This window comes from Methanosarcina sp. 1.H.A.2.2, from assembly GCF_000979975.1.
In the GTDB taxonomy this organism is placed as follows: domain Archaea; phylum Halobacteriota; class Methanosarcinia; order Methanosarcinales; family Methanosarcinaceae; genus Methanosarcina.
Map to the genome: position 1 here is coordinate 1 of NZ_JJQL01000030.1, position 57,671 is coordinate 57,671.

Consider the following 57,671-nt stretch of genomic DNA (forward strand, 5'->3'; position numbering starts at 1 on the left):
CACTTCATCTTCTTCAAGTTTTATTTTTGCCATGAATGAAGATACAGATGGGATTCAAAGCTTATAAATAGGACTCAAAATTAAGTTGCCACGACACTAGTTCTCATGGGGGTAGCTGTACTCTTTGGAGGGAGTACGGAAAGAGCCCTGAAATCAGGGACTTTTACACAACTGGATGTCCAGATACTCGATTCAAAGACCCTTAAAATAGAACATAATGGAGGAGACCCACTTACCTTTGGGGAAAGCACCAGCATCTATCTCCAGCATAACGGTATCGAGTATGAGATTAGCCCTGATCCTCCTGTTGTTCTGGAAGTAGCAAACAATATGAAACTGTCCTTGCCTGAAGGAGTTGAACTGAAAGATGGAGATTCAGCTATTATCCTGATAAAAAATGAAAGGAAAAACAAAACAATTTATAGAAAAGAGCTTATTTTGAACCCTTCAGACTGAGAAAAGCATTTTTGACAGGAGGAGAGCTTTTATAAGCTTCAGTTCATCTTCCGGGCAGTTTTCCCCCATCCTCGCCCTGAGCAGGGAGTCAAGTTCAACCTCCAGTACTTCCAATACTATTTTTATTTGCTGCTGCCTTTCAGGAGGTACAAGCCCTTCGATTTTCCTGACCTTTCCGGCAAGTATCAGCCTCTCAAATTGCCTGTACACATTTTTTACACTCAAACCTTCGATTTCTGCAATTTCACCAATATCGAGCCCCTGTAAATAGAGCGAATAAGTCTTTTCAAGAGAGACCTTTTCAAAGAGACCTATTTCAGAAGAATCTATTTCAGAAGAATCTATTTCAGAAGAATCTATTTCAGAAGAATCTATTTCAGAGGAAACCATTTCAGAGGAAACCATTTCAAGAGAGTTCACCTCAAAGGAATCCATTTCAAAAGAATCTGCCTCAAGGTAGTCAGGTTTAAAAGAATCTGTTGCGAAAGGGTCTTCTTCGACGGGGTCCATCTCAAGAGAGCCGTTTTCAAAAAAATCGTCAGAGCATTCCGTTTTGGGTACATCGTCAACCGGTTCAGGAGAATTTCCTTCAGGGTCGATTTCATTAAGACTTCCAGAAGAAGAATCTGCTTCGGACCAATCCTGAATACTCATATCCAGATACCTTGCTCTCTTTGTGGGCAACCTGCGAACTTCAGGAGGTATTTTGGGGGGAACCTTGAGGGGTGATGTTTCTGGTACTTTGAGAGATGAGGTTTCTAATGCTTTCTCTTTACCGACTTCCGGAACAGGAGTTTCAATCCCGAGACTGTCGGTTTCAATTTCAAGTTCTGAAAATGCGCTTTTGTGGATGGGACTCTTTAAGGCTTTCCTCTTTTTTTCAGGTTCAGTCTCGCGATCTTCAGAATCTTCAGTTTTCTCTGCCGGAATCAAACCGTAGTCATTGCAGTAATCTCTGATCTCCTTGAGGAAATCGTCTCCGTATTTCCGGAGTTTATGGTCTCCTACCCCTGTGATAGAATGAAACTCTTCAGGGCTTTGCGGGAGCCTAGCAGCCATCTCCTTCAGGCTGGTATCAGAAAAAATGATGTATGGAGGAAGATTTTTCTTTAAAGCAATCTGTTTTCGGAGGGCTTTTAGCCTCTCAAAAAGAATGGGGTCATGCTCTGTCCCCGATTTTGGAAGTCCTCCAGACTTTGCTTTTTTAAGGACCTCAGTAGCAGTTGAATATACATTGGCAGGAAGCAGTATATTATCTTCGCCTTTTCCTGTGATTTTACCTGCAGGCGCTGGCGGTATAAAACGCTCTTCAGCTCCGGGCATGAAACCCTCAGGACAGACAAGCTCAACGCTCTCCGCTCCCTTCAAAATTTTCCTGCTCATGGCATTCAGTTTCAGAACAGGATACTGGGCCCCGCTTACATCCAGAAGCCCGGTATTTGTCATTTCGGAGGCCAGTGCCCTCCACTGCTCCTTTGTAAACTCCCGCCCGTTGCCGTGGGACTTCAGCCGTTCATGGTGATTTTGTATGATCTTTTTATTCTTTGAGCCTGTGAGCACATCAATAACATAATTGGTGCCGAAACGCTGATTCAGTTCCTGGACACAGGCGACCAGTTTCCTGGCAGCTACGGTCCCATCAAAAGTGTCTTTAGGCCTGAGGCAGGTATCACAGTTACCGCATGACGCTGGAAACTCTTCACCGAAATATTCCATGAGAGTCTGGCGCCTGCACTTATTTCCTTCGCAGTAGGCCACCATCTGCCTTAATTGCACAAGGGAGATATCCTTTTCTTTCTCATTTGTTTTCTGTGCGATGAAGTACTCAATTTTAAAGCGGTCTCCCCTGCTGAAAAAAAGGATGCATTCGCATGGGCTGCCGTCCCTGCCCCCTCTTCCTGTTTCCTGGTAATAACTTTCAAGATTTCGGGGAAGGTCATAGTGTATTACAAACCGGACATTGGACTTGTCAATCCCCATCCCGAAAGCGATTGTAGCCACTATTATGTCCACATCATCTTTTATGAACATCTCCTGGTTTCGGGCACGTTCGGAATCTGAAAGTCCGGCATGATAGGGAAGAGCCCTGAACCCGGCAATATTCAGCTTTTTTGTAAGGTTTTCCACGTTGTTCCGGCTCTGGCAGTAGATGATTCCGGCTTCTCCCCTGTGCCTGCGCAGGTAGTCGGCAATTTCCGAAAAAGTATCTTTTTTTGGCCTGACCTCATAGTAAAGGTTGCTCCGGTTAAAGCTGGCAACATAAGGCCCTTTTTCCGGATCGATAGCAAATCCAAGCTGGGATATGATGTCTTTTCGGACCCTGTCGGTGGCTGTAGCCGTGAGTGCAATAACCGGCACATCAGGAAAGCCTGTCTTCGGGTCCCTCAGGAGTTTCAGTTTCCGGTACTCAGGCCGGAAGTCATGGCCCCATTCCGAAATACAGTGCGCCTCGTCGATTGCAAAAAGGCTAACCTTGCCTTTCTTCAGGAACGCAAAAGTCCCGGGCATCATGAGCCTCTCGGGTGCAATATAAAGTATCTTCAGCCGGTTTTCCAGAAAAGCTGTTTTTATATCCCTGATTTCTCTGGCGCTCTGGGTGCTGTTCATACAGGCCGCTGCAATCCCATTTGCATCAAGCCCGTCAACCTGGTCTTTCATCAGGGAAATCAGGGGAGAAACCACGACAGTGACCCCATCCAGGAGAAGGGCAGGCAGCTGGTAGCAGATCGACTTGCCCCCTCCTGTAGGCATGAGCACGAAGACGTCTTTTCGGTCCAGGACATCCCTGATAATTTCCTCCTGAAGGGGGCGAAAAGCAGTATATCCGAAGTACTGGCGGAGTACAGAGTACATTCTGGCAGACATCAATACCCTGGACTCAAGCTCATTTTTACTATCTCTCAATACTCCATAATCAATGCCCATTATCTCATCCCTGAGTTTGCAGACCTCGCACCATGCCAGAATATAAAATTCCAGGAAGATCTTTGAAAGTCAACGTATTATTTGAAAGTCAACGTATTATTTGAAAGTCAACGTATTATTTGAAATAGATGTCCCCATGACATCAATTTATAACACTTGCGCAATAGCTATGCTTAGTTGTAAATCCGCAACGCTGTGGTGTTTTGGGTTCATCTTATTTAAGTTGCAGGTATGCGGATTGAAAGTATTTACATCAGATATCAAAAAGGATATTCATTTGCTTTCAAAAAACGAGAGATAAATTTCTTTTTTAAACCTGCGGAGATAAAAATCCGGAGCTGATTTACTGAGATAATTCAGAGCAAAACTTTAGAAAGAAATTTATGTGATGATGGTGTTTAACTCTATTGGGAAATGAATTATGTTGAGAGAATACCTCAGATTTGAAAACGGTTAACTCTGGAATTGCAATCCGGAAGGCAACCGGAAGGCAACCGGAAGGCAACCGGAAGAATTGCAGATTAAGCGATCCTTTCATCCCGAATGTTGACCAGGGTTATTCTCTGAACATGAAGGTTATTCCCTGAACATGAAGAGCACTCCTGTCCCCAGTCCCGTAACACTTGAAATCCCGGACTGGAGAGCAAAACCTCACATAAACGTAACGATGATGGTGCCTTTTCTTCATAAGATGATAGGACTTAAGAAGAAAAGGCGAGGCCGCTAATGCGGAAAAGCAAATGTGGAAGTAAAGAAGGGGGGAATGGAGCGGATACCATAACCTCTAAAATCAGGCATCCTCAGCGCCTGGGAAGTCAGTGCCTGGTAAGAGGCAAAAGAATGAGGGGGAAGAAATATGGCCGCACATATCGATCTTTACTTCCACCATTTGCAAAATACCTTATTTTAACTACTGACTTTTAATATTTGACTATCATTTTAGATCCAACCGATTTTTGATTCAGCCAGTTTTATATTCAACCGATTTTATATTCAGCCGACCTCAATTCTCAGTTAACCTCGTCTCCACGTGCCTTCAGGTATTGGTTGGCCGGCCAAACTAAAATGAAATGTTCAAAAAATTGATCTATAAAACTTCATTTTAAAACGTCGGATAAAAATCTCGCTAAAAGTCCCCTCTTGAGACAAGAAGAGATCTGTTATTCGATGCTGTTTATGATTAGCCAGCGATTACCATAAGTAGAATAAACAGCACTCCAAGCATCAGTATAAACATCAGAGCCATCCATAACTTTAACGCTATTTCGGTATTCAAAGTTCCAACTCCCCTGTTCTTAATTTGAGATGTACTGATTTATAAATGCAAGAACAAATATTCCGAAACATGAGTATTTAGTATAGGATTGTTTATTATATCCCCGGTTTTTAGATTGAGAGATCATGTTTTAGAGAGGATCTTTAAGCATTCAGATTTTTAAGATCAATAATTAAAAGAAATACATGATAAGAAATTTCCAGAGGAAATGGGGGGGGGTATAAAACAAATACTCCGGAAAAAACAAATGTGAAATTTATTTTTCCGTGTTCAAAATTTCCGGTATCTCTTCAGCCCTGAAAATAAACCTGGTACTTCACAGAAATCTTCCCCGGAAAAGCCCCTTAAACTGCCGAAGCAAAAGTTCTCCAGTTAGATAAAAATCAACACTTATGATCCTGATATTTTTTCGCTTAATATTAATTTTTACTTTTTACTTTTTACTTTCGACATAGCCTCATTTCTTCAAATCTATAATTTCTTTTTCCTGTGCCATCAACTCCAGAATATCAACCATTCTCTTCTGAGATTCTGCCATGCTCTGCAGGGATTTTGCAATATTCTCAAGTTTATCAATAATTTCATAGTTTTCACTGCCCATTCCTATCACTAACTCCCGTCCGATCTTTTTAATAGCAATATTTTGGAGAAGCTTAATATATAATTGTAATTTTCGGTTTTTTTGAAAGGGTTAGAAGGTAATTTCAGAGCTTAAAAAACTCTCATAACAGTTTCTTCCATTGATTATTACCCAATCTATTCTCTCTGGTCTTTTTATTCCCTGCCACTACCCGCATTTTTCATACACCTCTTAAAGAAATAAAAGTTTATACCAGCCAGAGAGATCTTACAAGCCAGTAAGTTACTGGATAGTCGGATAAAATAAAGATAATTTCCAGAGGGTCCTGAGAAACTTTGGACATTACGGAAAATAGTAAAAACGGGTAAACATCTGGCCTTCAAGAGAACGAGAATAACTTTAAAAATTATCTGGATCAAAGAAGGAAATCAATGACTTCTCCGACTATACCTTTAAATATCAAAAACCCCATGCACTGACTCATATATCACAAGAATATATAATCAAATTTTAATAATTTTCATACATTCACCAATCACCATCATTTCTTCAAAGGAAGATTAATTTAGCATCATTTAAGGAGCATTTCAATGGTAAAACCCGAGAAATTCATTCCAAAGGCAATTGAGAAGATCAGTCAGGAAATAAAAGACGGGAAAGCAATTATTGCTCTCTCGGGCGGCGTGGACAGTTCTGTTTGTGCAGAGCTGGCTTACAGGGCGATCGGGGACAGGCTGCAGCCGATCTATATCGACACCGGACTCATGAGGAAAGGAGAAACCGAGAGGATAAAGCACATCTTCTCCCACATGAACCTGGATATTGTCTATGCAAAGGACAGGTTCCTTGCAGCCCTGAAGGATATTACTGACCCTGAAGAGAAACGGAAGGCCATAGGCGAGACCTTTATCCGCGTTTTTGAAGACGAGGCAAAGAAGCTTGCAGCCGATTACCTGATCCAGGGCACGATCTATCCTGACAGAATCGAGTCCGAAGGCGGGATCAAGTCCCACCACAATGTTGGAGGGCTGCCGAGCGTAATGGACTTTAAGAAAATTGTTGAGCCTATCGGGGACCTTTACAAGGATGAGGTAAGGGAAGTAGCCTGGGCACTCCAGCTGCCTGAAGAAATCTGCGAGAGGATGCCTTTCCCGGGCCCCGGGCTTGCGGTGCGCATTCTCGGAGAGATTACCGAGGAAAAACTTGAAGTCGTGCGGGAAGCAAACTTCATAGTAGAAGAGGAACTGCTTGAGAGGTTCTGCCCCTGGCAGACTTTTGCTGCGGTGCTCGGCAAAGGCACAGGAGTAAAAGGAGATGTCCGGGCTTACGGCTGGATCGTGGCTGTAAGGGCTGTAGGATCAAGGGATGGAATGACTGCAGAAGCACTCGAACTCCCATGGGAGGTCCTCAAGACACTCGAATCGAGGATCACTTCCGAAATTTCGAATGTCGCCAGGGTGGTATACGATATCACACCAAAACCGCCTGCAACTATCGAGTTTGAGTAAAACCGGAAAATTGAAGATAAAAGTGAAGCCCGAAATGGCTTCATCCACCTTTTTTACAAATCGTGCAGTAAATCATAAAATGAATATTAAATGAATATTAAATGAATATTAATCCATAATAGCGAGTTCTACGCCCATGTCCCTTAATAAAGCAGTACTGGATATCCGGCAGCGGATAAAAGTCAAGCCATCACCTACGAATGAACCTGCGGCAAGCTGGACCGGAACAGACCTTGTAAACGGGGTAGAGACAAAGACCCTCACGGTCATCTTCAAAAGTGCAGGCTGCCGCTGGGGAAAAGCCGGCGGCTGTACGATGTGCGGCTACGTCTATGACTGTGCAAGTGAGCCCCCATCCCTCGAAGACTACATCGCCCAGCTTGCAAAAGCAATGAGGAAAGCTGAAAAGTTCCCTGAGTTAATGGTCAAGATCTTCACCTCAGGTAGTTTCCTTGACGAACAGGAAGTCTTTCCTGAAGCCAGAGATGCAATCCTTAAAAACCTTGCAGATGATCCAAGAGTCATCAAAGTGCTTGTTGAAACCCGGCCTAACTTCGTAACCGAAGAGAATGTACAGGCCTGCCTCAGCATTCTGAAAGACAAACCCTTCGAACTCGCGTTCGGGCTGGAGACAAGTTCGGATAAGATCCGAAAAGATTCCATTAACAAGGGTTTCACATTCCAGGACTTTGTCCGTGCAGCAGAAATTGCAAAAAAGTATGGAGTAACCATAAAAGCTTACCTTATGCTCAAACCCCTCTTCCTCTCCGAAAAGCAGGCAATGGAAGATATCATACGTTCCATAGATGATGCAGCTCCTTATGCTGACACCGTATCCATCAACCTCTGTAACGTCCAGAAAGGCACCCTTGTCGAAGCCCTCTGGGAGAAAGGTCAGTACCGCCCACCCTGGCTCTGGAGCATAGTAGAAATCCTGAAAAAGGCAAAAGCCGCCCATCCGGATCTTCCTCTAATGTCCGACCCGGTCGGGGCAGGCTCAAAGCGCGGCCCTCGCAACTGTAAAATATGCAGTCCGGAAGTTGCAGATTCCCTCAGGACTTTCTCACTCACCCAGAACCCAGCCGACCTCAGTACAACAGACTGTGAATGCAAAGAACTCTGGAAAAAAGTCCTTGAAGTCGAAGAATTCACCTATGGGGCGCCAATTTTAGACTGAGATTGCTGAAAAAACACTCCATTTGAAAAAAGTGAATGCTAAAATCTAAAAAGTTGCCAGGGCAAGTGCATTCGCCCTGACGCCTTTTTGCCTTTTGGCCTCTTTATTTCATTATTTTTCCAGAAATTAAAGACCACTGGTACCCGTGGTTACTCCGACGGGTGCTCCGGCCCGTAGATCATTGTCCCGACTCCACCATCTGTGAAGAGCTCAAGAAGCATAGAGTGGGAAACACTCCCATTTATGATATGTGCCTTCTCTACCCCACTTTTAACCGCAACAGCAGCACCTTTGATTTTGGGGATCATGCCCCCACTGATAACTCCTTCCTCAATAAGGGGATCAATTTCATCCAGATTTACGCGAGAGATGCGGCTGCTTGGGTCTTTAATGTCTCTCAGGAGACCTGAAACATCGGTCATAAGTATCAATTTTTTAGCATTCAAAGACGCTGCAATGTCTCCTGCAACCGTATCAGCATTGATATTCAGGGCATTGCCTTTTGCGTCCACAGCAATCGGGGAGATTACAGGGATATAGCCTTTATCAAGCATAATATGGAGAATTTCCGGGTTTATGACCTCACTTTCCCCGACCCAGCCTATATCCACTTCAGTTTCCACGCCATCAATAAATACACGTTTTACAGCCTGTTTATGGCCAAGGATCATTCTTCCGTCGTAGCCTGTAAATCCGACACCTTTGCCGCCGAACATCCCGATAAGGGATACAATTTTAGTATTGATATTCCCGACAAGAACCATCCTTGCAATTTCCATAGTTTCGTCATCTGTAATGCGAAGGCCCTGGAAAAACTCAGCCTTCTTGCCCATACGTTCCATTTTTTCAGTTATTTCAGGCCCGCCGCCATGCACGATAACGGGTTTGATCCCCACGTAACGCAGGAGGACAATATCTTTTATGATATCCTCCATGATCTGGGCGCTGACCATTGCGTTTCCACCCACTTTGATAACCATGATTGAATCATAGAACTCCTGCATATAAGGCAGGGCTTCAATAAGCACATTTTCTCTTTTGAGTCCCATGATTTAGGAATCATAAAATCTCTTTTTAAACTTATCGTTAAACCTTAAAGATACAGGCTCAGAGAAATTCTGTAAAAAAAGCAAATTTATTCGAACTTTACTAAGAATAAATGAATGTAGAGGGATTATAGAAATTATAGAAATCGTAGAAATTGTAGAAATTATAGAAATCGTAGAAATTATGGAAATCGTAGAAATCGTAGAAATTGTAGAAATTATAGAAATTAGAAATTACAGAAATCGTAGAAATTATAGAAATTATAGAAATTAGAAATTATAGAAGTTATAGAAATAAGCCAGCCCGGATAGTATTAAGAATCCGTCCAGGCTAATTCTGCATATGGATATCAAAAAGAAAAAGAAAGAACCCCGATTTCCAGGGTATGTGAGGGATATAGGTTTATTCGATTTTTTCGATCTTTTCTTTCTTGACAAAGGGCTTGCTAATTTTCTCAGGCATCCATTCAGGCCTATTCTTGGGGGCTGCGACAAGTTCCTTCCATGCCTTGAAAACGTGCACCTTCTTTGTCCCGCGTTCTCTGAGGCGGATGACATCCGGTTTGGATTTGGTACCGGCGCCCCGGTTTGCAGCTTTCAAAGCAGCCTGACGAGGCTGTTTACCTGTGAAAACTCCATGCTCATTGCCTTCTTCGTCTCGTAAAACAAAATTTCTTGTGTTGGACATAAAGGTCACCTCGCAAATTGTATTGCTAGACACTGATTAATTTTTAAAGTATATAAAATCTTTCTTCAGGATGTCGCCAGTAGTTATTGGTTTATGCAAAACTGCCCTAAATCTGTAAAGGGCATATAAACTAAATTTTTATATATTGTGGTCAAAATGGGAAATATTTAAATATTTATTCATTGTTAAAAATGTGATATAAAATAGGATTCAGGAAAGGGTTTGTAGAGACTCTTGCAAAATATATTTTTTTGTACTTTTGGAAAAGAGCCTAGAAAGCACAAACTTTACATGCTATAACTTCTTATGGTCACTATATTTTTCCAAATACATATAATAAAATTATGTATTTGTTAAGGATTTATTCTATAAATCAATCATACACTCATCTTTTCACGGATCTGGTTAAAATATGGAACACTGTAATTTCAACCTCCCGGATGTCCAAGCCAGCAAACCAAGCATAGCTATCAACCTCACCCGTGTTGGGGTAACAAACATGAAAAAGCTGGTTGAAATCAAACGAAAGGACAAGCGTCCGATAGTACTGATTTCAACTTTTGATGTCTTTGTTGACCTGCCTTCGGACCGTAAGGGAGCGAACCTTTCAAGGAACTTCGAAGCTGTAGACGAAGTGTTGGAGAAGGTTCTCAGCACACCGGTATACGAAATAGAACAACTATGTAGCGATATTGCGCATAACCTGCTTGGCCGCCACGAATATGCAAATCAGGCTGAAGTCAGAATGAAAAGCGAATATATGATAAGGCGCACCTCCCCTTCAACAGGGATCAAGTGTCAGGAAGTCGTGAATATCTTTGCTGAAGCTTCGGCTGTAAGAGGCAACGGCGATAAAGGCTACTTTGATGTGAAAAAACTCATCGGAGCTGAAGTTGTGGGAATGACTGCCTGTCCCTGCGCTCAGGAGATAATGAGAGATAAGGCTGCAAATGAGCTTGCCGACCTTGGAGTTGACAGGGATACAATCATAAAATTCCTTGAGAAAGTTCCTATGGCTACTCACAATCAGCGTGGAATAGGTGTTGTCTCAATCAAAGTAGCTCACGATTTTGATGTTTCCCTGGAAAACATAATCAAAATAATTGAACACTCCATGAGTTCAAGCGTTTATGAGATCCTGAAACGCTCAGACGAGAAGGTTGTTGTGGAAACTGCACACATGAACCCCAAGTTTGTGGAAGACTGTGTAAGGACAATGGCGGACAATGTTGTAAAAGAATTCCCAAACCTTCCCGATAACGCAGTAATCACTATCAAACAGACCAATGAGGAAAGCATACACAGACACAATGCATATGCCGAAAGGGTCGCTCTCATGGGAGACCTCAGGAACGAAATAAATCAGTGAAAAGGTTAACTAATAAAAGAAGGTAACCGATGCTGAGAGATCAGCAAACTTTAAATTCTTTTTTTATATTTTCAAACTCTGAAGCCTCTATTGAGTCTTTCAGGGTTTTTTTTGGAGTCATTTACAGTTAAGACCCCACAAACTTTATTAAAGGGCCTGAATAACCTATTAGAAGCTATTAAAGAAGGAATGGACTTGCAGGGCCTAAAATGCCAGCGTCCTGGAAGCTCTCGAGGTGAAATCATGGCTGATGCTGAAGAAATCACAGCGGTAGGGCGCAACAAAAAAACCATTAGAGTGGGAGATGCTGTCAAATACGTAAATAGCGATACCGTGAGCAGGGTTAGTGAGATCAAAAAGGACGAACAGGGAAAAGTCTGGGTCCTGCTCGAAAGTACCGACCTCTGGTACAGAGAAGAAACCCTGGAATTTACGGAGATCAGACCCACAGAAAAGAGAGAAGAAAGGGAATATACTACCGAGGAACTGGAAGAAAGATTCAGGAAAGAAAGGGAAACGATGCAGGGCTTTGATCTTGGAAAAGCCGGAGGAGGAGGGGCAGGAGGCTAATTCATCCTGCCTTTACTTTATTTTACTTTATTAATTAACTCTTTAATTCTCGTTTTTTATTCAACTCTTTAAGCACGAAGTCAACTACCCGCTAAATCTAAAGATTTAACGGGTTTCCTGCTTAGGTTTTGACTGCCTTTACTTTTCCTGCATTTTTATCCGCTGTGCAAGAATGCATTTTCCGCCGTGCCTGCCGCCAAGCGGATTTTGCGGGGTACCCAGAGAGTTCATACAGCGCGCCATAACAGCCGCCCCTCTGGCAAGCCCGTCGTCAACAAAGACTACTCTCTCATCGATTTTGGGGTTGATGTTCATTTTCTCCAGGCAGCTCAGGATTAATTTAGGCTTGTTCCCGGTAATTCCTGCCCTACCTGTAATTCCGAAAGTTGTGTCTTCAAAAATGAGGCCTTCTTTTTTTGCGACCTCTATTAGCCGGCACACCACTCCGGCCATTACCTCGTCAATGACAGCATAAACGATCTGAAGCCCGTGGGTCTTACAAATTTCCACGCCTATCGCGCTCAGCTTTCCCATATCTGAACCGTTTTCACCCACATCGCAACCTATAAGCGTTACACCTATCTCCTCGGCTGCATCCGGCCTTACAGGGACACTGCCGTACCTCTGTCTATCCCGGGGAACTTTTTCAATGATTATGAGCTCATGAATGCGCCTTGCATAATCTTCGATAGCTTTAGCCTTCATCTTCAAAGTAAGGAAAGAAGGTGGTTTCTGTTTCTCAAAAACTTCCAGAGCAGTTCCTACCTTAGAATCAACGATTTTCGAACCCCTAATAATGGCGTCAGGAATTGCACCTGCATAACCGCAGAAGTTTCCAATTGTTTTTGCATATGGCTGGTCAGGGCTTGTGATCCTGCCATCAAGGGTCGTCCCGAAGTCAATTGAGATGCAGGGATTCCTGAAATCAACATCAGTCAGTTTAGCAGCTTCCTTTATTCCTGCTGTTGCAAGCTCTCCCTCCATTTCGTTTGCAACAATTTCAACTCCAGTAGAGCCTATAGGAGGCGTAACACCGGCTACAGCCCCATCAAAGATGACTTTTTCCAGTTTACTGTATTTCTGGAGTTTTTTAGAAATATTCGAGATGGACATTGGCGGAGTCATGTTCCTTGGAGGGACACCTGCCATCAGACACCCGTCTGCCAGAGCTTTAATAAATTCCCCCACTTCCTCCGGGGTATCAAAGCCTGCAACGACACCCGTAGAGCGCACCACAAAATTGAGGTCAGTCTTTATATCCAGGCTGGCTTTTTCCATGGCTTCGGCGAGGGTGCTCCTCACCAGCTCTGCAACGGCCTCACGCGTAAGTTCCACACCCGTAAGGGTCTTTCCGAACACGGTTTCTCCGGGTTTTGGAGGACGGACATCTCTGGTCATGCGCAAGACCTTGTTTATGATATGTGTCCTTCCGGTATCCATATTGACGGCTGTAAGGATAGATTTGGTTGTGGTATTTCCTACTTCTACGGAAGCCACAATAAAGAACGGTTTTGATTTGAGGTCAATCAAACGAACCTGAGGAGATTCTGCAATTCTGGGTTTCAGAGCCATTTTTAGTCCCTTCCTGAAGATTTATACATAGTTTCAATTGCATCTATATCCAGTACGGTTGAACTGCAGATATAGAATTCAATTGGGCTTGTACTAAAGAATGTAATAATGGATTTCATTTTAAGATGAACTGCTTTTTGTAGTTTAATCAAAGGTAATCCAAACTGATTTGAAAATGATTCAAACTAATTTAAACGCTATTAAACTGGTTAAATCTAACACGAATGCATTGGACATAACAATTAGAAACCGGATATTTTGAATATCGGAATATGCCGGAAATATATATCTCCAGGATTTGATAAAAATGTATTACAAGAGCACAATTTATATGAAGTTTAAAGAAGGTATTAACCAAAGCCTATAATAATCTTTGCTAAAGCACTTCAAAGTGCCAGTCTATTTCAGTTAAGTATTATGATAACTGACCTATCCACAACTTATTTGCGACTATACATTTTTATTAGTTATGTCTACATATACTGATTATTTATTTTTCGTCCTACTTTTTTGCCATTCCAGGATCACTTTTCTTGTATTCACGTATCATTTTTCTTGTGTTTACTTATCATTACTCGCTCTTAGTGTGACACCTTTTCATTCATCCCTCAACATCATTTCTATAAAGAATGTTTCGACTTCAAAGCAATGTTTTCAATCAAGCCTGAAATTATTTGCCCATAAGAATAAATTACAGCACGTAATTATAAAGAGTGAAAATTATAAAGAATATAATTATAATAACATGCGTAATTAATAAACACTCATGAAATATAATAATTCGATGTTGAAGAACTTATAATAGATTATTCCAAGGAATGACGCATGTGGCGTTTCCTGAGATTTGGGATAAATAATCATCGGAGGCCTTTAATGCCGTTAGACCCTATTTGCAAGAAAATTATATCTGAAGATACTGAATACTTTTCGGATTACGGGGGAAAACATTACTATTTCTGCAGTACCGAATGCAAACATAAATTCGATACACTTGAAAAAAGCGTTATCCGGCTTAAGCGAAACCTGAGTGAAAAGGAAAAGATTTCCTTCGGAAAACTGAAAAAAGACATCATAAAACCAGGAATCTGCACCCTCTGCGGAGCCTGTGCAGCAAACTGTGAGTACATAACCATTGAGAACGGTGCGCCAAAACTGGTCGGCCCCTGCAAAGCCTGCGGGGTCTGTTATTATCAGTGTCCAAGGACAATCACTACAGAAGAAGGACTAATTGGGAGCTTCCGATATGCCTACGCCGCAAAGTCTGCAATTCCCGAAATGAAGGGGCAGGACGGCGGAGTTGTAACCTCTCTCCTCCTTTATGCCCTGGATGAGGGACTGATCGACTGCGCCGTGGTCACAACCCGCTCAAAGGAAGAACCCTGGAAACCCATACCCAAATTAGCAACAACCAGAGAGGAGATTCTTGAAAGCGGAGGAAGCATCTATTCCCACTCAATGACTCTTGAAGCCCTGATGAGCGCAATCAAACAGGGAATGCAGAGCATCGCCTTTGTAGGGACGAGCTGCAACATCGACGCCGTCACAAAGATGCAGAAAAGCTCTTACGGCTTACTACACCTCTTCATGAGGGCAAAAATCCTGAAATTGGGGCTCTTTTGCATGGACACCTTCGCCTACGAAGGGATCAAGGCAGTGCTGGAAATTTATGGGATAGCGCTCGAAAATGTAGAGGCCATGAAAATCCGAAAAGGAAAGTTCGAAGTTACGCTGAAAGATGGAAAAGAACATGTCTTCGAACTCAGCGATTTCGATGAATACCGGAGTTCATCCTGCCAGTTCTGTACAGACCTGGCCTCTGAAAACGCAGACCTCTCCTTCGGGGGAGTCGGCAGCCCCCAGGGCTGGACCACCGTCCTCGCCCGTTCAGCCATAGGTTACGAAATCTTCAACGAAGCCGTAGACAACGGCTACATCGAAGCCCGGCACCTTACCGACGAAGAACTCGAAAAAGTACTCAACCTGGCAAAAATGAAGAAAGTCCAGATGTACGCCCTCCACATGAGGCAGAAAGTCTAAAAGTCCAAAAAATCAGTCCTCTGAGCAAGCAAACCGGAAAAAATGGTCGCTTGCTCATCTATTATAACCCTTCAGATAGAAGATTAAAGTTTGTGCCCATAAGTTAGTCCGCTTTAGCGAGCGAAACTCACTGCTAAAACCCATAGATTAGCCCTCTTGAGCGCAGCGAAACTGGGGAACGGAAGAATATATATTTATTTCATAAACTGTTTCTATAATGCATTACCAACGGCATTCTATTCAGGATTATTCTATTTTTGAGGAATTTTCATGATCACAAAAGAAGATGTAGAACACATCGGCTGGCTTGCCCGCATTGAGATCAATGAGCAGGAAACAGTCGAGTATATGGAAAAACTTAACTCAGTTTTGGAGTATTTCGGGCAGATTGATGAGTTGCAGACCGAAGATGTTACTCCCACATACCATGTTGCTGAGATCTATAATGTATTCAGAGAAGATGTGGTGGAAGAATGCCTCCCGCAGGAAACCGTTCTTGCAAACACCGAAAATAAACAGGACGGGGCTTTCAGGGTCCCGAAGATCGGCTGAGGAGATGTTTTTATGGCAAAATGGATGAGTGTTGCACAGATTAAAGAGAAGATTAAAGAAAGCTCAGCCGAAGAAGTAACAGCCAGCTACCTTGAAGTTATCGGAAAGAGCAAAATCAACGGCTATGTGACGGTTTCCGATAAAGCCCTTGAGCAGGCGAAGAAGATAGATGAAGAAGGGCATGCGGGTCCTCTCGCAGGCGTTCCAATCGCAATCAAGGATAACATTTCCGTAGTCGGTCTGCCAAACAGCTGTGGCTCGAAGATTCTTGAAGGCTACGTTCCTCCTTTCAATGCTCACGTAATCGAAAAGCTTCTTGCTGCCGGAGCCGTAGTCCTTGGAAAAACCAATATGGATGAGTTTGCCATGGGTTCATCCACGGAAACCAGCCATTTCGGGCCGACTGCAAACCCCTGGGACCTTGAAAGGGTGCCGGGCGGATCTTCAGGAGGCAGTGCAGCGGTTGTTGCAGCCGGAGAAGCTCCTTTTGCACTTGGTTCTGACACCGGGGGATCTGTACGCTGTCCTGCGGCTTTCTGTGGCGTTGTAGGGTTTAAACCAACATATGGAGCCGTTTCGAGGTACGGAGTTGTGGCTTATGCAAATTCCCTTGAACAGGTTGGACCTCTTGCAAACAACGTGGAAGATATTGCAGTCCTGATGGATGTTATAGGCGGTTACGACCGGAGAGATTCCACTTCCATTGACAGTAAAACCGAATACCAGAAAGCTCTTGTTGACGATGTAAAGGGCCTGAAAATAGGGGTTCCGCAGGAATTTTTCGGAGAAGGCATCCATCCTGACGTAGAAAAAGCCGTATGGGACGCTATACACAAATGTGAGAGCCTCGGAGCGACCTGGGAAGAGGTCTCGATGCCCAACATAAAGTACGCTCTTGCTTCATACTATATCATTGCAATGAGTGAAGCGTCCTCAAACCTTGCCCGCTTCGACGGAACACGTTACGGGTTCAGGGAAAACGCCGAAAACTGGCACGCAATGGTCTCAAAGACCAGAGCCGAGGGTTTCGGAGCCGAAGTCAAGAGAAGAATTCTCCTGGGGACCTATGCGCTTTCTGCAGGTTATCACGATAAGTACTACCTTAAAGCCCTGAAGGTAAGGACTCTTGTAAAGCAGGACTTTGATAAGGCTCTCTCAAAAGTTGACCTGCTTATGGCTCCGACCATGCCTAACCCTGCTTTCAAGATAGGGGAAAAGATTGAAGACCCGCTTACCCTCTACCTCTCGGACGTAAACACCTGTCCGATCAACCTTGCAGGCGTACCTTCAATTTCCGTACCCTGTGGCTTTACTGACGGACTGCCAATAGGGCTCCAGATAATGGGCAAACCCTTTGACGAGTTCACCGTCCTGCGTGCAGCCTATACTTTCGAGCAGAATACCGATTACCACACAAAGAGACCTCCGGAGGTGGCGTAAATGGCTTACGAAAACCCTGACGGCGTAAGGATCGGGCTTGAAATCCACGTCCAGCTTAACAAACTTAAGACCAAAATGTTCTGCGGCTGCTCTACCGATTACCACAATGCAGCCCCCAACACCCACACCTGTCCGGTTTGTCTTGGCCTTCCCGGTACGCTTCCGGTCCTGAACAAAAAAGCCGTAGAAGCCGCAATTAAGGTGGGACTTGCTCTTGAAGGAGAGATTGCAGAAGAGACCCAGTTCCACAGGAAGAACTACTTCTACCCTGACCTTCCCAAAGGTTTCCAGATAACCCAGTATGATTTCCCCATTGTTAGCAAGGGAAAAGTTGTAATCGAAGGAGAGGACGGGGAGCATGTAGTCGGAATTACAAGAGCTCACATGGAAGAAGACCCTGGGAAGCTTGTGCACATAGGGAGCATCGAGAAGTCCAAGGGTGTCCTTATAGACTACAACAGGTCAGGCATGTCCCTGATTGAAACCGTTACCGAGCCAGATATGAGGAGCCCCAAGGAAGCCAGAAGGTTCCTTGACAAGTTCAGAAACATCCTCGAATACCTGGACGTCTTTGACGGAAATCTCGAAGGGGCTATGCGTGTAGACGCAAACGTCTCAGTCCACTGGGGCACCCGAGTTGAGATCAAGAATATCTCTTCCCATAAAGGAGTGGAAAGGGCTCTCCTCTACGAGATCATGCGCCAGAAGAACGTGATCCGCCGTGGCGGTAAAATCGTGCTGGAAACCCGCCATTTTGATGAAGGCAGGGGAGTAACAACCTCAATGAGGACAAAAGAAGAAGCAGAAGACTACCGCTACTTCCGTGAACCTGACCTTATGCCCATGCGTGTGACTGACTGGATTCCTGCAATCAAAGATACTCTGCCTGAACTTCCTGACGCCAAACGTACACGCTTCATGGAACAGTATGGCATCACGGATATGCATGCAAGGTCCCTCACTTCCAAGATCATGCTCGCCGACTTCTACGAAGGAGTCTGTGCAAAAGGCGTTGACCCGAAAACCGCCGCTACCTGGGCAGCCGACGTCTTCCTGGGGGAGCTAAACTATCGCGACCTTGCAATCTCTTCTTATGACGGCAGGACAATTGGCTTCATCCACGCAAAAGACCCGGAGATCGAGAATTCCTTCAAGGTCCCGGATATGGTAGAACTGGTCAACCTTTTTGCCGAAGGCAAGGTAAGTGACAGGGCTGCAGTTGAAGTCATCCGCACAATTCTGGACGGCACGGAGGAAAAAACTCCCTCCCAGATCATCGAAGAAAAGGGCCTCTTCAAAGCCGAAGATGACCTTGTCACAAAGGCTGTTGCCGAAACAATTGCCGAAAACGAAGCCGCAGTAAAGGACTATCTAGGAGGCGCAGAAAAGTCCCTGAACTTCCTTGTAGGACAGGTCATGAAAAAGACAAAAGGCACGGCAGATGCAAAGACAGCCCGTGAACTGATTGTAAAGGAACTTAAAGGGTAACCCGGCAGGGTTTACCTTTTTTAATTTTCTTTTTCAATACTTTTATTTCATTTTTTATCTAGAGTTCTTTATCTAGAGTTCTTTATCTAGAGTTCTTTATCTAGAGTTCTTTATCTAGAGTTCTTTATCTAGAGTTCTTTAAATTGATTTATTTAAACTGATTTCTTTAAACTGGTTTTTGGATTTAATTCCAGCCTCTGATTTTTAATAAAGGTCAGGCCTCCGATCTTCGAGAATAGAGCCGGTTTGCCTTATTTCCCTTGCCTCTTCAGGATCGATTTCCCCAATGAGGACACATTCCTCCTTTCCGGCTTCTGCCAGGATGCGGCCCCATCCATCGGCAATAAAAGAGCCGCCAGGATAAGTCGAATACCTGTCTTTTCCCACCCTGGTGCAGGCGATATGCGGCAACTGGTTTTCAATCGCCCGGGAAATGGACATAATTCGCCAGGGATATATATAAAAGTCCGGGATTTCACCAGCTGAGACCAGCAGATCTGCACCCTCAAGGGCCAGTTTTCGGGCAACTTCCGGATACCGGAGCTCATTGCAAACTATGAGTCCTAAGGAGAGCCTGTACTTTTGCAGTCTGATAGGAGATATGCTGTCTCCGGGCGCAAAATATTCTTTTTCCGGGCCGTAAAGCTGGACTTTTCGGTGGGTGCCGGCTAGCTTTCCGGACTCTATGCAAAAACCGAGGTTAAATTGGGAAGGAACCTTCAATTCTGAACTTATTGAGTCCCCTTCTCTTTTTTCGATCATTGAACCTGCAAGAATACAGCCATGTTCTCTGGAAAAGGCACGGAGAGCTTCGAGCGTGGGACCGGAAGCAGTTTCAGCCACTTCTCCTATACGGTCATAACAAAAGCCGGTTGAGAAAACTTCCGGAAAGACGAGCAGCTCGGCTTCTTTTGAAACTGCGTCTTCTGCCAGGGAGAGGGCACGCTCAAGGTTTTCATGTTTCGAGCAAAGCGAGATATTCATCTGGATGCAAGCGACTTTCATGGTTGTCTCCATTCCTGCCATTCATGAATGGTAATTACTTTACTTAGATACTTTATTAAGTAATTCTATTTTTCTGATTTGAGATTAAGGTTTTTGCGCTGCAGTATAAACCTGGCACAGCGGTGGTCTGAAGTATGGATAGCTGCTGCAGGCAGCACTTTGATTATCAGACAGTACTTTAATTATACATGTATCCGAATATTTGTATAGAACAATAAAAAAGAATGAAAACTTTCCGTAGGCAAAATATAAGGCATGTGAATCTCAAAATAGGCTTGAAGAAAAAGCTGTCTGCAAGAGAAAGACCTGAACCATTACTAAATCAAGGACCGACCATAAAGGAGGAAAACATCACGGAAGAACCAGTTTCTGATTTTAGATTTCACGCAACGACCCTTCTCTTCAAGTTCCGGGACTTCTTTTTCCCCCGCAGGAAAATCCTGGAAGAGGCAGGGATAAAACCCGGTTTCAAAATTCTGGATTACGGCTGCGGGTCAGGTTCCTATATCCGTGACACTTCCGAAATGGTGGGCCCTTCAGGAAAAGTCTATGCCCTGGATATCAATCCGGTTGCTGTTGAGATGGTCCGGCACCTGGCTTCGATAAAACAGCTGAAAAACATAGAGACTATACTTTCCGATTACAATACAGGCCTGCCCGGCGAGAGCCTGGATATAGTCCTCTTCTATGATACTTACCACACCCTGAACAAACCGGAACTTGTTATGAAAGAGTTGCACAGAGTCCTGAAACCCGACGGAATCCTTTCTTTTAGCGACCATCACATGAAAGAAGAAGAAATAATGGAAGGGGTAACCCGGAAAAAGCTTTTCAAGCTGAAAAAGAAAGGTAAAAGGACATATTCCTTTAAAAAGGACGAGGGATAATTAATTTCATATGTGCATCTGTTTAAAGGTATGTACCATGCGAGAATTGCTAAAGAAACAATAGATAGAAAAAGGAGGAAATGCCTCAGGATTTTGAGGCTAAATACCCTCCTTTAAATTCAGCCTCTTTTAAAACAACAAACTATACTGGCCAGAGAGAAGATAGCCAGAAATCCTCCGAAACCATAACTTGCTGGAATTGCACTGCTGGCAGCTGAAGGTGTTTTATCTTCAGCCGGAGTTTCAGATGATGATTTATAGATCGCTTCGTTCTTCTCACTGGTATTTTCTGTTGTTTCTACTGCCTTTGTACTATTTTCCCCTTGAATTTGAACATTGCCAGACTTGCTGGTTGAAGCATTCATTTCTGCAGTTCCGGCATTCATTTCTGTAGTTTTAGGCTTCTGTTCTTCGACAACGAATGTTTTTGCCGGGTAGATCAAATATCCTCCATTGCTTCCTTTTCTCTCATCAGATGTCACGAAATACCACTCATCTGTAATGTTAGTCCGGCTGTCAGCATCGACATTAATTGTTATGGAATTGGCATTTGACATTATTACCATATTTTCAAGAGCCTGATCAACCTCGAAACTGCCAAACTTATCTCCGGATTCAATGGAAAGAGGCTTGTCTTTATCTATCAGCCAGGTGTATTTGAATACTGCAAAATTTGCATCCTCACCTGCAAAAACAGAGTCTACAAAGGTAATGAAATAAACATGCGAGGAGTTGTCCCCGAATTCGTCTTCTGCAGTAAATATCCTATCATCTATGGTGCCGTCCATAGAGACTATAGCAGTATCTATCTCCTTATTGTTCCTGTAAACGGAAAAATAGCATTTATTGCCTTCAACATCAACTCCGTTTAAAATGATGCTGTACCCACCGGCGATATCCCAGCTCTCTCCTTCCCTGAGCGTTTTCTTTTCGTTTTCATCTTGCTGGAACAGCATCTTAGCGAGATATGCTGCATCATTGTCAATAGCACAGTAGGATTTGCCAAACAGAGGCAGCATGTAAAAGGAAGACACCTTTGTTACATTTGCTTCTTCAGTAAATACCTTATACTTCGAAGGCAATGGCCTGGTAGAATAAATCAGTTCACCTTTGTCGATTATATTGGCGGAAGGATTGTCTTTTCCAGGGGCAGGATTGTTTCCTTTGTCCTGAAAATAAAGATGTTCACCTGACCCGTTCATGAAACTGCCGTACTTGTTTGCTTTAAAGAAAAAAGCTCCGAAGTTTCTGAAATCCCATGAAAGATTCTGCGCATCCGTATTTCCGGTATCAAAGGGCGTTCCCCTTATTTCCACCGGCATAGCCGTACAAGTTCCTGCTAACACTAGAATAAACGTTAGCACAAAGATAGCCAGAGCTACAGCATTAAATTTCTTTAAGTTCATGAAAAATTCTCCACTAGCGTATAATTTTTGATTTTCTATGTTCAGAATTTTATCGTAAGAACAAGATTTAGGCGACTGAATTCGTTTTTGAGAGTTCAAAATTTATTTTCAGTTTGGCATCTGTTTTCAGTGCATTACTTACCTTGCAGGGGCAGACACACTTTTCTTTTCATATCTTCGATTTCCCGGACAGCTACTTTTACACCATAGACCGAAGACATCATTTTGCTGGTTACAACTGTTTCAACTTCTCCCAGGGCAACCAGCCTGCCTTCGGCCAGAGCTGCAGCTTTGCTGCCTACAAGGAAAGCATGGTCCGGCATATGGGTGTTCATCACAATGGACATTCCCAGTGATGCCAGCCTCTGCACGGTCTCCAGCACAAGGACCTGATTACCAAAATCAAGGTGAGAAGTGGGTTCATCCAGTAAAAGTAGAGCAGGTTTCTGGACAAGAGCCCTGGCGATCAATACCATCTGGCTCTGCCCACCACTGAGAATGGAAACCGGTCTCTCTGCAAGGTCAGAAAGACCTACCACCGCAAGCGACTCCCTTGCAATCTCCATATCCTCTGCACAGGGGGATGCAAACATGGAAAGATGAGGAGCCCGGCCCATCAATACAAAATCAAGCACGGAAAAAGGAAACACTACTTCATTCTGCTGGGGTACATAACCTATAAGTCTGGCAATACCCCTTACCCCGAGCGAAGCCGTATCCTCACCCAGAATGCTGACAGATCCGGCAGCAGGCTTGAGAACCCCTGCAATGCATTTTATCAGTGTGGACTTTCCTGCTCCGTTCGGACCCAGGATGCACATAACCTCACCTTTTTTTAGCGAGAAAGATACATTCTCAAAGACCGGACCGTTTCCATAGGAGAAGGCAAGTGATTTCACTTTTAGCATCAATTCCATCCCATGCGCCCCCTCCGGACAAGATATGCAAACAAAGGAGCACCTACCAGGGAAGTGAGAATTCCCAGGGGAATCTCCGTAGCGGCAATAGTCCTTGACAGATCATCCACAAGCAGCATAAACGAGGCCCCGATAACCATACTCATAGGCAGCAGACGGCTGTAGTTGGGACCTACTATCATCCTTGCGATGTGGGGCACGACCAGTCCGACCCAGCCAATAACACCGCTGATACTGACTGCAGCTGACGTCATAAGGGTTGCACAAACAATGATGATCAGACGCATTTTTTCCACGTTCATTCCCAGAGCTTTAGCTTCCTCGTCTCCGAGGGACAGTATATTGATCCGCCACCTGAGAAGAAGAAGCACCAGAGCCCCAACAAACATGGGCAATAATATGTAGAGCAGATCCCCGTACCTGACATCAGCAAGGCTTCCCATGAGCCAGAATACTATCGCTGGGAGGTCATTATAAGGGTCTGCCACATATTTTACCAGTGAAGTCAGCGCTGTGAAAATAGAACTCACAATTATTCCGGAAAGCACGAAGACCAGAGTTCCCGTACCTTTACTGGCTTTGCTCATACTTATGGCAAGAAACATCGCCAGCAGTCCAAAAGCAAAAGCCATCAGCTGTATAAGCAGATAACTGTCCCACAGAAGTATTGCCAGGCATGCTCCAAAACCCGACCCTGCACCCACTCCAAGGATATAGGGGGAGACAAGGGGATTGCGAAAGATCCCCTGGAAAGAGACCCCGGCTGTGGAAAGCGCCGCTCCTACCAGCAAAGCTGCAAGTATCCTGGGCAGCCTTACATTGAATAGTACCGTGTGGTAAGTGGAAACTGAAGCAGGAGTGCCAAAAAAGAGAGAAGAAAACGCTTTCATACTCTCGTCCACAACCGCCGATACAGGAGTCTGATATCTCCCTACAAAAAGGGAGCCTATGAGTAAGGCGAGGGGCAACAGGTACACAAGAGCAGTGCGGGAATACCTGCAGTCAGGCATGGGTACACCTCAAAACCTGCCTGGGCCAGGTCCCGGAAGAAGGGCTGTGAAAAGACCTGTTAGGAGTGGCTTCCTCAAATGGCAGACCATAAAACTGCATGTAGAACTCATCTGCTTCCTTTTGCAGGTCAATTCCGGAGTTTCCGGGATGCAGTTTATCTGCTATGTACATGAGCCCCAGTAACCAGCGAGGGTTTCCGAAATCCCATGAAGGGGGAACTGCATAAACCCGCTGCTGTTTTACAGCATCCGCATGTATGCCGTATTGCCGGCACAGGGCATAGAACTCATCGAGGGGACGGGAAAGGAACCCGGAAATAAAAATAGTGTCCGGATTATGCTCATTGATAAAGGAAGGAGAAACGTTTACACCCGGTTTGCCTTCCTTTTGAAGTTGCTTATTAATGCTTACGCCCCCGGAAAATGTTACAAGGCTGTTTTCCATTCTCCCGGCATTCAGGGCAAAGAGGGGAGATCCCATGCAGTAATACACTTTATGACTCACATCATTGCTGTTTTCTGCTGCAAGGGATCGGACAAGCTCCAAACGTGTCCGGATAAAAGAAATAAGTTCTTCTCCTTTTTTCGGAACACCCGCCATTTCCGCAATAAGCCTGATAAACTCAAGGTAAGCGTAAGGCTGCTGGATCATATGGTGTATTTGCATAAGGGTTCCGAAATCAGAGATCTTGCGCCAGACGTCTATTAACCTGGAATCGTCCAGTATTCCCAGACACGTAAGCACTGCATGGACCATACCGAAAGCCCGGCTTATCCTGTAACCACCCATGAATCCTTCCTCACTGAAGCTTTCAATGGCAGTTATCCCTTTAACCGGAACACTCTTCCCGCACTTGCAGGTGTAATTTATCCAGGGTTTTAAAGACCTGGAACCCATGGGTCCGTAGAATTCCCTCTCTGTCAGGGTACCGCCGCATTCAGGACAGTACGTATTCAATAATTCCGTACCCGGAGAATTGAAGAGATATACATAATCCACGTGCTTACGCAGAGAGGTACACAGGTTCTCCACCTCTCCTATGGAGGGTTCAAGCTCAATCGGAGCATCCCCGAAGGGAATGAATCTCATAACCTGAACCGGAATGGTGGAGGAAATATCAGACACTGCTTCTGCAACCTTTATCACATCTTCCTCGTTTCCCTTGCAATAAACAACTGAAGTTTCAACATGCACTCCCATGTCAAAAAGCCGGGAAATGTTTCGGAAAACAGGAGCTGATGAAGGAACTCCGCAGTTTATGTAACTCCGGTCAGAATAACCTTTGATCCCAACATTCATGAAATCCACAAGCTGCCCAAGCTTGCTTAAAGTCTCACCTGTGAAATAGCAGTTTGTGGAACAACCTACGAGCAACCCTTTTTCTTTTGCCTGCACTGCAAGATCCCTGAAAAGGTAATAATTTGCAGCAGGCTCATTCAGCGTGGAAACTACACCCAGACACTGTTGCTGCAGGGCCCTTTCCACTACCTGAGAGGGGGGAAGAGGGGAACGGGGAAGAGATTTACCTGATGACAGCAAACGAGCCACACACCCGGAACACTGGAAATTGCAGCCAGTACTGAAGACCTGAAGGAACTTACCTGAAGGATAATAATGAAGCAAAGGAATCGTTTCTATGGAAACCGGATATGCTCCAAGGTATCCCATATCAGGGGCCTGGACGATCGTATCGCCAGTACAGACGTAAGTGCCGCATCTGCCCCTGCTGTATTCATTGATTTCACACCCGAATTCGCATACATTGCACTGCATATTTTAACCTCCCTTGCTTAATATCATCCAGAAGCCCGAATCGTCCTGAATTACACGGCAGGGAATGTCTATCAGTCTTCCAGCTTCCTGCATAGCCTGAAGGTTTTCCGGACTAAGACGTTTTTTTGAAGCGCTATGCCAGTCAGGGTCTATTTCGACCATTTTTTCAGAAATCTGTGCTTTCAACTCCTTTGTACCAAAACCTCCCCCTATCCACGCCTGCCCGCCCGGAGCAAGGATGCGGGAAATTTCTGTGAAGGCCACAGAGAGGTCTTTCCAGAAAAATACTGAACCGCGGCTTACTATGAGGTCTGCGCAGTTATCCCTGAAGGGGAGCAAGTGTACATCGGCCTGCACCGGAACGACTTTACCTGAAAGACAGTGGCGGTGAGCTTTATCCTTCGAAAACCTGCACATCTCCGTTGAAAAATCAACCCCATAGACCTGCATATCCGTGATTTCCGCAACAGCGATTCCCAGGGACGCGATACCGCACCCCAGGTCCAGACATGTGCCCTGTTTTATCCCGCGTTCTTTGATGATATTAGCCGCGATTACAGGGTAGATGGGAGCAAAGATGTGCTCGGCAATATAGGGAAACCCCGGAGATTTGACCTGCTCGATCACTTCTCAGCCTCTACTTCAGGGTTAAGTAGCGTTTCCAGCTCGTTGTCTGTGAGATCATAGTGGAAGAATTCCGAATAGAACTCACGGGTCAACTGAGGGAGGTCCATATCTGTGAAAAGGTTCGGATAAAGCATTTTTGCAGTCCAGGCAGTTCCGAGGATAAGGTGAGGACCCTGGGGCCTGTCAATCCAGCAAAACGGATTCTGAGGAGCGAGATATACCCGCCTGTTCTGAACAGCATCCACACCTGCCCAGAGAGAGTCAGAATATACGGCTGCGTAGAACTGTGGATTTGATGTGATAATTACTTCAGGGTCCCAGCCCATGACCTGCTCTATTGAAACCTGCGTCATGCCGCTTCCCGGAGTAAGAGGACAGTCTGCAACATTGCTACCGCCGCAGATATCAATTACCTGGGAGTGCTGAGAACCTGAAGGATCGGTCATCAGTCCTTTTGGGCCTTCGGCGTAGTAAACACTTACTTTTTCATCTTCGGGAATGTCTTTTACAGTGCTGTTGATTTCATTGAGGACTGAACTGCGGAACTCAATCAGTTTTTCAGCCTGGGCTTCACAGTCAAGCAGTTTACCCACGTATTCTATTGTAGGGTTAGATTGTGTCACAAAAATAATGGAATCATCAACAGCAACCACCGGAATGCTGCCGAAACTTTCCTGCCTGCGGTCTATGGCTTCATTGATTTCTCCATCCGTGGTGTACCCTTCAATTACAATGTCAGGATCCATGTGGATTATGGTTTCATAGTTCCCGGTCTGGGTCCCGAACCAGCCCCCTATTACGGGCAGCTTTGTGTAATTTTCATCCATGAAAGTTTGGGTAAAATTATTTTTGAAATTCCAGCCTGTGAGTTTGCCCGGCGCAAGCATGTACACGAGAATAGTGGACGGCGGAGAAGTGGCTACTACCGAGGACATTTCCCCCGGCACAGTCAGCTGCCTGCCCAGCATGTCGGTGATCTGCACGGTACTGGAGTTTAGAAGTTCAGTGCTTGAGTTCGGAACAGCCTGTTGGTCTGTATTTTCTGCACATCCGCAGGACGCAACAGTTAGAACCAGCAGAGAAAGTATCAATATTGTACCTATTTTTCCACGCATAGAAAACCCTACAGACTTTTGATGGTTTAATCGTTATGTTCGGATAAACATAATGGTATAAAAACATATTCCAATACGTAAGAGAATGGAAAACGCCCCCGAGTATGTTTTTTAGAAAGTTTCTGCATATTTATGATATGCTGATGTGTTTTCAACAAATGGGTAGTGCCAATCGATTGCACTGGAATTCTCAGAGTATATTTTTAGAGTATATAGTACAGGAAAACAGTAGCCTGATCACCCAGGACCTCATTCAACTCAATTTTCCCCTTCATATTCTTTCCTCACTTCGACCGGCACCCTGTTAAAAGGACAGCAAAAATAAATACAACGGGGACACTCAGATCTCCATATCGTCAGCAGGAAAAGCACAATTGAAACAAAGTAAGCGCCCAGCAGGGACGGTATTTTCAAAAGATATGGAAGCGGAAAGAAAATCATGATTATGAACCCCAACGTGGTAATAACAAGATCGAATTTGCCCGGAGGGTATGGTATTGGTTTAAAATGCCTCGGCCAGCCCCAGTTCATCATGCACCTCAACCGTTTTCCACCTTCCACATAGTAAGGGCAATGAGTGCAGAAAAAACGTTGTTCCAGAATATTGAAGTGGAAAATAATTATGAAAATATAAGCAAGAAGCCATCCTGTTGAACTGATGCCAATAGCAAGCCCCGCCGAAAACAGAATAACAAGGGTCACAAAGTTCCAGTAAAGAAAATCCTTAAACTCATGTTTTACTCTCAGGGAAGCGCATCTTCCTGAACATGACTCCAGAATCCCTTTTCCAGAAATCTCAAAGCTTCCGGAAAGGTTATCCCCCTTCTCAAACTCTTTTTTGACATCTGCAGGCACCCGATTCATAGGACACTCAAAGTTAAGACACCTTACGCACTCGTACCGCCGGGCGGTCAGAAAGAAGAGTGTCCAGGAAACAATATAAGCTACCAGCAGTAGAGGGTCCCTTACCAGCCAATAAATCGGAAAAAGAAACATAGGCAGGGCTCCGAGAACCGTCACTGCTTTTTCAAAAGGGCTGTGAGGGCCTGGACGGGCTTTGAAAATCTTTGGCACTCCCGAAAGCATCATGCATTTTACGCAGCCCTTGCTCCTTATGTAGTAAAGGCAGTGAGTGCAGGCAAAGCGGAATTCGATTACCAGAAAGAAAAAGAGAGCTATTCCTATGTAAACTGCAACCCACTTGAGAGAATCCCTGGCAATTGCAATTGAACCGATCAGGAAGGGGATCATATTGAAGAAGTTCCAGTAAAGACGGTCTTTTGCGGAATGTTCTGTTTTGAGGGGAAGTGGGATGCCTGGAGAGGACATGGAGAAGTTTTTGGGGAAGGAAAAGGTATAAAGGTTTGGGTTTAGTGGAGTTTTGCTGGAAAATGTTCTTCTGTAGGAGACCGATTTTAGGGATTTTAGTCTTGTATAGAAGACCAATTTTACCTTATTCTGGTCTTCTATAAGAGACCACTATGAGAGAGACCCTGTGTGTCTCAGCTTAATCCGATAAAGGACGAGCAGAAAATAAGAGTAAAAACTTCAGCCGGGCTGCGTGGATAGCTTGTCCCCTTCTGTCTTTTTCCGTTCGCTTGCGAACAGCCTGAACCTGTAAGTTTTTCGTAATTAGATAAAGTCTATGGGGATTTAACAATCAAAGATTTATTCGTTGTTGAGAAGGAAGCACTAGAACCTTTTAATATGGGTAATCTTCATAATTGACATCATACATAAAAAAAGAAGGTCCAGGACTGTCATCATAAGGATAACTTATATATTCGACTCCTTTAATATCTTCAATCCTACAAAATTTACACCTATAATAACTTCTTTTCACAAGCTCTTCGCGACCCCGACTTTCTGACCTTATAATATCCGGCTTTTTAGACTCAATATATGCACCAGTCTTACCGCATCTTTTGCAGGAAATTTTTGCAAGGGAAGAAAGTTTCATTGGTTTACCTTTTTTCGTATAGAATCTTTCATAATTTATTCGAATATTTGTATATCCACAGGATTTACAACGCCAGTATCGAGTTGCCTCTATCCTGTAGTATTCAGGTGTACTTATTTCCTTAAAATCCGGTTTTTCGATTTCACGGCAAATAAATTCTTTTCCACATTTATTGCATTTAGCATCTCTATAATACTCCAAGATATAAGAGAACTGAAACTTCAATTTGATTGCAAGTAAAAGAATAAAAAGTTGAATAATTAAAAAAAATTCCCATTTAGAGATTTGATATATTAATATTAAAACAAAAAACAATATCAACCAAGTTATTATCAATATAAAAACAGGAATTTCCGCGACAGAAGAAATAAAAGGTTTACCAAAGAGTTTGATAAAATCAAGAGCAAAGTCTTTGAGAAAAAAGCCTTTTTTAAAGTCTCCTTTATGAGTGATAATATGGGTATTTGAAGAAGGCATATACTGAATGGTCACGAGGTATTCTTTACCTGATTCATGTTTTACAAGTTTTTTTGATTTTAGAACTGTATCCATCTTAACCCAATCCAACTCACAAAAACTAGAGAAAAGAAAGGATAGTATCTTAATGATACAAAATAACTTGCAACTATTTAAATTTTAACAGAGAGATCTTGACGCTTATGTTAAGAGGTTCAATACCAATTGTTGAACCATTAATTCGTTTCAGGGAGGAGGGAGATACGCCCAGAATAAAACTCTACATCGCCTGTAGCCTCGACGGTTTTATCGCCCAGGAAAACGGCAGCATCGACTGGCTAACTGAGTATGAAAGCAGCCCCAAAACCGACTATGGCTATTCCGAATTTTACGCATCAATCAGCACGGTCCTTATGGGCAGAAAAACCTATGAACAGGTCCTGAGCTTCGGAGACTGGCCTTACGGGGAGAAGAAAACATATGTTTTTACCAGACAAAAAGAACCCCTGCTCCGCGAAAATAACGTAGAATTTGTTTCCGGGGACGTCGGGGAATTTATGCGCCAGGTACAGGAAAATACTGATGAAGATATTTGGCTCGTGGGCGGTTCGCAGCTTATTAAGGCATTTCTCGAAGAAGACCTTGTGCAGGATTTGATTATTTTCGTTGTTCCGCTTATTCTTGGGAGTGGGATTCCTCTGTTTGACCGGATTGGAAAGGAAGTCAGGCTCAGGATGATTGATACGGAGAGGTATGAGAGTGGGCTGGCGAGGTTGGAATATGAAATTGAGGAATGACATTGAAAAAAAATAGAAAACCATAAAAGAAATTCACCCAAAACTCTGAAAAGAATTAGTCCAGATCTTGAGTAATTTAATGCTAATTTCAGAGTATCAATCTTGCTTGCAGCTTACAGCTTATACTTACTGGCAAAATCTCAGCTTCAATCACATTCATTGAATAAGCTGACCAAAAAACCCTTTCAATAAAAAATATATACTTGATGTTCCAATATAATAGTTTGAAATCGAACTAAAAAGGGAGTCTAAAAACATACTAACTAGAAATATCCCTGAACAGATATTTTAATGAGTGATGTAAATTTAAAATCTGGAGATTGCAGCAGAAGGCAGGATAAGACTTTTTGTGTAAAAATAGAACTTCCGATTTGGGGAATAAACATTCCATGTTATAGAATTTAAGAGCATTTTTAGATAACCACGAGAAGAAAAATATCACAAAACGGATAATTAGCTATATTGAAGATAAAAAATATATATATGCAATCAGAGTATATACCATTGATTCTATCAATTAAACTTACAAAATAAATCAATAAATAGGAATCAAAAGACTGAAAACCCAGACGTTAGCCTGGGAGGATGTCGTGTGAGTAGTCATGAAGAATATGTTTAAAACCACAATTCTGCTCGCTTCCCTTACAGGGCTTCTGGTCCTTATCGGAAACTACTTCGGTGGGACGGGCGGAATGATAATCGCATTCTTGTTTGCGGTCATCATGAACTTTGGGAGTTACTGGTACAGCGATACGATCGTACTGAAAATGTACAGGGCAAGGGAAGTTACTCCGGCGGAGTCCCCGAACCTGCACAGGATCGTGAGCGACCTTGCAATGAAGGGAGGACTTCCGAAACCTAAGGTTTATATCGTTGAGTCCGGGATGCCGAATGCATTTGCAACAGGCAGGAACCCGCAGCATGCAGCTGTGGCGGTTACGACCGGAATTCTCAACCTGCTCTCAAATGAAGAGATCGAAGGGGTACTGGCCCATGAATTGGCCCACGTCAAAAACCGCGACACTCTGATCAGTGCGGTGGCTGCAACAATTGCCGGTGTTATCACCATGCTTGCCACCTGGGCTCGCTGGGCTGCAATCTTCGGCGGCATTGGCGGCAGGGACGACGACAACGGTGGAATTGTAGGATTTATAGTGATGGCTGTACTTGCCCCGCTGGCTGCAACCCTGATCCAGCTCGCAATCTCCCGTTCAAGAGAATTTGCCGCGGATTACGAAGGCGCCAGGATGTGCAAAAAACCCTGGGCACTTGCAAATGCCCTGGAAAAACTGGAATACGGAAATTCCCACTTCCAGCCAAGCAACAGGGACGTACAGGCAAAAGAGACCACGGCCCACATGTTTATCGTAAACCCACTCAAAGGCGGGGCACTCCAGTCCCTCTTCAGGACCCACCCGGTAACCGATGAGCGGGTAAATCGCCTGAGGGCAATGAGATTCTAAAGCCCTCTCAAACATTTTTTTACTTTTACTTTTACTTTTACTTTTACTTATTATTTTTTTGCCTTTGTCTTTTTGTTTTTCATGTTTCCTTTTTACATCTTTACCTCTTTACCTCTTCATTTTGTATTTCGTTCCCCCGCATTATTTCTTCATTTTCTTCATTTTTCTTGCTTCATTTTCACTCTGAAAGTTTGTCCGGTATTTTTTTAAATTTAGCATGCTATATGTTATCAGATTGCACAGAGAATCATTAGACTTCACAGGAGAAAAAGCACTTATAAAAGAGAGTGATAGATTAAATGGAAAGGACAAATAGTCAATAAAAGACAGTCAGCAAAAGCATCAGTTTATAATGAATGTACTGACAAAAAGGTAAGAAACCAGGACCTGACAAAACAGCATATTTACCGGTTCTTATTTACCGTTTTTATTTACCATTTGTAGAAAACGTTCGAAAAGTCAGATTAATAAATCAGGCTGAAAAGTATTTTCGCAATAATAAATTATTATGTTGATTATCTACACCCTATCTTAACCTGATCGGGGAATTTTCTATGGAAGACAAGTTTGAGATTGGCAGGATCATCAGAGCAAAGAATATCTCTGATGCATGGTACCGCGGGCTTAACATCATCTGGAACCACGGACAGGTAATTACCGACGAAAGGGGAAGCCAGATCAGGGAATTCATGGACTTGATGGTAGTAATTGAAGACCCCTATACGGACAGAATTCCCGAAGATACTGCCTGGAATGAAGAAAGGCTTGAAGAGTATGCAAAGCAGCTGATCTCGGGTGAAAACGTACAGGACTTTGAGTACACCTACGGGCAACGCCTCAGGAACTGGAATGAGGAAGTGGATCAGATCGAATATGTAATCGAGAAACTGCAGGAGAGCCCCACTACCCGGCGGGCTACAGCTGTCACCTGGATCCCGCCTGTGGACACTAAAGTTAATGAAGTTCCCTGTATGATCCTCGACGACTTCAAGATCAGGGACGGAAAGGTTCATCTTACCACTCTTTTCAGGAGCCATGACTTTGGGGGAGCCTACCCTGCAAACCTTTACGGACTTTCCAGGCTCCTTGAATACGTTGCCAAAAGGGTAGGAATCGAACCCGGAACAATCACCACGGTCAGCATTTCAGCCCATGTTTACGACCACGACTGGGATATGGTAGAAAATATCGTGAAAGGCGTGTGCTGAATCACAAATTATACGAATTGAGATAGAAAAACCTGATCAGAGTAAGTATTCCATGTAGATTATAGAATAAACAATATAGAATTAACAGAAGAAAACCCCGGAGTCCTGTTGTAAATGCGTGTTTTGATCAATAAATCATCGATTAAAGGGGAGGTCTTTGCCCCGCCCTCAAAAAGTTATACTCACCGGGCCATAACCCTGGCAGCCCTATCTAAAGGAGCAGTCATCCACCGCCCCCTGCTCTCCGCTGACACCCTCGCTACCATCCAGGCCTCCAGGATGTTCGGGGCTTCCATAAAACGGGAGGGAGATGACCTCCTTATCCAGGGCGTGAATGGAAAGCCCAAAGTTCCGGATGATGTAATTGATGCTGCAAACTCCGGGACAACCCTCCGCTTCATGACAGCAATTGCAGCCCTCACTGAAGGAATCACCGTACTTACGGGAGATGCTTCCCTTCGTACAAGGCCCAATGGACCCCTTCTCGAGGTCCTTAACAAGCTGGGGGTAAAAGCTTTCTCAACCCGCGGAAACGAAAGGGCTCCGATTGTGGTCAAAGGGGAACTTGGAGGGGCTATTGTGAAAATTGACGGTTCTATCAGTTCCCAGTTTATCTCCGCACTCCTTATAGCCTGCCCCCTGGCCAAAAACAGCACCACCCTCTCAATCGTCGGAGAGCTTAAATCAAAGCCCTATGTTGACGTGACCCTGGAAATGCTCGAACTGGCAGGAGTCAAAATCCATACCGATGATAATAACGGTACCAGATTCATCATCCCTGGAAAACAGAAATATGATCTCAAAGAGTATACCATTCCAGGCGATTTTTCCTCTGCTTCCTACCTGCTTGCATCTGCGGCCATGATCGAAGGATCCGAAGTTACAGTCAAAAACCTCTTCCCCTCCAAACAGGGAGACCTCGTAATTGTCGAAACCCTGGAACGCATGGGAGCAGACATCACCTGGGACAGGAAAGCCGGAAAGGTTACGGTCAGGGGAGGAAAGCCCCTCAAAGCCATCACCTTCGATGCCGGCGCAACCCCGGACCTTGTGCCAACTGTTGCCGTCCTGGCCTCTGTCGCTGTTGGAACTAGCCGGATTGAAAACGCCGAACATGTACGGTATAAGGAAACCGACAGGCTCCGCGCCCTTGCAATTGAACTTCCGAAACTGGGAGTCCGGCTTAAAGAAGAAAAAGACAGCCTGACAATTACCGGGGGGCCTCTGCATGGAGCAGCAGTCCACGGCTGGGATGACCACAGGATTGTTATGGCACTTGCAATGGCAGGTATGATCGCAGGAAACACAACTATTGACACTACTGAGTCCGTTTCTATCTCTTACCCTGACTTTTTTGAGGATATGCGTAACCTCGGGGCAAAAATAGAGAATGTTTCTGATAAAATGGAGAAATGAGCTGCATTTCGGATGCAGCCCCTTTTTTCAGATTGTATTCATTTACAGACGCTACTCATCTCATAAAGCTTCAACAACTATTAAGGAGTTATAGACCTTCACATTTAAATCATCACTTACAGGAGTAAGGCGAAAGAAAACCGCAGAACTGTTTGAGGAAAGCTCGTAATCCGAACTCCAGAGATTTTCATTTTTAGCCTGCGTTTCGAAATAAGTTTCCCAGGCTTCCGGATAGTCAGTAAAAATCGTCAGGGATACCGAGGTGGTGTTGTAGAAACTTTCAAGACCTGTGACGTCATACTGGTGTTCTCGAGACAGGGAAACCAATCTGAGATCCTCAACACTGTTGCTGGAAAGAACCCAGTTGCTGCCTGCCAGACAGACCGCATTTACTGAGAGGTTCAAAAAGCCTCCCCCTTTTTCAAGGGTTATCCCTGGAGACAATTTCATAAACGACTGGTTTCCCTGGGAAACGATCAAGGCTCCGTTTTCATAACAGTAAATCTGGTCAAGATATTGGGAATTATCAGCCCTGTAGGAAAGAGCCCCGCATTCAAGAGAGCCAGTCGATGGAATATTCTTGCTGGTGGAATTATTGTAGGTAATAAATGCAGACAGATTGCACTTATCTTTGTTAAAGACAAGCGTACCCCCTGATTTCATGCGGTTAACTACCGGGAGATTACCCCCACCCATTCGAAGTGGAGAGTTCAGGACAACCTCACTATTCGGACTGACTACCATTCCCAGGGAAAGGAGGTCAATATTACACTTTAGCCGGGACATATCCTCATAAACTTCGGACATGTGGCTATATTCAGCATCTTCCTTCCACTGGGGGACGTGGTAAACCTGAATGTTTGTTATAAACAGAACCACGATCCCAAGTAAAAGGGCAGCTGCAACAGCTACTGAGACTCCAGAATCCGATTTGAGAAATGAAGAAAACGGTTTAATGAATTTCAGTTTCATAACATTCTTTCTCCCATTCCAACCATTTATCAGAAATAATATGTCGGGGGACTGCCTGTGCAAGGAGGAAACACGCCCTTTTCTAAAGCAGTAGGGGTTACTGAATCGGATTCTAAAGCAAGCTCCATGAAGAATCCAAAGAAAAGGTGATCCAAAGGCGACCTGATCCTGGACAAGCTACTCTTGCGTAAATCACACCCATACATAAGAAATTATTTTATTGTGTAAGAATATCATATGTTTCACTGCATAATAACTTTTTGATAGTTGTGGGCTTCATGAAGCAGTAACATCCATTTTCTGAATCACATTGTTAGAAGGTGTGTGAATTAGAAATAAATTAACAGTGTCCCCATTTTCAATAGGAATCCCGATTTCAATAACATCTCCAATCTCCCAGACACCATCCACTCCCAGCTTTGCGGACACGTTCTCTGGAGAAAATTCATTTCTAGTTCCATTGACCATTACCACGACTTTTATTTCATTTCCGGAGAGGGCTTCTCCTCCCCTATGCTTCAGGTATACGGTATCTGACGTTTCGTCCATCCATACCTGCAAATCTGCATGTGGGATATCATCGGGACTATTGTAGGAAAAAACAAATACACCGATAAAACTGAAAAAAATAACTACTAAACCGATAAGAAGGACCTGCCCCATGACCTCCGAAACCCCATCACAGTTTATGATGAATTTGCGTAATTTATACATGTAAATACCCCGGTCTTAAATTTGTTTCCTCCCAAATTCATTTCACTCAAAATATATTGCCATATAATCGACATTTATTTCTTTAGCAGTTGCAGCGTTTCCGACACCCTCAATACGAACCTTCAGCCCCTCTATATCCTCAACTGTGTTTATACAGTCATATAAATTAATTACATAACTTTTGGATGACTTATCAGTCTCAGACAATGAAGACTTCATATACCATTGCCCAGGATATGGATATGCATCGAATATCCATAGTTTGATGTAATTAAAAGAACTGTCATGGGTTGAATACACAAACCTGAGCGTAACATTAGAAATCGGTTCATCAATCCTGTAGTCATACTCTACCATATTTATGCCAAAAGTGAACACTTCACCATTACTTTCTGGTACTGCAGGTATGCCTTTTGGTACCACATAATTTGTATGTTTCCCATCACCTTCTTTCATTATATCCGTTGTATTTAACGGGCCAGAGGAATCGCTCACCTTTGCCGGAGGCAGCCAGCCCCCTGAACCTCCGCCGCCCGGAATAACTTTCGCCTGCCTGAACACCTGCTTTGAATCCATATCAACCAGACTCAGGTACACAGGATCTCCTTTTGTAAGGGAAGCCCCCCATTTATCAGACACATTGATTGTAATGACATCGCCCACGTCCCATGTGCTCTTGTTAAGGTTTGAGAAAACGTCATCCGGAGAATATACGTAGCTAGAACCATCAATGGAAGCTATAATTTTCATATAATCGGTATCAATGACGTCCCCTCCGCAGTGCCTTATATAGATAATATCAGTTGGAGCACGAGCCCATTTCTCTACCGCAACATGAGGACTATCGACAGGTCGATCTAACGAAAAAACCATAGTTGAAAACATCCCGGCTATTATAACCGCTATGCTGGCTAGGAGCACTTCCCCCATGATTCCGGAAACAGAATCCGAACTATTAAGAAACTTCCATAAATTTTCCAACATTAAACCCATCTCAGCCACAGCTTCTACCGCATATTTCAATAGAGGAGCAAAGTGAAATTACAATGCACCTCATCGCTCTTTTTCATTTCAAGAAACTTTTATTTTCAGTTCAGGCATACAGCCAGATAATCTATTTCTATTGATTTTTTACCGATTACGTTGACATGAATGTTGAACTTCAAATCGGAAATGCTATTGAGATTTATAGGCACAGTTTGATTGTACATATGCCACTTATTACTCGCACAGTTAACAGGGTCAAATATCGGCATGTTCTCACCTGCAATTTCCAATGAGAATTCCGAAGGTTGATCCTGCAGGCTATAAATCATCAAAATGGTTGCATTATGGGCACCAGGCCATTTGAAATCGTTCTCACGAAAACCAAAAGTCAGGCCAAAGGTCTCACCTTTTAGTTCGTGAACGAAGTTGTTTTTGGGGTTATACTCCTTTCCTTCAATCCCCAAGAACGTGTCATTGTATTTCTCATCCGGTACTGCGGAAAAGTTAACTGCTGGATCGCAGTCATGCAGATACCTGAGGTTCACCTTGTCACTATCATCCCCTTCTACGGTGGTAAAAAAATACCATTTGCCCGGGTTCATCAGTGGACTGCACATGCCCTCAATGGGCATCGTCGCCTTCTGAATCAATTGCTTTGAACCCCTATCGACGAGGAATACATCAACACAGTTATCACTATCCAGGTGAACTCCCCATGTTTTGTATAGATCAATTTCAATAACGTCCCCCAGGCTCCAGGAGTTTTTACCCGTACACCCCTGGATTTCCTCTTCTGTCAATACTTTCTTGTTTCCATCAATTATTACAATGAGATCCAGATCACTAAAAGATAGGGACTCACCCCCGCTATGCTTCAGGTAAAGGATATCCGAGGAAGCATCAACCCGCTGCTGAATTTCAATTTGTGGGGTATACTCAGGACCTTCCTGAGCAAAAAGAACCACCCCCACTATTGCAAGTGCTGAAAACGTAATCCCTGCTATGAGCACCTGGCCCATGACCTCTGAAACCGCATGACAATTTTTGGAAAGGCTGAGAAAATTCCACACAGGTAACACTCCCCGCAGCTAACTGGATATAATTATGTAATAAGTCGTATTTAGAGTGTTTGATCATTTATATTATTTTTTATAAGTGAAAAAATAATATTCCTCCATCACAGGAATAAAAACCCCAGCCATAAGAAAAAATAGAAAAAGATTCGATTATAACTACTTTATTAAACAAAAAGCCTGAAAAACAGCCTGAAAAACAGCCTGGAAAAACTATTGGGTTTAGAAGGTAAGAAAAAAGAGAAAAAGCAGGCCAGAAGGCCTACTCTGTTTTAAAGTGTTTAATTTATTGAGTTTATTTTGCCGGGATGATGAGGGCTCTCTCACCAGCAGGCATGAACTCTCTGATGGCACCGCGGCCGAACTCTCTCCTGGGCTCTGCAAAGTTGAAGGGCATGAGATCGTCAGCGAAGCAGACCTTGATGAGTGGGTTGACGGTGAATGCGTCGCCGCGGCCTGCGTGGGCTGCCTGAGCGATACCTGCGTATCCACCCTGGTGACCTACGTTCATTGCATAGTTGGGGTAGTTTGGACCACGGAGTTCGTCTGGGAGACCTTCGTCGCCCTGGTAGGACAGAACGTTTGTGGCACCGCACTGGTCCTGCAGGTCGTATCCGAAGAAGCCGAGACGGCCCCATGCTTCCTTGTGCAGGTACATGGAGAGGTACCAGCCGGAGAGACCAGCGTTTGCGTTTGCGGTTGCAAGGGAAGTTGCAACACCGGCTGCAGCTGCGAGCACGGTTGCTCTCTGGGATCCACCGAAGTGGTCTTCAAGGGCAGTTGGGAACTTCTCGTAGGTCTCGATACCGTAGAGTGTGGACTCGGTTGCGATGTCCTTTACGACTTCGAGGGTGGCCTTTACCTTGTTGTCCTTGCCGAGGTTTGCAGCACCGTTGTACTTGTCGTTGATGTAGTCAACGTCGTAGTACACGTTGTTGTCGAGGATGTCATCGGTGTATGCAGCTGTTGCATACTGTGTGAACCCGACACCACCGGACATGTAGGACCCGAGCCAGATCTGGTCGTAGAGCATGCAGCCTGCACCGACGACTTCAAGGGCAACCTTTGCGGGGTCGTCAGTCACTGTGCGGCTTGTCTGGACGATGTCTGAGAGGTGACCGAAGGATAATCCACCGGGCTCGTTGGGACCACGTGCACGCCTTGCGGGGAGCATTTCACCCATAGAGACGAGAGCTGCGTGCTTTGCAGCGAAAGACAGGTCAGCGACGGCTGCTTCACCAGCGCACATGTTGTATGCGGAGATGAAGGACATACCGATCTGCATGGCTGCCCACCTGGAGGTCTGAGCACCGTCAGTTGTTCTGGAGACAATTGTTGGGATGTGGATTGCCTGCCAGGTTGTCTTGCCGATGGAGGCCTTAATCTGGGCTGCCTGTTCTTCATTGAACATCTTGTTGATGTTGATGACGTACTGCTTGTCGACTTCGTCTGCAAGTTCGTCGTCACCGGTGAAGATCTTTACATAACAGTCGTCCACAAGAGCGGGGTGGGTTTCGACCATCATTTCCTGAACCACTGCTGCACCGGGCATGGCGTGGTTGAGGGTCTCAAGGTAGTGGTTGATGGTTTCAGGGGTAACTTCCTTACCCAGCCTCTTCTCGAGGGTCTCGTGAGCCATGTCAAGACCGACAATACAGGTTCTCCTGATGTCGTCCCACATCTGCTGCATTGCAGCGTTGTTCACGTAGTGAAGGTCGTCAGGTTCGGCAACGATGTCAGTACCGGAGATGACGTAAGGAGTGATTGCACGCTGACCGAGTGGTGCACCGGTGTGCATCATTGGGTTGTAGAATGCAAGGCCTCTCTTCTCTGCAAGTTCCTTTCCGGCCTTAATCATCTCGGCCTTTCTTGCGTCCTGTGCAGGTCCAAGTCTCAGGAACTTCTCGGTCTTGTCAGTGATGTCCGTGGTGGACTGCTGGTTAGAACCGTATTCCTGTGTGAACTTGACTTCCATTGACTTTTTGAATTTTGAGAAAATATCTGCTGCCATTGTGGTCACCTCATTTCGGCTGGAATCCGTAGGTAGTTCTCTCATCGAATACTCTGTGTACCCATTCAACGACTTCTGCATCGTCCCTGAAGGCTACATTGTCCACACGGTAGATGGTGGTTCTCTTTGCGGCTTCTTCACTGGACATAGGCTTGCCGAGGTCTACTTTCCTGTCGAGTGGAATTGCAACCTGGTCCTTGTCCATGATGATGGTGCCGTTTTCGAATCTCCTTCTGTCAAGCATGTCGAACATTACGCCGTCTTCCTGGAGACGGACAGAGTGACCGTGCACAGTTGCGCCACGCATACCGGAAAGTGCAGGGCAGCTCATTTCGGTTTCCATCTGGACCTTTGCGCACTGTTCCATGTCTCTTTCACGGGCTTCAACAATCTGACGACCGGAAAGGGTACCTGGGTCTACACCTCTGAAGTTAATTGCTGCGAAGTATGATCTGAAGTAAGGGGTAGCTGGAGCGTTGTACATTGAGTCAGCGAACTGAACGTACCTGACCCTGTCTCCTGCTGCTGCACCGGGTGTTGCTGCTACAGCCTCGCGGACCGAGCATGCGGGCTCTCCCATCTCTGCAAGTGGTGGGTGGGTGCTTGGGTAGTCGCTCCCTGGTGCACGGTGTCCAAGGACTGCAGTTAAGTCTTCGTCTGAAATCTCCCTGAGTTTCTCAAGGTTCCCAGACATGTGCTTTCTGCGGTTAGCGCCAACTGATGTCGCGCCTGGATAAAACTGTGGTTTGTATGCCATCTCATGCAACTCCTTTGTGATTTTCTAACTGGTCTAATGTCGTCTTGACGTATTTTACGATTAGATTTAGTTTATCCCTGGGACAGAAGTCACCACGTGTAACTCCACTTACCATATCCATTACAATTCCCTTGGTACGAATATTTTCATCCCTTGGCATCACTAATCTCGTCTTTATCCCTGCTTCTGCAAAATCCTCAAAATCCACCGGGATCTGGCTGACAACAATTGCCGGAATATCAGCCTGGCTCAGTATCTCCCTTGTTTTTCTAATTACATGGTCCTTAATATTTCCGAGGTGAATAACAGCCAGCTTGTGCATTTCAATCTGTGCGACTTCTACCGGACTCAGTACAAATGATCCTGTCCTCATGCCTGATTCGGGAATCCCTGAACCTGAATAAAGTACGAGCACACTCACCTGAATGTTTTCTTTCCTCATTCCGTATGTAATCTCACATACCGGTTTTGTGATATGTCTCTGGCCGGGACTCATAGCAATAGCTACCACATCGGCACGACCAGCTTCCGAAAGAGTGCCTCTTTGAGCAAGCCCTCCTCCTTTGCCTAGTCCTCCGCCGCATCGGCAGTCAACTACCTGTGTTTCCCGATCGATCATCATACCTTTTCACTCATCTGTATCATTGAAATCTTCTTCTTGTTTCTCGATGAAGACAAGCTGGTTTCCCTTGGATTTGGGATCTACCATACCAAGCATGCGAGGATCAGTATCAGGACCAAATTTTGCATAGTCAGTCACGGTAGGCTGTTTCCTGAAGAAATATCCTTCCCTGAATTCAAAAGAGAACGGGAGCACTTTTTCGCATACTGACCTGACCTTTTCTTTAGTTTCGGCATTTGAGATTTCAAGCCTGATCCTGCCTACACTGATCTTAAGTTCAATAACCTGATTTCCGATCTGAATAGGCTTCCTTAGGGGGTGTTCCACCTTTTCTCCAGTACCAGGGCCTGAAGACACCTTTTCGGGGAGTCTCGAGCCCTGGACTATAACGCGGATTATCCCGTCAATCCGATAGAGCTCAGTAATAAGCTTCTGAGCGGTTTCAGGGGACAGGATTCTACTGGGAAAGATTTCGATTTGGATAGAATCTTCCGTGTTTGAAGCAGAGTCTGACATCGTTAGACCTTTCGAGTTATATGTTTAGAGCGCTCCTGCAACTGCCTTAATCGGCTCGCGGAATTCCTTTATTCCACCAAACACGTCACCAATGAGGCCGGATGTTGATTCGATTGTGAACATCTGAGTACCTGCATCAAGGGCTACTGCTGCACATACGCAGGGGATTGCGAAGCCTCTTGAGTGCCTGGTAACGACGTGGTTACCGTTGAAGACACCGGGTCCACCGCCACCATAGATTGAGTGGCTGAAGAATGAGAATCCTACTGCGACACCCTGTACTTTACCATAGTCACAGCCGGGGAGACCGGTTTCCTTCTCAAGCATGTCGTTGAAGTACAGAAGTGTTGAGGATACGTTCTGGGCTGCACGGCCTGCACCACAGTTCACGAGAGTGGCTGCAAGGGTACCTGCTGCTGCATAGGCGTTCCACATTGGGACGTCGTTTGCCTTGTAGAAATTGTATCCGGATGGTGCGGTCTTGTCAACGGAGATTACACCGTCTTCAATTGCCCTGCCGACAATGGACTGAATAACGGTTCCGATGGTACCGTCTTTGCCGTTTTCCTTTACGAGGTCGTATACGACATTGTTGGCGTTGAGACCCTGGCAAGCAAGACCGAGGAGCTGATGCCTCTCGAACATACCAACTGCGCCGCCCATCTCAAAGATACCGGCCTGCTCATAGATTGAGGAGAGTGCTGCTGCGTTCATTGCACCGCGGTTGGTGATTGCTGCAACGTGGTTGGCCATGATGTTCCTGAGGGAGAAGCCGAGACCTTCGTTGTTCTGAGGGATGTTCAGGATACCTGCAACGTTTCCACCCATGAGGTCCATTGTCTGTGGGTAGCTTCCCCAGACAGCGCCCTTCACTATGGGTGCATCGTACATATCGGTTTTGAACATATCCAGAACGGTCTGGGTGACTGCTGCTGCACCTACTGTGGTTGCGGACATGTAGTCAGCACCAGCGACTATCCTAGACTCTGGGACCTGGACGAGCAAGCTCTTTCCGCCCTTTAGGACCTTTACCTCTGCATTGTCGCCTTCATCGACCTGGATAAGACTCTTAACGCTTGCTGCAATAGCATCAACATTGCCTACGAGATCGTAGTTGAGTCCACGGCCTAAGATCTGACGGCCTTTGCCACCCATCTTGCCGCTTGCAAGTGCGCCCTGAATACCTGCGAGGTTGACTGCAACGGACCTCTTGGTGTCCAATATGATTTTTTTAATTGCTGCGTTTCTTGTTGGAGCAAGGTTCATGATATCGACATTGCTCTCGAGCAGTTTTCCTCTGTCGTCGTAGATGTCTACTGTGTCAGACACTTTAATTTCCTCCTTAATTTATTAAAATCATTTTGGGACTGGTCACCTACTCGAGTGCAAAAGCACTCACAAATCAAGTACCGCTTCGTTTTTAAGTGTCCACTTTCCCAATGAAATCTCATTCGTTTAGAAGGTACTTAAATCTTTTGTGTTCTCCGCTAGATGAATTAGTATATTTTTTTAAAATTAATTTTATTAAGAAGATATATATTATTTTAGGATTATATAAAAAAACGATATCAATGGAAAAAAGAAATTTTGAGATTACTTAAAACTACCGACAATAGCCTTGAGCACTTATTTAATAATTTTCCCGAGTAAAGACTAATATAACTTAATTTTTATTAAAATGTTCATATCCAATCAAAAGAATCATACCAAAAAGATTTAGTAATATCCTCGTAATACGAAAGTTTAATATGGAAGTAGTTGTCGACGTAGGCGGAAATCCCGGGGTAGACTGCAAAGGCTTTTGCAAATATTGTTATTTTAAGAAGGTAAAAGATGTTCAGCCCCTGGGCTGCAAGTATTGTCTCCCTTTTAAAAAAGGGTGTGATTACTGTACTCGCAGTGTGAAAGAATCGTACTCAGGCTTCAAGTCTCTCCAGATGGTACTCGAAGAGACTTCAAGAAAACTTTGCTTCACAAGCGGAGAGGTAAAAAAATTCACTGTCAGTGGAGGAGGGGACTTAAGCTGTTACCCCGAACTGAAAAATCTTGTTACTTTTCTATCTCAGTTCAACACCCCAATACATCTGGGATATACCAGCGGAAAAGGCTTCAGTAAGCCTGATGACGCCCTATTCTACATCGATAATGGAGTTACAGAAGTAAGTTTCACAGTCTTTGCAACAGACCCGGCTTTGAGAGCCGAATATATGAAAGATCCTGAGCCCGAAGCTTCAATTCAGGTTCTTCGGGACTTCTGTGCCCACTGTGAAGTCTACGGGGCAATAGTTCTCCTCCCTGGAATAAATGATGGAGAGGTTCTTGAAAAGACCCTGAGTGACCTGGAAACAATGGGTGCAAAGGGAGCTATTCTTATGAGATTTGCAAACTTTCAGGAAAACGGTTTGATTCTCAATAATTCTCCTATCATTCCCGGAATAACTCCACATACGGTTTCTGAATTTACTGAAATTGTGCGCAGTTCCGCAGAAAAGCATCCTTCAATCAGAATCACAGGAACGCCACTGGAAGACCCATTAATTGGCTCACCTTTTGCAATCCGCAACGTTCCAGAAGCCCTATCAAAACTTCCCGGAGTAACCAAAAAGGCAACTGTCATCACAGGTCAGGTTGCAGCCCCCAGGCTTACGGAAATATTTGAAGCCCTTGGGGGGACTGTAAACGTAGTTCCACTAAAAAAGGACATCGGATGCCTCATTACTATTGAAGATTTCAAAACCCTGGACCTCTCTGAGGTAACTGAAACTGTCTTTATTCCGGGAAGGGCTTTTGCCCATGACCTGGAAATCAAAGAAGCCCTCAAAAGAGACGGGGTAGACAGACTTGTACGCAGAGGACCCGAGCATCTTTCCGTGGACGGGGAAATGTCCATAGGCATGACCAGGGAAGAGGTTTTGGAACTGGAAATAGAGAACTTCACAGAGCTTATTAGCCAGATTAACGCCCTGGGGCTGCCTGTAAAGTAAAGCCTCACCCAAAATAAAAAGTTAAAGAGTGTGACCTGGAGAGAGCCAAACATTAATAAAAAAAGGCCAGAAAATGAAAAGCCTCTTTTCCAGAAGAAAAAAATCGGCAGGAAAGCTTGGAGGCATTTGAGTAAAAATTCCAACTTCCTCCGGCTTTTAGACTGCCCTATCTCCTCCCTACCGGCCGTAAGAAATCTTTTCATATTCTTAACACGTTCTGTTCTTGCCTCAGCGCGCAGACCCGGACATAAAATCTGAAAGTCCCAGCTGTTTAACCTTGTGGTTTTCAAACAACGAGCAGATATCATAATCAAGAAGCTCGATCCTCTGTCTGGTATAGCTGGAAACCCCGTACCTTTCTCCGATCTCTTTTGAAATTTTAAGATATTTGCGGACAGATCCCTCATGCACAGTCAGTATCACATTGCCTCCGCATTTCGGGCAAGTACCGGTAAGGGGTGGGCGCCTGAATTTCTCACCACATTTGATGCAGCGCATCCGCTGTCTGGAAAAAGAACGAAGATTTCCGATCAGATCCGGAAGGAAATGGGACTTGAGAACCCTTTCAGCTACATCAGGTGCATCTACTGCCCTTATCCGATTAGCCAGAGTGAGTTGAGCCTCCATCTTTTCAATCATACTCCCAAGGGTCTTATATGAAGAATTAAGAGGGCCGGCAGCAATGTTCGAGGTATCATGTGTAAACATGAAATGTTCGTACTGCTCAGGCGTCCCAAGCCGGCTGCTAACCAGATCCATAATACGTTCAAGTTCTGTGGGGCTTTTGATCTCCTGCGTAGCCCTGTAAAACTCGATAGGATAGCGCGCAGAAACATCGATATTATGGGCTTCCTTATCCACTTCCTTGGGGTCGATCCTGGTAGTTAGCACCAGAGGAGCATCCATCTTTCCTCCCCTTTTATCGGGCAGATATGACCTCGAAAAATTGAGAATCCCATCCATAAGGAGCATTATGCAATCTTCATCCCCATCGCAATTCCTGCGTTTTGAAGCATGGAAAAAAGGATGAGCATAGCCTACGGAAGCTTTCGTAAACCCTATGAGGCGCCCAAGTACTCCTGCGGAAGTATGAGGAGCAAGCCCGATGAGCAATGCCCCCACAAGGTCCTGAATAGTTTCGGCATTATAATAGGGCTCAATCTTATAATATTTCACCAGAAGGTCATCCACGTATTTTGCAGTACGCAGCATATACTCAGCCCCGTCATAAGATATCACAAGATCCTGAACCTTCAGGCAGACGACCTGGTCGTCCCTCTCAAGGGGTTTTCCACAAATATCCTCCAGGTAACCGAGTTCCAGGAGTTTGGCTGCCGTAATTCCCAGTTCATCAGCCCTGATATGAGTAAGGGGAATATCTGACATGTCGTAGCGTATAGTTCCATCCTTAAAAACGTAAACATTATGTTTTGCGCGCAGGATTCCCTTTTCCAGAGGCTCGGGGGTCATCTGCCCATTCATGAGCCGCTTTACTCCCTTGATAAGATCCATTTTTTCCCTTTCACCCAAGTTCTCAAAAGCCTGCTTGTAAATGGAACGGAAATCCAATTTTACGTTTGCAACGGAAGTCGGCTTTTTCCCGCACTTGGGGCAGGTCTCCGCACCCCTTACATCGATCTTGCAGCGAGAGCAGGAAAGTTTGGAATTAGTGAATTCTCCGCATTCACAACGCCAGAAATAAGTTTCTTTCCTGCAGGCAGGGCATTCTCTCAGCCCTAATTCCACTTCAATTTCCCCTATCTTCCCATTCATGCAGGATGTGTAGTCGGAGGCAGAGACAAGATTTCGCGTAATTCCTCCGGAATTGTTTATCGGGAAGAGAACCTGGGCTGCAGGAGACATCTTGCGCAGGTCAGATTTTTCCGGCCTTCCCATTCGTGCCCCTATCCTTGAAGGAGCTCTCGGGTAAACCTTAAACCCGCTCAAAATACCTGCAGCTTCCACCATATCATCTATGTCTGGCATACTGGCTTTTTCTTTGAGGGAATGGTCAAGCCCGAGGCATAAAATAAACGGAAGAGCCTCTTCGATAAGGATTTCGTCATCTTTTACCCTGTGCAGTACAAGGAGCTTTTCAAGCACCGGCTTTATTCTCTCTTCAAGAGAAGCTTCCAGGGGCAGTTTAAGGACTCCTGCCCCGGCCACCTCACCTGCCAGAAAGCTCCCTTTTTCAGCCACAAATTTTCTGAGAGCTTCAAACTCATTCCGGTTTATGTCGTGCCAGAGATAGGTGAACTTCGGATGCAATGGCACATTAAACTCCTCTGCAAGCCTGAGAGCAAGGGAAGCAGATGGATTTTTCAGCTCTTCCTCGGGAATTTTTTCAGGACAGGCGGCCTGGTAATCATACTGCCACCATTCGAAAACATAAGGTGAAGGCATGAGAGGGTGGTTATTTTCCAGGAAGTCCCCGTAATTGATCAGAATTTCCCCGATATCGACAATAACCTCAACCTGTGGGCGGAGTTCATATGCCTCCTTTAGATCATCTATACGGATGAGGTCTCCAGAAAAAAGTCTTACCGTAGGTCCCTCTATGGAGTCCACGGCAGACATGGCTGCAGCTTTACCGGGCCTTTCAACCTTGAGCTGAGTCCCATTAGCTATAAAATCGTCAAGCAAGACCATGCTGGCAGGACTGATCCCTGCCGAAGCAAACGAAGTATTTCTTGACCGCCCGTACCGCAGCCTGAAACCTCCTGGCCTTGAAGGGTGGGAGAAAACAGGCCTTCCGGCGATCAGGTCACGGATATATTTATCCTTTGGCTTGATCTTGTTTTTGTGCTCATCTTCAGCGCTCTCCCCGCTTTTAGCACCCCCGATAAGTATCTCCAGCCAGTCCCACCCGTCCATCTTCAACTTGTTGACGTGCTTTTTGACCTTGGGGGCCTTTAAGGCGAGACCTTCGGCAAGCACAAGGCACATTCCTCCCCGGACACGGTTTGTCCCTATCCTCTCAAGATTCCTGTGTCCTTCGACCTCGGCTTCTTCAGTCGGGTCCCCGTCAATGCAAACAGGGCAGTTCCGGACAATCAGGCGGATTTCATCTTCGGAAGGCATGTACTGCAGGCTTGCAACCCTCTTGTAAAGCAGGATTTCTTCTACATAGCGCTCTACTTCCTCATCTCTTGGCTTGTAGCGGTCAATCCCTATCCCGCGCCTCACATAGTCGCCTACCAGCACGGAAAGAGCTTGCGCAGTCCCCCCTGCACTTCGGATGGGCCCGGAATAAAATATCCGGATATACTGAGAGCCATCGTCATTTTTCCCGAGATCTACCTTATCGATTCCTTCAATGGGAGCTGCAACTACCCCTTCGGTCAGGACTGCCATAGAAACACGGATAGCGGCTTCCACGGCATCTTTCTTTGTTGGAAAGCTTCCTACTATCCCTTCGGCGACCTGGCGCCCGATTTCAAGGGCAGCTTCTTCCCTGGACATATTGACCTCAAGTTCCCGGATCTTTGCAGCAACCCCCTTGACTCCGATAAGGTTTTCGACCCTATCTGCAAGGTCTTTGGCAAGTGGAATTTCTACAGTGGGCTTCGGATCTCCTCCCCGGGCCCGAGCCCTATTTGCAACCTCAATTGCCTCTTTTAACCTTGCCTCAAGCTCGTTGAAGTATTCATGCATTTCCTCACTTGCGATTGTTTCACCCATATTGAAAAGTCCCTTTTTGGAAAAGAATGAAAAAAGATTATCTCTGCTTACGCAGGGATCCCGCAGCGAAGAGGCCTGACATCGAAGTCACAAAGAAGACAAAAACCCCTGCCCAGAGAAGATAGTACCCGATATCAATACCAAGAATTGTTATATTAAGAGTCTTCAAAAGCAGGCCTGCTGCCAGGATCGCAAGGCTTACTCCTGTTGTTTTATTGTTCTGCGCCCGGACTTTTTTATAAGCCCGCATTTTTTCCATCCTTTCTCTTTTTTCTGCTTTCAAGAAGATCTCTCCAGGTACCTGAACAACCAATAACTATCAAATCTGACTGTCAAACTCTCACTTATACTATTGCAATTTAACCGGTACAACCAATTTAAACAGCATGTCTTACGGATGCAGCTTCTCTTAACCGGTTAAGGAGTGCAGCTCCAAGTCCTGAAGGGTTAAAGGAGCCATCAGCCAGAATAACATCCAGACCCTTCGCGTCCAGAACCCTGAGCCCTTCAAAAAGTCTTCTGGCAGCTTCTTCCGGCCCTTTGCGAGACCCAAGTAAAAAGCATTCATGTGCACTCAATCTTTCAGAAGCAAAAAAGCCTGCGGTCTCATCGCTGAGCAGAAGCCCGACTTTCTTACCTTCGCGCAGGTAATTTTCGAGCAGGGCGTCAATCTTTTCGGAAACCTTTCTTATTTCCCCTTCCACAAGCACGACCTGCGCATCCGGGGCATAATGACTGTATTTCTGACCTGCCTTCTTTTCAGGCATAGCCTCTCCAGCCCTGGCTTCAGACTCCCCATACGCGGGCCTGACTTTACCTATGACCCTTTCAAGCTCGTCAATTCCCACGGCTCCGGGCCGCAGCACTACCGGAGGTTCGACCGTCATATCGATAACAGTTGACTCAAGCCCTATAGCTGCTCCCCCTCCGTCAATGACCGCATCAATCCTGCCTGTAAGGTCAGCCAGGACATGAGATGCCAGACTGGGGCTGGGCTTTCCCGAAAGGTTCGCACTCGGAGCAGCCAGAGGAGTTCCGGCCCTCTTTACAAGCTCCAGAGGAATCCTGTGGTCAGGCATGCGGAGCCCTATCGACGTCAGGTTTCCCGAGGTAATTTCCGGGACAAGATCGTTTTTCTCAAGAACAATCGTAAGGGGACCGGGCCAGAAAGCGTCCATAAGCCTGAAAGCTTTTTCAGGGATGTTTTTTGCGATCTTTCCGAGGTCTTCCCTGGAATGGACGAGCAGGCTAAGAGGATTACCAGGCGGGCGTTCCTTTGCTTCAAAGATTTTCCGGACGGCGTCAGGGTTCAACCCGTCAGCTCCAAGCCCGTAAACGGTTTCCGTGGGGAAGGCGACTGTCCCTCCCCTTCTGATAATCACTGCAGCCTCGTCAAGAATGGCGTCAAAGTTCTCTTCGGAGACCCGGAAAAGGCGGGTCTTTGTTTTATTTCCGTTTTCTGCCTGCACCGAAGGTAAACTCCTTACTGATTATTATCATGCTATTGTTTCTGTGTTTTACAGATTGTAACTTGTTCTCATTATGCAGCATTATTTATTAAGCCACTTTTCGAGAGCAACTTCAAGTTCTTTGTGGTCCTTTGCATAGTCCTGCATGCTGACTCCTTCAAGGCTTGCATCAAGTGCCTGCCTGCAGGCAGTAGCTCCGGCTGCCGTGCCCATTGGGTGCGCATGGATTCCACCGCCAAACTGCATAATAACATCTTTTCCAAAGATAGAGTAAAGGTCAGGAATCATTGTAGGAGCAAGCCCTCCGGACGCGACCGGGAACATTGGCTTTAATCCTCCCCAGTCCTGGGCAAGGACATGCTGGCTCTCATCCGCAGGCACTTTATCTAGCACACACTCATCTCTCAGAGTCAGTACCTCATGTTTTTCTCCGTGCATTTTCCCTACAACCGTGCCTATGTGGAGCTGGTCAAGCCCTATCAACCTGCAGAGCTTGGCAACGAGAACCATGCTTATCCCATGGCGGGGGTTCCGGGTATAGGCCGAGTGCATGCAGCGATGGGCATGAAGGGCAAGGCCCGCGTCTTCAGCCTCTTCCCGCAGGGTCTGAAGGGCAGTCCAGCCCACGGGCACGATATCGATCATTGCATAGCTGGCACCCAGGTCTTTGAGGACATTTAAGCGCCGGGACATTTCCTTACATGTCGGGGCTGTGATGTTGCAGAGGTACATCTTCTTCTCCCCGGTCTCGACTTCGGCTTTTTCTGCGATTTTCAGGGTGAGTTCAGCCCTTCTGTCAAAGCCATTGAACTTCTGGTCGGTAAGGTTCTCATCATCTTTAACGAGGTCGCAGCCGCCGGCAAAAGAATTGTAAGCAACTTCCGCATGTTTTTCAGAGTTCAGGCCAACCTTCGGTTTTACTATAGTCCCAATAAGGGGCCGGTCCTGCACACCTACAAGTTTCCTGATCCCCTGAAGCCCGAAGTTCGGACCTTTGAACTCGCGAAGCATTGACTCTGGGAAGGTTATGTCCTGAAGCCTGAGATTGTCAACGATTTTCATACTGAAGATGTTTCCTGCAACAGCACTCAGCACCTGGGGGACCGAACCCAGTTCAAAAAGATCTTCCGAGTAAGCCACCCTTACGGTCTGCGATTCTTCGTCCAGGTAAAAAACGTGAGGTTTTAATTTCGCTGCAAGTTCGGGACTCAATGTGGAAATCTCAGTCCAGGAGTCTATAGAGCTTTCCCCTGCCATGTGGGTGGCAGCTTCCTCAAAATTTACTCCTGCTGACGGTTCAATGTGGAATTCACAGACCATATCTGTGTCTTTTGGGCTGTAGCCCATGTCGATGTAGTCCCTGCGCATTTTCGTCACTCCTTTGGAATAAGCAATTTTGCAGAATAAAATCCAGTTATATAGAATAATAGTTCTGATTGAAGGAGGTAACTGAACATAAATAAAAATTTGTTTATCAGAACCGAAAAACCTGACCGGACCAGAAAAAGGGACTGGAGGAGAAGGAAAAAAGAGGGACCTCCTGTAATCTCCAAAAAGGAGGAGGGAAACAAAAAGAATATTATGAGAACTGAGGTTCTATTCGGAAGTCTTTTACAGCCCCCTAATAAGAGCAGTTCTCTAATTGGAAAATAATTTTAAGGTTCTTTACTGCTCCAGCTTCAAAGGGTTTCCGATACCAAGGCCCATCAGGCGGGTCTCTTTCTGGGCTCCGAAACCTGGAGTGAAATCCTTTCTTTCAAGGTCAAACCGGACCTGCTCTTTCTGAAGCCCGTAACCGTCCATATGGTCGAAAATCAGTTTTTCCATGAGCTCCAGCCCATAGTCCACAGCCTCGAGATAATTATCTGCAACCTTCCTTTCTACTTCAGAGAACACATGATACTGCTCGGTTCCGGAACCTGCCGGGCGGATTAGAATTTCACTTCTCTTGACGATGTTACCAGCCAGGGCTCCTACAGCATTACCGACCTCATGGAATTCCGGAATACGGATATCTGCATCGATAAATTCTCTGAGTTCGGGCACATAGGCTTTGACAGGCGCCCCGATCATTATGACCGGAATATTGATCTTGAACTTTGTGAAACGTGAGCTTGCCAGCAGTTTTTCAAGGTCTTCCCGCTTGAGGTCTTTTGCAAAGAATGCCAGCAGGTCAAGAGCAATATTTTTTGCAAAACTTCTTTTTATTTCCCTGGAAAAACTTTCAGGATCCAGCCCGAGGTAGCTGCCAAGAAGTTTTGCTCCCAGCCAGGAGGCGGTACTGTTCCACATTTCATACTCTCCAAGCACATGGAGGGCATCCGTAGGTGTGAAACCTATATGGCAGATGCAGCGTTTCTGGACCAGGGAACGCAGAACCTTTACAAACTGCAGGGGATGTTTTCCAATTGCTTCTGCAATATCGGATATTGAAACCGGCTCATATCCTATAGCGTCAAAGATCTGACGTTCATGGTTTTCCAGTTCAAATTCGATAGAGTAATTAAGGGCCTGTATGTCATCATCAGACCTCGGGTTCCCACTCCTGACAAAGAAGCTTGCTGGCTGGAAGATATCATCCATTATCCTATCAGAAATTTTTTCAGCATTCCTCAACTTGTCTTCAAGGAGAGGATAATCTGAAGCCGCAAGGCAGATCGGAATAACCCGGTTAGGGCCAATATAGAGTTTTCTCTGTACCCAGACGTGGCTGTCTCCTCCCATAGCTGAGGTTCTTATCCTGACCGCCTTGACCATAGTTTTCCAGTCTCCCACTACAGCCCCGTTTTCACTGATCTCGGGAACTCCGTCCTCTATCAGAGCGATATCGGTGCTCGTGCCTCCTACATCCACAGCCACGCAGGTTTTCAAGCCACTTATATGGGCAGCCCCTACAAGGCTTGCGGCAGGGCCTGAAAAAATAGACTCCACAGGTTTTTCAAGAGCCTCTTCTATGCGTGCAAGGGAGCCGTCGCATTTCATTACCATCATAGGAGCTTTGATATTTCTTGCTTCCATTACCGATAGAACAGCCCGGATGAACTGGGAAGTTATCGGGATCAAGCGAGCGTTCAGAACTGCGGTTACTGCCCTTTCGTAAGCTCCCAGGCTCAGGGAAAGTTCGTGCCCGCAGACCACGGGTTTATCGGTCAGCCGTTCTATTATTTTTTTTATAGAAAGTTCATGTTCCGGGTTCCGTACGGAAAAGTAAGAAGATATGGCATATGAGAAGAGCCTGCCTCTGGTGTCGTTAACGAATTGCTCCACAGATTTAAGGTCAAGGCAGCTAACTTCATTTCCTTTTGAATCGTGGCCGCCATCTATGGAAATTGTCTCACGCGCCGGGATAGTTCCATTGACTGTATACCCTGCCAGGATCAGGCCTGCTGGATGGCCCTTGCCTTCCAGTGTGGAGTTTGTAGAAAGAGTTGTGGATACTGAGACCAGTCTGATATCCTTCAGATACTCCTGTTTTAAGCCTGCAACTACGTTTTCGATCCCTTCAACCAGATTAGAATGCGTCGTTAGTGCTTTATTAGAATCAAGAATCCTGCCTTCTGAAAGATCCATTAAAACGGCGTCAGTGTATGTTCCACCAGTATCGATTCCTAAACCTAGTTTCATAGTTAATATTTATTTTCAAAAAAATATAACATAGCCGATCAGAATTTTGCAGGAGTATAAGGTTCTGCAGGAGGGCAAAATATTGAGGGGTACGAAATAATAGAGGGGAAGAAATATTGAAAGGAAGAAAAGGTAAATAATAAAGGCTGCTCGGAAAATATCCTGTCAACTGCCCGCTAAATCTAAGATTTAACGGGTTTCCTGCTGAGGTTTTATGAACCCAGGGTCTTGAATAATCCCTTAAAAAAACCAGTTTGAATCCCGGCAATATTCCATCCATGATTTTAATTAAGGGATCTTCTTCAATGGCGGATCACTTGTTAAAAGGCGGCTCTGATTCGTTATTCGGTCCAATTAGACTCTTTTAAGACCGTTTCTGTCCTTCATCAGAACTTTCCTGATTCATGACTTTTCCGAGTTCAAATTTGGTCTTATCTCCTGTAGAATCCTGTTCAGACCTCTTTTCAGACCCCGTTATGACCCGCTTTCAAGTTGCTTCCTAAAAAAGAGTCAAGATTCTGCGTATCTGACAAAGGAAGCCTTAATTTCACCGGGATTTACTGGTATATATAAATGAGATATGAAAATAGATAACATAACCGACTCTATTTTTAGAAGGCAAAAAAAATTTTATTATTTGCAAAAAAACATTAGACTTTCAATTTCAAAATAAGCCTTTTTTACATCGAGGGTGATTTTCATCCTGCTGAAATAAACTCGTCCCCTCAAATTTGAAGCCGCATAATTTTTTACGGATATTATATGGGAAAAACGAAAAAGAATCTGCAAACAGGAATTCTATTGAATCAAAAGACCAAAGCAGAACTGGATAAAAAAGAAGCAGAAACCTGATCGAATAGATATAAATCGGAAAAACAAAAACCCGATAAAAAACAAAAAGATGAATGTGTTTGAAAAACACATTCATTTCATCTTTATTTTCTTCTCTCTTATTTCAGCTTTATTTTCTTCTCTTTCCTGCGTATTCATCCATGCAAGTGACGTCACAGCATTTCACTCCCATCCTGTAGGCCGCCCGGGCGATCATGTGTCCGGAGATCGGGTTGGTAAGGAGGATGAAAAGTGCGACAGTGAAGGCTTTTACACCCATGGGAGTGATACCCTCCTGAATAATAATGCTCGTGAGAACTCCGAAAGCTCCCAGGGTGCCGACCTTGGTAGTTGCATGCAACCTGTTATAGACATCAGGCAGGCGAAGGAGACCAATCATACCCAGAGAGAGGAAAAAGATCCCTATAAGCAGACTGATGATACTTAGAATATCTGCAACAAGTGCCAATTCACCAGCCATTAGAGCACCTCCCCTTTATCAAGGTATTTTGCCACTATAACCGTTCCTACGAAGGAAATGATTGCAAGAAGCATGGCTACGTCCATCAGGAAGATCGAACTTGCCTGATAAGCGTAAAGCGCGAAAATAACACACAGAGCATTACCCATGGCATCTTCTGCCGCAATCCTGTCAGCAAGGGTCGGACCGTACAGCACTCTGTAAATACAGGGAGCTGTTGCGACGACCATCACGATCAACGCCAGGAAATCTGCCTGTTCCAGTGAGATCATCATTCGAATGCCTCCAGCACATATTTTTCAAGATCGTCCCTGATGGAATCACGGACTCCCTGAGGATTGGTTGCATCGATAGAATGGACATAAAGAATGGATTGGTCATCCGAAATGTCCACGGTCAGGGTTCCGGGAGTCAACGTGATAGTGTTTGCAATCCCGGTGATGCCTATATTGGTTTTGGTTCTTATAGGAACCGCGATAATTCCGGGTTTGATGTTGATTGTGGGACTGAGAACGATCTTTGCGACAACAATGTTGGCTTTTATAATCTCCTTTATCAGCACATAGAAGTACTTTATTTTCTTGGGAATCTTTGCCAGCCAATCCCCTGTCGGGTGTACTACTTCATCCAGCCTGTACAGTTTGCTGAAAGGCTCTACAACTACCATTCCGAAGATGAGGCCAAGAAACAGACTGCCGATGGTTACATACCCACTGACCAGACACCAGACGACCGGGAGTGCCATGTAAGTAATCAAACGACGCTTCATCTAATCACCCTCAATAATACTGCATCAATATACGGCTGCGGATCAGTGATCTGCATCGCTATGGTCTGTGCAATCTCAAGGATCGGGTTTCCAAATATTCCGAGAATGAACACAAGAGCTGCCAGCAGCATGATCGGACCTACCATCAACATGGATAGTTTGTGGTGGGAATACTCCCCGTACTGCGGGTCTCTCTCTCCCCAGAAAATAAGCATCCAGCCTCTGAACATATAGAACAGAGTAAAGAATGCAAATAATAACGCAATAGCTATAGGGAGATAGAATGCCGATCTGAGTCCTGCATCGAAGAGGGAGAACTTACCAATAAATCCGCCCATCGGGGGTACTCCACCAATAGACATGGCTCCTACAAGGAAGGAGAAAGCCATTAAGGGATTGCTGTTGATCATGCCTCCCATCTTACGCATGTCCCTGGTATCCGCATGGTGAATAATTCCACCCGAAGTAAGGAACAACATGCTCTTGGCAATGGCGTGGTTTATCAGGTAGACAAAAGATGCCGCAACGATTAAAGTCCCGCCTGCAATTTCACCTGCATCAAGTGCAATCGCTCCCATTCCAAAACCCAGGAAAACATATCCTATCTGGGATACACTGGAGTAAGCTAACAAACGTTTGACATCGTTCTGTCCTATTGCAGCTGTGGCTCCAAGTCCTATAGTGATGAGAGCGAGCAGTAGAATGATCGGTCCGTACACTCCTTTGAGAGGTGCAAAGATAACAAAGAGGACCCTGAGTATACCATAGGCTCCGATCTTGATAATCACACCACTGAGCATCGCACTGATCGGGGACGGAGCTGTGGGGTGAACATCCGGAAGCCAGTAGTGCAGAGGAAAGACTGCTGCTTTTCCAGCGAATACGATAATGAAAAGCAGACCAATAGCGTACATGTGCCAGGGCATTGTACCTGCATCGGCAAGAATCCTGACCTTAAGTGCAATGTCAGCCATGTTCAGAGAACCGACGGATGCGTACAGAGAAGTGACTGCAAGCAGCATCGCATTTGAACCGAGCATGTTCAGGACAATGTACTTCATGGTAGCTTCCATCTTATCCGAGATCTTCGTAACCTTTGAGGTTTCGTTTGCAACGATCAAAGCTCCTGAAGAGAGCAGCATGATCTCGAAGAAGACAAACAGGTTGAAAATATCGCCTGTCAGGAAGATTCCGTTGATACCTGCAAGCATCAGGTTGTACAGGGAATGATAGGTCAGATTCAGGGATTTACTCTCTATATAATCGTAGGAATAAATCAGACCCATACAGCCTATAAGGCAACTCAGGACAACCATACTTGAGCTCAAAAGATCGGCTACAAGCACAATTCCGTACTTTCCGAACTCACCTACCTCATATACTATTATTCCGTCGTTCCAGACCGTATAGATCAGCAGCCCGCTTAAAGCCAGCAGCCCGATGCTCACTATTATA

Annotated in this window: 48 protein-coding genes (1 of these 48 running past the window's edge); 16 read left to right on the forward strand and 32 right to left on the reverse strand. The window is 45.1% G+C overall.

Annotation, left to right across the window (positions count from 1 at the left end; all coding sequences use genetic code 11):
• The first annotated feature begins 105 nt into the window (after window positions 1–105).
• On the forward strand, window positions 106–456 hold the full coding sequence (locus EO93_RS04375; protein ID WP_235284107.1) for a hypothetical protein: 351 nt from the start codon (window positions 106–108) through the stop codon (window positions 454–456).
• On the opposite strand, the gene recQ is transcribed toward EO93_RS04375, so the two are convergent.
• The gene (recQ, locus tag EO93_RS04380; protein ID WP_082107557.1) at window positions 448–3,381 is read right to left on the reverse strand and encodes a DNA helicase RecQ; all 2,934 of its coding nucleotides are present in this window, start codon (window positions 3,379–3,381) and stop codon (window positions 448–450) included. The genes EO93_RS04375 and recQ overlap by 9 nt on opposite strands.
• Window positions 3,382–3,824: 443 nt before the next feature.
• Here recQ and EO93_RS17260 point away from each other — a divergent pair, with 443 nt between their 5' ends.
• Window positions 3,825–3,968, forward strand: a complete 144-nt coding sequence (locus tag EO93_RS17260) for a hypothetical protein (protein WP_156161231.1) — start codon at window positions 3,825–3,827, stop codon at window positions 3,966–3,968.
• A gap of 1,146 nt (window positions 3,969–5,114) precedes the next feature.
• Here EO93_RS17260 and EO93_RS17265 read toward each other — a convergent pair.
• Complete coding sequence (locus EO93_RS17265) at window positions 5,115–5,267, reverse strand: hypothetical protein (RefSeq protein WP_156161232.1); 153 nt, start codon at window positions 5,265–5,267, stop codon at window positions 5,115–5,117.
• A 560-nt stretch (window positions 5,268–5,827) separates the two neighbouring features.
• Between EO93_RS17265 and guaA the strand changes: the two genes are divergently transcribed.
• Both guaA and EO93_RS04390 read left to right on the forward strand, forming a co-directional pair.
• The gene (gene guaA / locus EO93_RS04385) at window positions 5,828–6,745 is read left to right on the forward strand and encodes a glutamine-hydrolyzing GMP synthase (RefSeq protein ID WP_048131274.1); all 918 of its coding nucleotides are present in this window, start codon (window positions 5,828–5,830) and stop codon (window positions 6,743–6,745) included.
• 136 nt (window positions 6,746–6,881) lie between these two features.
• A complete protein-coding gene (locus EO93_RS04390) occupies window positions 6,882–7,922 on the forward strand; it encodes an archaeosine biosynthesis radical SAM protein RaSEA (RefSeq protein ID WP_048161245.1) in 1,041 nt (346 codons plus the stop codon).
• Window positions 7,923–8,071: 149 nt separating this feature from the next.
• Here EO93_RS04390 and argB read toward each other — a convergent pair whose 3' ends face one another.
• Entirely contained in the window at window positions 8,072–8,971 is a 900-nt protein-coding gene (gene argB / locus EO93_RS04395) for an acetylglutamate kinase (protein ID WP_048131276.1), read from the reverse strand.
• A 400-nt stretch (window positions 8,972–9,371) separates the two neighbouring features.
• Entirely contained in the window at window positions 9,372–9,656 is a 285-nt protein-coding gene (locus EO93_RS04400) for a non-histone chromosomal MC1 family protein (RefSeq protein ID WP_048131277.1), read from the reverse strand.
• Between the two features lie 412 nt (window positions 9,657–10,068).
• On the opposite strand from EO93_RS04400, the gene mptA reads away from it, so the two are divergent.
• The gene (gene mptA, locus EO93_RS04405) at window positions 10,069–11,025 is read left to right on the forward strand and encodes a GTP cyclohydrolase MptA (RefSeq protein ID WP_048131278.1); all 957 of its coding nucleotides are present in this window, start codon (window positions 10,069–10,071) and stop codon (window positions 11,023–11,025) included.
• A gap of 243 nt (window positions 11,026–11,268) precedes the next feature.
• Window positions 11,269–11,595 (forward strand): DUF2098 domain-containing protein, encoded by a 327-nt coding sequence (locus tag EO93_RS04410; RefSeq protein ID WP_048161246.1) that lies wholly within the window; start codon window positions 11,269–11,271, stop codon window positions 11,593–11,595.
• A gap of 138 nt (window positions 11,596–11,733) precedes the next feature.
• Here the strand turns inward: EO93_RS04410 and EO93_RS04415 are convergent, their stop codons facing one another.
• A complete protein-coding gene (locus EO93_RS04415; RefSeq protein ID WP_048131280.1) occupies window positions 11,734–13,167 on the reverse strand; it encodes a methanogenesis marker 14 protein in 1,434 nt (477 codons plus the stop codon).
• 873 nt (window positions 13,168–14,040) lie between these two features.
• Between EO93_RS04415 and EO93_RS04420 the strand changes: the two genes are divergently transcribed.
• From EO93_RS04420 to gatB, 4 genes are all read left to right on the forward strand, one after another.
• Window positions 14,041–15,204, forward strand: coding sequence for a Coenzyme F420 hydrogenase/dehydrogenase, beta subunit C-terminal domain (locus tag EO93_RS04420; protein ID WP_048131281.1), 1,164 nt, complete (start codon window positions 14,041–14,043; stop codon window positions 15,202–15,204).
• Between the two features lie 270 nt (window positions 15,205–15,474).
• Window positions 15,475–15,756, forward strand: coding sequence for an Asp-tRNA(Asn)/Glu-tRNA(Gln) amidotransferase subunit GatC (gene gatC / locus EO93_RS04425; protein WP_048161247.1), 282 nt, complete (start codon window positions 15,475–15,477; stop codon window positions 15,754–15,756).
• 12 nt (window positions 15,757–15,768) lie between these two features.
• Entirely contained in the window at window positions 15,769–17,196 is a 1,428-nt protein-coding gene (gatA, locus tag EO93_RS04430; protein WP_048161248.1) for an Asp-tRNA(Asn)/Glu-tRNA(Gln) amidotransferase subunit GatA, read from the forward strand.
• A complete protein-coding gene (gene gatB, locus EO93_RS04435; RefSeq protein ID WP_048161249.1) occupies window positions 17,197–18,684 on the forward strand; it encodes an Asp-tRNA(Asn)/Glu-tRNA(Gln) amidotransferase subunit GatB in 1,488 nt (495 codons plus the stop codon). It begins immediately after the preceding gene.
• Window positions 18,685–18,888: 204 nt separating this feature from the next.
• On the opposite strand, the gene EO93_RS04440 is transcribed toward gatB, so the two are convergent.
• Window positions 18,889–19,710 carry a nitrilase-related carbon-nitrogen hydrolase gene (locus EO93_RS04440; protein ID WP_342764190.1) on the reverse strand — a complete coding sequence of 274 codons (822 nt, stop codon included), beginning with the start codon at window positions 19,708–19,710 and terminating at the stop codon, window positions 18,889–18,891.
• A gap of 236 nt (window positions 19,711–19,946) precedes the next feature.
• Between EO93_RS04440 and EO93_RS04445 the strand changes: the two genes are divergently transcribed.
• The gene (locus EO93_RS04445) at window positions 19,947–20,576 is read left to right on the forward strand and encodes a class I SAM-dependent methyltransferase (protein WP_235284108.1); all 630 of its coding nucleotides are present in this window, start codon (window positions 19,947–19,949) and stop codon (window positions 20,574–20,576) included.
• Between the two features lie 119 nt (window positions 20,577–20,695).
• On the opposite strand, the gene EO93_RS04450 is transcribed toward EO93_RS04445, so the two are convergent.
• From EO93_RS04450 to EO93_RS04485, 8 genes are all read right to left on the reverse strand, one after another.
• The gene (locus EO93_RS04450) at window positions 20,696–21,982 is read right to left on the reverse strand and encodes an S-layer protein domain-containing protein (protein ID WP_082107558.1); all 1,287 of its coding nucleotides are present in this window, start codon (window positions 21,980–21,982) and stop codon (window positions 20,696–20,698) included.
• 134 nt (window positions 21,983–22,116) lie between these two features.
• Window positions 22,117–22,899: an ABC transporter ATP-binding protein gene (locus EO93_RS04455; RefSeq protein ID WP_048161250.1), complete on the reverse strand. Its 783-nt coding sequence runs from the start codon at window positions 22,897–22,899 to the stop codon at window positions 22,117–22,119.
• The gene (locus tag EO93_RS04460) at window positions 22,890–23,909 is read right to left on the reverse strand and encodes an iron ABC transporter permease (protein WP_048161251.1); all 1,020 of its coding nucleotides are present in this window, start codon (window positions 23,907–23,909) and stop codon (window positions 22,890–22,892) included. The genes EO93_RS04455 and EO93_RS04460 overlap by 10 nt, the downstream gene beginning before the upstream one ends.
• Window positions 23,902–25,683 (reverse strand): radical SAM protein, encoded by a 1,782-nt coding sequence (locus EO93_RS04465; protein ID WP_048161252.1) that lies wholly within the window; start codon window positions 25,681–25,683, stop codon window positions 23,902–23,904. The genes EO93_RS04460 and EO93_RS04465 overlap by 8 nt, the downstream gene beginning before the upstream one ends.
• A 3-nt stretch (window positions 25,684–25,686) precedes the next feature.
• Window positions 25,687–26,310, reverse strand: a complete 624-nt coding sequence (locus EO93_RS04470; RefSeq protein WP_048161253.1) for a class I SAM-dependent methyltransferase — start codon at window positions 26,308–26,310, stop codon at window positions 25,687–25,689.
• Window positions 26,307–27,425, reverse strand: coding sequence for an iron ABC transporter substrate-binding protein (locus tag EO93_RS04475; protein ID WP_048161254.1), 1,119 nt, complete (start codon window positions 27,423–27,425; stop codon window positions 26,307–26,309). The genes EO93_RS04470 and EO93_RS04475 overlap by 4 nt, the downstream gene beginning before the upstream one ends.
• Before the next feature lie 258 nt (window positions 27,426–27,683).
• Window positions 27,684–28,754, reverse strand: a complete 1,071-nt coding sequence (locus EO93_RS04480; protein ID WP_048161286.1) for a hypothetical protein — start codon at window positions 28,752–28,754, stop codon at window positions 27,684–27,686.
• Window positions 28,755–29,127: 373 nt separating this feature from the next.
• A complete protein-coding gene (locus EO93_RS04485) occupies window positions 29,128–29,937 on the reverse strand; it encodes a hypothetical protein (protein WP_048161255.1) in 810 nt (269 codons plus the stop codon).
• A 107-nt stretch (window positions 29,938–30,044) separates the two neighbouring features.
• Here EO93_RS04485 and EO93_RS04490 point away from each other — a divergent pair, with 107 nt between their 5' ends.
• From EO93_RS04490 to aroA, 4 genes are all read left to right on the forward strand, one after another.
• Window positions 30,045–30,638, forward strand: a complete 594-nt coding sequence (locus EO93_RS04490) for a dihydrofolate reductase family protein (protein WP_082107559.1) — start codon at window positions 30,045–30,047, stop codon at window positions 30,636–30,638.
• A 602-nt stretch (window positions 30,639–31,240) separates the two neighbouring features.
• Window positions 31,241–32,101 carry a zinc metalloprotease HtpX gene (gene htpX, locus EO93_RS04495; RefSeq protein WP_048131289.1) on the forward strand — a complete coding sequence of 287 codons (861 nt, stop codon included), beginning with the start codon at window positions 31,241–31,243 and terminating at the stop codon, window positions 32,099–32,101.
• A 554-nt stretch (window positions 32,102–32,655) separates the two neighbouring features.
• Window positions 32,656–33,309 (forward strand): thymidylate synthase, encoded by a 654-nt coding sequence (locus EO93_RS04500; RefSeq protein ID WP_048131290.1) that lies wholly within the window; start codon window positions 32,656–32,658, stop codon window positions 33,307–33,309.
• Window positions 33,310–33,423: 114 nt separating this feature from the next.
• On the forward strand, window positions 33,424–34,725 hold the full coding sequence (aroA, locus tag EO93_RS04505; protein WP_048131291.1) for a 3-phosphoshikimate 1-carboxyvinyltransferase: 1,302 nt from the start codon (window positions 33,424–33,426) through the stop codon (window positions 34,723–34,725).
• 60 nt (window positions 34,726–34,785) lie between these two features.
• On the opposite strand, the gene EO93_RS04510 is transcribed toward aroA, so the two are convergent.
• From EO93_RS04510 to mcrB, 9 genes are all read right to left on the reverse strand, one after another.
• The gene (locus EO93_RS04510; RefSeq protein ID WP_048161256.1) at window positions 34,786–35,697 is read right to left on the reverse strand and encodes a hypothetical protein; all 912 of its coding nucleotides are present in this window, start codon (window positions 35,695–35,697) and stop codon (window positions 34,786–34,788) included.
• 276 nt (window positions 35,698–35,973) lie between these two features.
• Window positions 35,974–36,411, reverse strand: coding sequence for a type IV pilin N-terminal domain-containing protein (locus tag EO93_RS04515; RefSeq protein ID WP_048161257.1), 438 nt, complete (start codon window positions 36,409–36,411; stop codon window positions 35,974–35,976).
• Window positions 36,412–36,453: 42 nt separating this feature from the next.
• A complete protein-coding gene (locus EO93_RS04520) occupies window positions 36,454–37,404 on the reverse strand; it encodes a type IV pilin N-terminal domain-containing protein (protein WP_235284110.1) in 951 nt (316 codons plus the stop codon).
• Window positions 37,405–37,499: 95 nt separating this feature from the next.
• The gene (locus EO93_RS04525) at window positions 37,500–38,468 is read right to left on the reverse strand and encodes a type IV pilin N-terminal domain-containing protein (RefSeq protein WP_156161234.1); all 969 of its coding nucleotides are present in this window, start codon (window positions 38,466–38,468) and stop codon (window positions 37,500–37,502) included.
• Between the two features lie 298 nt (window positions 38,469–38,766).
• A complete protein-coding gene (mcrA, locus tag EO93_RS04530; RefSeq protein ID WP_048141827.1) occupies window positions 38,767–40,482 on the reverse strand; it encodes a coenzyme-B sulfoethylthiotransferase subunit alpha in 1,716 nt (571 codons plus the stop codon).
• Window positions 40,483–40,492: 10 nt separating this feature from the next.
• Window positions 40,493–41,239, reverse strand: a complete 747-nt coding sequence (gene mcrG, locus EO93_RS04535) for a coenzyme-B sulfoethylthiotransferase subunit gamma (RefSeq protein WP_048161260.1) — start codon at window positions 41,237–41,239, stop codon at window positions 40,493–40,495.
• A 1-nt stretch (window position 41,240) separates the two neighbouring features.
• Window positions 41,241–41,861: a methyl-coenzyme M reductase I operon protein C gene (gene mcrC / locus EO93_RS04540; protein WP_048131298.1), complete on the reverse strand. Its 621-nt coding sequence runs from the start codon at window positions 41,859–41,861 to the stop codon at window positions 41,241–41,243.
• A gap of 6 nt (window positions 41,862–41,867) precedes the next feature.
• Window positions 41,868–42,377, reverse strand: a complete 510-nt coding sequence (mcrD, locus tag EO93_RS04545; RefSeq protein WP_048131299.1) for a methyl-coenzyme M reductase operon protein D — start codon at window positions 42,375–42,377, stop codon at window positions 41,868–41,870.
• Between the two features lie 24 nt (window positions 42,378–42,401).
• Window positions 42,402–43,706 carry a coenzyme-B sulfoethylthiotransferase subunit beta gene (gene mcrB, locus EO93_RS04550; RefSeq protein WP_048161261.1) on the reverse strand — a complete coding sequence of 435 codons (1,305 nt, stop codon included), beginning with the start codon at window positions 43,704–43,706 and terminating at the stop codon, window positions 42,402–42,404.
• Between the two features lie 419 nt (window positions 43,707–44,125).
• Between mcrB and mmp10 the strand changes: the two genes are divergently transcribed.
• On the forward strand, window positions 44,126–45,361 hold the full coding sequence (gene mmp10 / locus EO93_RS04555; RefSeq protein WP_048132147.1) for a methyl coenzyme M reductase-arginine methyltransferase Mmp10: 1,236 nt from the start codon (window positions 44,126–44,128) through the stop codon (window positions 45,359–45,361).
• Between the two features lie 228 nt (window positions 45,362–45,589).
• On the opposite strand, the gene EO93_RS04560 is transcribed toward mmp10, so the two are convergent.
• From EO93_RS04560 to EO93_RS04605, 9 genes are all read right to left on the reverse strand, one after another.
• On the reverse strand, window positions 45,590–49,042 hold the full coding sequence (locus EO93_RS04560) for a DNA polymerase II large subunit (protein ID WP_048161262.1): 3,453 nt from the start codon (window positions 49,040–49,042) through the stop codon (window positions 45,590–45,592).
• Between the two features lie 37 nt (window positions 49,043–49,079).
• Window positions 49,080–49,325 carry a hypothetical protein gene (locus tag EO93_RS04565; RefSeq protein WP_048132142.1) on the reverse strand — a complete coding sequence of 82 codons (246 nt, stop codon included), beginning with the start codon at window positions 49,323–49,325 and terminating at the stop codon, window positions 49,080–49,082.
• 94 nt (window positions 49,326–49,419) lie between these two features.
• Window positions 49,420–50,511 (reverse strand): L-threonylcarbamoyladenylate synthase, encoded by a 1,092-nt coding sequence (locus EO93_RS04570; RefSeq protein WP_048161263.1) that lies wholly within the window; start codon window positions 50,509–50,511, stop codon window positions 49,420–49,422.
• Window positions 50,512–50,592: 81 nt separating this feature from the next.
• Window positions 50,593–51,906: a type III ribulose-bisphosphate carboxylase gene (gene rbcL, locus EO93_RS04575; protein WP_255350196.1), complete on the reverse strand. Its 1,314-nt coding sequence runs from the start codon at window positions 51,904–51,906 to the stop codon at window positions 50,593–50,595.
• A 270-nt stretch (window positions 51,907–52,176) separates the two neighbouring features.
• On the reverse strand, window positions 52,177–54,135 hold the full coding sequence (locus tag EO93_RS04585; protein ID WP_048161265.1) for a hydantoinase/oxoprolinase family protein: 1,959 nt from the start codon (window positions 54,133–54,135) through the stop codon (window positions 52,177–52,179).
• Between the two features lie 961 nt (window positions 54,136–55,096).
• Window positions 55,097–55,447, reverse strand: coding sequence for a monovalent cation/H(+) antiporter subunit G (gene mnhG, locus EO93_RS04590; RefSeq protein WP_048132133.1), 351 nt, complete (start codon window positions 55,445–55,447; stop codon window positions 55,097–55,099).
• A complete protein-coding gene (locus tag EO93_RS04595) occupies window positions 55,447–55,722 on the reverse strand; it encodes a cation:proton antiporter (RefSeq protein ID WP_052733474.1) in 276 nt (91 codons plus the stop codon). The genes mnhG and EO93_RS04595 overlap by 1 nt, the downstream gene beginning before the upstream one ends.
• Complete coding sequence (locus EO93_RS04600; protein WP_048132131.1) at window positions 55,719–56,216, reverse strand: Na+/H+ antiporter subunit E; 498 nt, start codon at window positions 56,214–56,216, stop codon at window positions 55,719–55,721. Before EO93_RS04600 ends, EO93_RS04595 begins: the two co-directional genes overlap by 4 nt.
• Window positions 56,213–57,671 carry the 3' portion of a proton-conducting transporter membrane subunit gene (locus EO93_RS04605; protein WP_048161266.1) on the reverse strand. Its footprint extends 110 nt past the window's final position, so the window shows 1,459 of its 1,569 coding nt (coding positions 111–1,569); the start codon falls outside the window, past its right edge — the gene reads right to left on this strand; the stop codon is at window positions 56,213–56,215. The genes EO93_RS04600 and EO93_RS04605 overlap by 4 nt, the downstream gene beginning before the upstream one ends.

Bases quoted from the DNA above. Each gene is read 5' to 3' on its own strand.
- EO93_RS04375 (WP_235284107.1), top strand. From the start codon at position 106: ATGGGGGTAGCTGTACTCTTTGGAGGGAGTACGGAAAGAGCCCTGAAA.
- recQ (WP_082107557.1), bottom strand. From the start codon at position 3,381: ATGGGCATTGATTATGGAGTATTGAGAGATAGTAAAAATGAGCTTGAG.
- guaA (WP_048131274.1), top strand. From the start codon at position 5,828: ATGGTAAAACCCGAGAAATTCATTCCAAAGGCAATTGAGAAGATCAGT.
- EO93_RS04390 (WP_048161245.1), top strand. From the start codon at position 6,882: ATGTCCCTTAATAAAGCAGTACTGGATATCCGGCAGCGGATAAAAGTC.
- argB (WP_048131276.1), bottom strand. From the start codon at position 8,971: ATGGGACTCAAAAGAGAAAATGTGCTTATTGAAGCCCTGCCTTATATG.
- EO93_RS04400 (WP_048131277.1), bottom strand. From the start codon at position 9,656: ATGTCCAACACAAGAAATTTTGTTTTACGAGACGAAGAAGGCAATGAG.
- mptA (WP_048131278.1), top strand. From the start codon at position 10,069: ATGGAACACTGTAATTTCAACCTCCCGGATGTCCAAGCCAGCAAACCA.
- EO93_RS04410 (WP_048161246.1), top strand. From the start codon at position 11,269: ATGGCTGATGCTGAAGAAATCACAGCGGTAGGGCGCAACAAAAAAACC.
- EO93_RS04415 (WP_048131280.1), bottom strand. From the start codon at position 13,167: ATGGCTCTGAAACCCAGAATTGCAGAATCTCCTCAGGTTCGTTTGATT.
- EO93_RS04420 (WP_048131281.1), top strand. From the start codon at position 14,041: ATGCCGTTAGACCCTATTTGCAAGAAAATTATATCTGAAGATACTGAA.
- gatC (WP_048161247.1), top strand. From the start codon at position 15,475: ATGATCACAAAAGAAGATGTAGAACACATCGGCTGGCTTGCCCGCATT.
- gatA (WP_048161248.1), top strand. From the start codon at position 15,769: ATGGCAAAATGGATGAGTGTTGCACAGATTAAAGAGAAGATTAAAGAA.
- gatB (WP_048161249.1), top strand. From the start codon at position 17,197: ATGGCTTACGAAAACCCTGACGGCGTAAGGATCGGGCTTGAAATCCAC.
- EO93_RS04440 (WP_342764190.1), bottom strand. From the start codon at position 19,710: ATGGCAGGAATGGAGACAACCATGAAAGTCGCTTGCATCCAGATGAAT.
- EO93_RS04450 (WP_082107558.1), bottom strand. From the start codon at position 21,982: ATGAACTTAAAGAAATTTAATGCTGTAGCTCTGGCTATCTTTGTGCTA.
- EO93_RS04455 (WP_048161250.1), bottom strand. From the start codon at position 22,899: ATGGAATTGATGCTAAAAGTGAAATCACTTGCCTTCTCCTATGGAAAC.
- EO93_RS04460 (WP_048161251.1), bottom strand. From the start codon at position 23,909: ATGCCTGACTGCAGGTATTCCCGCACTGCTCTTGTGTACCTGTTGCCC.
- EO93_RS04465 (WP_048161252.1), bottom strand. From the start codon at position 25,683: ATGCAGTGCAATGTATGCGAATTCGGGTGTGAAATCAATGAATACAGC.
- EO93_RS04475 (WP_048161254.1), bottom strand. From the start codon at position 27,425: ATGCGTGGAAAAATAGGTACAATATTGATACTTTCTCTGCTGGTTCTA.
- EO93_RS04480 (WP_048161286.1), bottom strand. From the start codon at position 28,754: ATGTCCTCTCCAGGCATCCCACTTCCCCTCAAAACAGAACATTCCGCA.
- EO93_RS04485 (WP_048161255.1), bottom strand. From the start codon at position 29,937: ATGGATACAGTTCTAAAATCAAAAAAACTTGTAAAACATGAATCAGGT.
- EO93_RS04490 (WP_082107559.1), top strand. From the start codon at position 30,045: ATGTTAAGAGGTTCAATACCAATTGTTGAACCATTAATTCGTTTCAGG.
- htpX (WP_048131289.1), top strand. From the start codon at position 31,241: ATGAAGAATATGTTTAAAACCACAATTCTGCTCGCTTCCCTTACAGGG.
- EO93_RS04500 (WP_048131290.1), top strand. From the start codon at position 32,656: ATGGAAGACAAGTTTGAGATTGGCAGGATCATCAGAGCAAAGAATATC.
- aroA (WP_048131291.1), top strand. From the start codon at position 33,424: ATGCGTGTTTTGATCAATAAATCATCGATTAAAGGGGAGGTCTTTGCC.
- EO93_RS04510 (WP_048161256.1), bottom strand. From the start codon at position 35,697: ATGAAACTGAAATTCATTAAACCGTTTTCTTCATTTCTCAAATCGGAT.
- EO93_RS04515 (WP_048161257.1), bottom strand. From the start codon at position 36,411: ATGTATAAATTACGCAAATTCATCATAAACTGTGATGGGGTTTCGGAG.
- EO93_RS04520 (WP_235284110.1), bottom strand. From the start codon at position 37,404: ATGGGTTTAATGTTGGAAAATTTATGGAAGTTTCTTAATAGTTCGGAT.
- mcrA (WP_048141827.1), bottom strand. From the start codon at position 40,482: ATGGCAGCAGATATTTTCTCAAAATTCAAAAAGTCAATGGAAGTCAAG.
- mcrG (WP_048161260.1), bottom strand. From the start codon at position 41,239: ATGGCATACAAACCACAGTTTTATCCAGGCGCGACATCAGTTGGCGCT.
- mcrC (WP_048131298.1), bottom strand. From the start codon at position 41,861: ATGATGATCGATCGGGAAACACAGGTAGTTGACTGCCGATGCGGCGGA.
- mcrD (WP_048131299.1), bottom strand. From the start codon at position 42,377: ATGTCAGACTCTGCTTCAAACACGGAAGATTCTATCCAAATCGAAATC.
- mmp10 (WP_048132147.1), top strand. From the start codon at position 44,126: ATGGAAGTAGTTGTCGACGTAGGCGGAAATCCCGGGGTAGACTGCAAA.
- EO93_RS04560 (WP_048161262.1), bottom strand. From the start codon at position 49,042: ATGGGTGAAACAATCGCAAGTGAGGAAATGCATGAATACTTCAACGAG.
- EO93_RS04585 (WP_048161265.1), bottom strand. From the start codon at position 54,135: ATGAAACTAGGTTTAGGAATCGATACTGGTGGAACATACACTGACGCC.
- mnhG (WP_048132133.1), bottom strand. From the start codon at position 55,447: ATGGCTGGTGAATTGGCACTTGTTGCAGATATTCTAAGTATCATCAGT.
- EO93_RS04595 (WP_052733474.1), bottom strand. From the start codon at position 55,722: ATGATGATCTCACTGGAACAGGCAGATTTCCTGGCGTTGATCGTGATG.
- EO93_RS04600 (WP_048132131.1), bottom strand. From the start codon at position 56,216: ATGAAGCGTCGTTTGATTACTTACATGGCACTCCCGGTCGTCTGGTGT.